We start from the raw sequence: 57,074 nt of genomic DNA on the forward strand, positions 1-57,074 counted from the left end.
CGCCGTCGGTGTAGATCTCGACTACTTCGTCACTCATTCGCTTCGTTCTTGCCAATTCTTCGATTCGCGCCGGCTGACCTTGGCCACCGGCATCGGCAGCAGCTTGCCCATGCTGGCACGCTGCACCGGCCGCAGCGGACGTAGCCCCACCACCAGCTTGCGCGCCACTAACAGATAGAAACCGCCGCCAGGCGCTTTTAGCCGGACGCCCCAGTCTTCCAGGCGAGCCAGACGCCCCTGCCAGGTTGACGAGGAAAGCGGCGGACGATAGCACCCGAAGCGACGTTTCTCCAGCGCGAAGCCGAGCAGGTTGAGCCAGTCGGTCAGCCGGCTGTGGGAGATGCAACGCGCCTGGCGTAGACCATCGCGAGCGAAATAATGACGCAAGCCCCAAGTGCTCCAGGGATTGATGCCGGTGATCAGCAGGTAACCACCGGGGCGCACACTACGCGCCGCCTCGCGCAACAGGCCATGGGGCGACAGACTGAAGTCCAGACCATGCTGCAGCACCACCACATCCGCAGCATGCTCGCCCAGCGGCCAGGCCTGTTCCTCACAGGCAATCTGCACGCCGGCCAGTGGCGCGCCCAGGCGCACGTTGCAGCGAATCTGCGGCGCCTTCGGCGGCTCCGCTTCGGCCGGGCCGTAATGCACCAGATAACCGCCAAAGTAGTGGGCCAGCTCCTCATCCAGCGCCAGGCGCTGCTCGGCCAACAGCAGCTCCCCCAGCGGCGAGGCCAACCAGTCGCGCGCGGCACAGATCAACTGCAGCCACTGGGCATCGGCCTGGGCGAAGGGTTGCTCGTCCATCACACCTCCATGCACACAAGAAGGGTCATGGCGCTTAAGATGCGCCAATGCTCTCTGCTTGGCGACCCACAAAATGTTTCAGATCGACGCCCTTCCCGCCTTCACCGACAACTACCTGTGGCTGCTGCAGGACACCAGTACCCAACGCTGCGCCGTGGTCGATCCCGGCGATGCCGCCCCCGTGCTGGCCTGGCTGACCGCGCACCCGGGCTGGCAACTCAGCGACATCCTGATCACCCACCATCACCCGGACCACATCGGCGGTGTAGCCCAGCTCCAGGCCGCCACTGGCGCCAGAGTCTGCGGCCCCGCACGTGAAACGATTCCAGCCCGCGAGCTGGCACTGGACGAAGGTGACCGAGTCACTGTGCTCGGCCTCGACTTCCTTATATACGCAGTGCCCGGTCATACCCTGGGCCATATCGCCTACTACCAGGCCGATGAAGGCTGGCTGTTCTGTGGCGACACCCTGTTTGCCGCCGGCTGCGGTCGCCTGTTCGAAGGCACGCCGCAACAGATGCATGACTCCCTGTCGCGTCTGGCCGAACTGCCGGAGGCCACCCAGGTCTACTGCACACACGAGTACACCTTGAGCAACCTGCACTTCGCCCGCGCCGTTGAACCCGAGAATCCGAGCATTGCCGCACGCTTGGCCGAAGTCAGCGCCTGGCGCTCGGCAGGACGCATCAGCCTGCCGTCCAGCATTGCCCTGGAGAAAGCCAGCAACCCCTTCCTGCGCTGCCAGGAAACATCCGTTAAACAAATAGTCGATGAACGGGAGGGGGCGCAGCAACGCTCTCCAGCCGAGGTATTTGCTGCCCTGCGGCGCTGGAAGGATGTCTTCAAGGCTGGCTGAGACGGCCCGGGCAACTGGTGAAAACTTGACCACCCTGGGGTGCATTCCTAGAATCGCCTGAATTTTTTGCGCCGGCAGATACTAGCGACCAATGTTTTTATTACCTTCCGAGACCCTTGATTCAACGGCATTGGCACGAGCAGCAAGGGCTCTGGCGGTGATGATGTGCATAGTGATGGCTGGCTGCCAGAGCATGGGCGGCAAGGACCAGGAGGGTAGCGACACCGACCGCGCCATCGGCCTGCAGCAAGAGCCGGAATGGATTGAAGACGTGGCGCCGCAGGAGCCCCAGGACATCTGGGAACGCATGCGCGAGGGCTTCGCCCTGCAGGATGAAATCGGCGTCAATCCGCGCATTGAGAACCAACGCCTGTGGTTCGTCAGCAATCCCAAGTTCCTCGAACGCGCCAGCCAGCGCGGCAGCCGCTATATCCATTACGTGGTCGAGCGTCTGGACGAGCGCAACATGCCGATGGAGCTGGCGCTGCTGCCGATGATCGAGAGCGCCTACAACCCCTACGCCTACTCGCGCAGCCATGCGGTTGGCATCTGGCAGTTCATCCCCTCCACCGGCCGCTACTTCAACCTGCGCCAGACCAACTGGTACGACGGTCGTCGCGACATCACCGCCTCCACCAACGCCGCCCTCAACTACCTGAGCCGCCTGCACGACATGTTCAACGGCGACTGGCTGCTGGCCCTGGCGGCCTACAATGCCGGCGAAGGCACCGTGAGCCGTGCCATGGAACGCAACCAGAAGCTCGGCCTGCCAACCGACTACTGGAACCTGCCACTGCCCAAGGAAACCCAGGACTACGTACCCAAGCTGCTCGCACTGTCGCAGGTTGTGCTGGCCCCCGAAGCTTATGGCATCAGCCTCAACCCGATCGCCAACGAGCCCTACTTCGAGCAGGTCGCCAGCAAGCCGGGACTGGATCTCGCCAGAGTCGCCGCCATGGTCGACATGGAAGAAGACGAGCTGGAAGTGCTTAACCCGGCCTTCAAGAAAGGCATCACCATGGACGGCCCGCTGCACCTGCTGGTGCCGACCGACAAGGCTGAACTGTTCAATGCAAGCCTGGCCATGATGAAACCGCAAGAGCTGGTGAGCTGGCAGGAATACCGCGTGCGCCCCGGCGACAACCTGCACAGCATCGCCAACCGTCACCATCTGACGGTCAAGACGCTCAAGGACATCAACAAGCTGAGCAGCAACCACCTGCGCGTCGGGCAGACACTGAGCATTCCCGGCCAAGCGTCCGCAGGCAAGACGGACATCGCCCTGCATCAACAAACAGCCAAGGCGAGCACTACACAACCGCAGCGCTATCGGGTGAAGAGCGGCGACACCCTGTGGCAGATCGCCAACACCCACCAGGTTCAACTCAAGGACCTGCAGCGCTGGAACAAGCTCGACGCACGCAGCAAGCTGCGCCTGGGCCAGGTACTGGAAATCCATGGCACCGGCGCCAGTCAACCGGTCGCGGCAGCCAAGGCCGATAGCCGCAGGAATGTCACCTACTACCGGGTCAAACAGGGCGACTCGATGTACCTGGTTGCCCAGCGTTTCAAGGTCGATGTCAAACGCCTGCAGAGCTGGAATCCGCGTAGCGACAGCCGTCTGCTCAAGCCTGGACAGACCCTGACGCTCTACCTCGACTGACTTCCCCCCTCGCAGATGCCAGGCCAGGCATCTGTGGAGCAGAATATTCAGCGTTTGCTCAACGCCTCCAGGCAACGCCCAGTCAGCTGGGTGAAACGCTGAAACGCCACAAACTGCTCGTGCTTGAGCGCTCGCCCGGACACCCGACTGTCGGCGTACAGCACGCCAATCTCGCGAGTACCTGCCAACAAAGGCGCGATAAAGAACATGCCCTGGCCGAGCATCTGTCGCATCGGCAACGTCACCAGTTCGGCCAGGTTGTAGCTGGCCGGCACGCCCATCCAGATCGCTTCGCGGTTGCGCAAGACATAACTGAAGATATGCGGCTGCTCGCTTTGCTGCACCGGCAACTGGAACTCCGCCAACCAGTGCTCGGTACTCTCGCCCACCGCCCGCTTGGCGCGAAAACGGCTCTGACCATCCGCCAAAACGGCCAGCATTACCCGCTCCAACCCGGCCCCTTGGTGCAGCCCCTTGAGCAAGGTATCTAGGATCAGGCCGATGTCGCCCTTCTGACTGACCATCATGCCCAGGTCCTGCAAGGCCTGCTGCAACACCAGCAGGTCGGGCTGCAACAGGCGCGCCTTACGCTCCTGCTGCTGCAGCTTGATCTGCTCAGGGTCCGTATTGGGGATCAGCCTGCAAAGCTGACTGGCACCAAAAGTGGCCGCAACCTCAACCGTTTCCCGGGCACTTTCCAACACCTGCTGCAAGGCATCCTCCGGGCTGACGCCGGTAAAATCAGCCAGTTGCTGCACCAGCTTCTCCATTTCCGGAGAATCCCAACCCTCCAGTGCCGCCTCGCTGATCCTCACGCCCAGATTGATGGCCCGCACGGCCGGATCGTGCTGATTGCCGCTGCCATGGGCAAAAGCCGCCAACTCACCGAGGTTCCAGCTCTTTACCAGGCCCTGCGTGAGCTGGCGGAAGCTGGTACCCAGCACCTGGCGGACCGCCTCCTCTTCATCCATGCCCGGCAGCTCCAGCAACTCGGCCAACTCATCGGCCTGCTCCCCCCCACAAGCCCAGAAGGCCAGCTCGCCCACGGTATGCAGCAGGGCGGCGATAAACACCTCTTCCTGATGTTTGCTCAGCACGTAACCGGCAATGTTGCGTGCCTGCACGGCGGCGTGAAAGGAACGGGCCAACAGGCTTTGCAGCTGCTCACGCGGCACCTTGGCCAGCAAACTGTCGATCAGACTGACCGACATGCCGATCAGGCGCACATTGTCGAAGCCGATCAGCACGATGGCCCGCGAGATGGTACGAATACTTTCCTGCGAGGGGTTGTAGTAGACACTGTTGCCAACGCGCAGCACTTTCGCGGTCAGCGAAGCGTCACGCAGCAGCACATCTGCCAGCTGCTGCACGGAGGCATGCTCCGCTTGCGACAGGCGATGGAGGTCTTGCACCACCGTGGCCAAGGCAGGCAATTCGGCCTGATTAAGACGATCTATCCATGCCTGTAAACCGACACTTCGTTCCACCTGGGCGCGCACTTCTTTCAATTTGTTTCAGTGTAATCAAAATGCTGGCACCTGCCTTGGGAGCGCACTCTTTTTCCTGCGGATACAAGCTGTTACTGTACCGGCAAACCAACGCACGGGAGGCAAAGCCTGCCGTCAGAAAGCCCCATGGACTGGACCTCGCCTCTAATGCGTCCCCTGCTCTCGCTGATTCTCGGCCTGGCCATGAGCTTTCCTGCTTTCGCAACCCTGATCGAAAGCCATGGCTATGCCCAGTTCGGGACTCTCAAGTACCCGGCCAGCTTCACCCACTTCGACTGGGTCAACCCCGAGGCACCCAAAGGTGGCACTCTGCGGGTCATGGCCTACGGCACCTTTGATACGCTCAATCCCTACAGCTTCAAGGGCAGCAGCCCTGCCGCCGCGCCTAATTTCCTGCAGTACGGGGTCAGCGAATTCAACGAGCCACTGATGGTGGGCACAGGCCCCTACGACCCCTCGGGCGATGAACCCGCCTCCAGCTACGGGCTGATCGCCAAGAGCGTGGAATACAGCGAGGATCGCAGCTGGGTGGTGTTCAATCTGCGCGAAGAAGCGCGCTTTCATGATGGCAAGCCGATTACCGCCTTCGATGTGGCCTTTTCCTACCGCACCCTGGTCAGGGACGGCCACCCGCAGTACCGCACGGCCCTGCAGGAGGTCAAGCGGGTCGACATCCTCAATCGCCACCGCATTCGTTTTGTGCTCAAACGCAGCAACAATCCCCTGCTGATCCTGCGCCTGGGCGAATTGCCGGTGCTGCCCCAGCACTACTGGAAAAATCGGGACTTCAAAACCACCAGCTTCGAAGTACCACTGGGCAGCGGTCCTTACCGCATCAGCAAGGTGGAGCCTGGCCGCAGCCTGGTGTTCGAACGGGTCAAGGACTGGTGGGGCGAACAACTGCCGGTCAATCGCGGCAAATACAACTTCGATCGGGTGGAAGTCGATTTCTATCGCGACAGCAGCGTCGCCTTCGAGGCGTTCAAGGCCGGCGAGTTCGACTTCTACATCGAACACCAGGCGAAGAACTGGGCCAATGCTTACCGCTTCCCGGCCATCGCACGTGGCGAAGTGATCCGCGCCGAGATCCCGCACCAGATTCCGACCCAGAGCCAGGCGCTGTTCATGAACACACGTCGCGCGATCTTCGCCGAGCGCAAGGTGCGCGAAGCTCTGGGCCTGATGTTCGATTTCGAATGGACCAATCGGGCACTGTTCAATAGTGCCTACAAACGCAGCACCAGCTACTACCCGAACAGCGAATTCGCTGCATCCGGCATCCCCGAGGGCGCCGAATGGCTACTGCTCTCGCCCTATCGCAAACAGCTACCAAACAAGGTGTTTACCCAGCCATTCGCCCTGCCGGTCACCGATGGCCGTGGCATTCCTCGCGACACACTGCGCAAGGCCCTCGGCCTGCTGGCCGAGGCCGGCTGGAAACCTTCCGGCGGCAGGCTGGTCAACGCCAGGGGCGAGCCACTGCGCTTCGAGATCCTGCTGGTCAACCCGAACCTGGAACGCATCCTCCAGCCCTATACCGAGAACCTGGCCAGCATCGGCATCGATGCCGTACTGCGTACCGTCGACCGCGCCCAGTACAAGCAGCGCCTGGACCACTTCGATTACGACATGATCCTCATGACCCTGGCGCAGAGCCTCAGCCCCGGCCTGGAACAGTGGCTGTACTTCCACTCCAGCCAGGCCGAGGTAAAAGGCAGCAAGAACTACGCAGGCGTGCGCCACCCGGTGGTCGACGCCATGCTGGAAAAATTGCTGGCGGCGCAGACCCGTGAGCAACAGGTGGCCGCCACACGCGCCCTTGATCGCATCCTGCTCTGGCAGCATTACAGCATCCCCAACTGGTACATCAATCACCATCGTCTGGCGTACCGCAACCGGTTCGCCTTCGTCACCACCCCGCCCTACACACTAGGGCTGCGGGCCTGGTGGCTGAAGCCCACGGAGACCGCTCGATGACTTTCCCCTTGCGCACCCTCGGCGCTGCCCTTGTACTGCTGGCCAGCGCGACCCAGGCCGAGCCGCGCCACGCCGCAACCCTGTACGACGAGCCTCCCAAATACCCAGCAGATTTCCAGCACTTCGACTACGTCAACCCGGACGCCCCCAAGGGCGGTCTGCTGCGCCAGCGCGGCGTCGGCACCTTTGACAGCTTCAACCCCTTCATCCCCAAAGGCACACCGGCCAACATCGGCCTGATCTACGACAGCCTGACTTACCAATCTCAAGACGAGCCCTTGACCGTCTATGGCCTGGTCGCCGAGAAAATCGACAAGGCGCCCGACAACAGCTATGTGCGCTTCCTGCTCAATCCCAAGGCCCGCTTTCACGACGGCACGCCGATCACCGCCGACGACGTGATCTTCACCTTCAACATCCTGCTAGAGAAAGGCGACCCGCTCTACCGCCATTACTATGCTGATGTGGCGCAGGTGGTGGCCGAGGACAAGCTCAGCGTGCGCTTCGACTTCAAGCACAAGGACAACCGCGAGCTACCGATGATCCTCGGCCAGTTGGCCGTACTGCCCAAGCACTGGTGGGCCAGCCGCGACTTCGGCAAGGGTAGCCTCGAGCCGCCCCTGGGCAGCGGCCCCTACAAGATCAGCAAGGTATCGCCAGGCAGCAGCCTGGAGCTTGAGCGGGTCAAGGACTGGTGGGCCAAGGATCTTCCGGTAAGCCGTGGCCTCTACAACTTCGACCGAATCCGCACCGAGTACTACCGCGACAGCCAAGTCGCCCTGGAAGCCTTCAAGGCCGGTCACTTCGACGTCAACGAAGAGTATTCGGCCAAGGATTGGAACACCGGCTATGACTCCCCAGCACTGCGCGCGGGCAAGTTCATCCAGGTTTCCATCCAGAAAGGCATCCCGGCTGGCATGCAGGGCTACGTGTTCAACCTGCGCCGCCCGATCTTCCAGGATCGCCGCGTGCGCGAGGCCATCGCCCAGCTGTTCGACTTCGAATGGGCCAAGAAGCAGATTTTCTACGGTGACTACAAGCGCACCCACAGCTATTTCGAGAACTCCGAACTGGCCGCTACCGGCTTGCCGTCCGAGGCTGAGCTGAAACTGCTGGAACCGCTACGTGACAAGCTGCCCCCGGAAGTATTCAACCTCGAATTCCAGCCACCGGTGAGCGACGGCAGCGGCATCATCCGCGAACAGAGCCGTCGCGCCTTCCAGCTGCTGACCGAGGCCGGCTACCGCATCGAAGATGACAAGATGATCGGGCCGGACGGCAAGCAACTGGCCTTCGAGTTCCTCAACTTCCAGCCCAACCTCGAACGCGTGGTGCTGCCGTTCAAACGCAACCTCGCCGAGCTGGGCATCGACCTGCAGATCCGCCGGGTCGACGTCTCGCAGTACATCAATCGCCTGCGCGAATGGGACTACGACATGACCTCAGCAGTCTGGCCGCAGTCCAACTCCCCCGGCAACGAGCAGCTGGACATGTGGCACTCCAGCAGCGCCGACAAACGCGGCAGCCAGAACTACATCGGCCTGCGCGACCCGGCCATCGACCAACTGGTCGAGAGCCTGATCCGCGCCGACTCACGCCAAGCGCTGGTCACCCATGCCCGCGCCCTGGATCGCGCCCTGCTCTGGGGCCACTACGTGGTGCCCAACTATTACGTCGACGCCTGGCGCGTAGCCTACTGGAAGCGCTTCGGCCGCCCGGCCATTACGCCACAGTCGGACTTCGGCCTGATGACCTGGTGGGAAGAACAGCCGCTGCATGCCCCGCAGCAGCCAGCGCCCACCACTGACGCCCAGCAGGAAGCCCAGTAATGCTGGCCTATATCATCCGCCGCCTGCTGCTGATCATTCCGACCCTGCTCGGCATCCTGCTGATCAACTTCATCATCGTCCAGGCCGCGCCTGGCGGACCGGTGGAGCAGATGATCGCCAAGCTGGAAGGCTTCGACGCCGCATCCGGCGGCGCCACCGCACGGATCTCCGGCGGCGGCGGAGAGGTTTCCATGGCGGGCTCCAATTATCGAGGCTCGCAAGGTCTGGATCCCAAGCTGGTGGAAGAAATCGAGAAGATGTACGGCTTCGACAAGTCGGCCCCGGAGCGTTTCTGGCTGATGCTCAGCAGCTACGCCCAGCTCGACTTCGGCGAAAGCTTCTTCCGCGACGCCACGGTAATCGAGCTGATCCTGGAAAAGATGCCGGTGTCGATTTCCCTCGGTCTGTGGAGCACACTGATCACCTACCTGATCTCCATCCCGCTGGGCATTGCCAAGGCCACCCGCCACGGCAGCGCCTTCGATGTCTGGACCAGCTCGGCGATCATCGTCGGCTACGCCATCCCGGCGTTCCTCTTCGCCATCCTGCTGATCGTGCTGTTCGCCGGTGGCAGTTACTGGGACTGGTTCCCCCTGCGCGGCCTGACTTCAAGCAACTTCGACCAGCTCAGCCTCGGCGGCAAGATCCTCGACTACTTCTGGCACCTGGCCCTGCCGGTGACGGCCCTGGTGATCGGCAGCTTCGCCACGCTGACCCTGTTGACCAAGAACAGCTTCCTCGACGAAATCGGCAAGCAATACGTGGTCACCGCCCGCGCCAAGGGCCTGACCGATCACCGCGTGCTCTACGGCCACGTGTTCCGCAACGCCATGCTGATCGTGGTGGCCGGTTTCCCGGCGGCCTTCCTCGGCATCTTCTTTGCGGGCTCCATGCTGATCGAAGTGATCTTCTCCCTCGATGGTCTTGGTCTGCTGGGCTTTGAATCCATCGTCAACCGCGATTACCCGGTGGTCTTCGGCACCCTGTTCATCTTTTCCCTGTTCGGCCTGCTGGCCAAACTGTTGAGCGACCTGATGTACACCCTGATCGACCCACGCATCGACTTCGAAACCCGGGAGCACTGATCATGGCGCTCTCCCCCCTCAACCAACGTCGCTTTGCCCTGTTCAAGGCACACAAACGTGGCTGGTGGTCGCTCTGGCTTTTCCTCGGCCTGTTCGTGCTGAGCCTGGGCGCCGAACTGATCGCCAACGACAAGCCGCTGGTAGTGCATTACGACGGAGAACTCTATTTCCCGGTATTCAAACGCTACCCGGAAACCACCTTCGGCGGCGAATTCCCCCTGCAGGCCAATTACAAGAGCCCCTACATCCAGGAGCTAATCGCAGAAAAGGACGGCTGGATGATCTGGCCTCCGATTCCGTTCAACTACTCCAGCATCAACTACGAACTGCAGGTACCGGCCCCGGCACCGCCTTCGGCACAGAACTGGCTGGGTACCGACGACCAGGGCCGCGACGTGCTGGCGCGGGTGATCTACGGCTTTCGCGTATCAGTGCTGTTTGCTCTGGCACTGACCATTGCCAGCTCCATCATCGGCGTATTCGCCGGCGCCCTGCAGGGCTACTACGGCGGCTGGGTCGACCTGGCCGGCCAGCGCTTCCTCGAGGTCTGGTCGGGCCTGCCGGTACTCTATCTGCTGATCATCCTGGCCAGTTTCGTCCAGCCCAATTTCTGGTGGTTGCTGGGCATCATGCTGCTGTTCTCGTGGATGAGCCTGGTCGACGTAGTACGCGCCGAGTTCCTGCGTGGCCGCAACCTGGAATATGTACGTGCGGCCCGGGCCCTGGGCATGGGTAACGGCGGCATCATGTTCCACCACATCCTGCCCAACGCCATGGTTTCGACCATGACCTTCATGCCCTTTATCCTCACCGGCGCGATCGGCACCCTGACTTCGCTGGACTTCCTCGGCTTCGGCCTGCCGGCCGGCGAGCCTTCGCTGGGCGAGCTGGTGGCCCAAGGCAAGGCCAACCTGCAGGCCCCCTGGCTGGGCATCAGTGCCTTTGCCGTATTGGCCCTGATGCTCAGCCTGCTGGTGTTCATCGGTGAAGCCGCCCGCGATGCCTTCGACCCGAGGAAATGACATGACCGATTCGAACAACCTCATCGAAGTGCGCGACCTGGCCGTCGAGTTCGTCACCGGCAACCAGGCCCAGCGGGTGATCGAGGGCGTCAATTTCGAGATCCGCAAGGGCGAGACCCTGGCCCTGGTCGGCGAAAGCGGCTCCGGCAAGTCGGTCACCGCCCACTCCATCCTGCGCCTGCTACCCTACCCGCTCGCCCGCCATCCGGCGGGCAGCATCCAGTATGGCGATCAAGACCTGCTCAAACTGGCCCCGGACAAGCTGCGCGGTATCCGTGGCAACCGTATCGCCATGGTCTTCCAGGAACCGATGACCTCGCTCAACCCGCTGCACAGCATCGGCAAGCAGATCGGCGAAGTGCTGGCCTGGCACAAGGGACTGCGTGGAGAAGCCGCTCAGGCACGTATCATCGAACTGCTGCAGTTGGTCGGTATTCCCGACCCGGCCACGCGCCTCAAGGCCTACCCGCATGAGCTGTCCGGCGGCCAGCGCCAGCGGGTGATGATCGCCATGGCCCTGGCCAATGAGCCCGAACTGCTGATCGCCGACGAGCCGACCACAGCCCTCGACGTCACCGTGCAGCTGAAAATCCTTGATCTGCTCAAGGATCTGCAGGCGCGCTTGGGGATGGCCATGCTGCTGATCACCCACGACCTCAACCTGGTACGACGAATCGCCCATCGCGTATGTGTCATGCAGCGCGGATGCATCGTCGAACAGGCGTCGTGTGATGAATTGTTCCGCGCTCCGCAGCATCCCTATACCCGGGAACTGCTTGGCGCCGAGCCCAGCGGCGAGCCTGCGGCCAACCCCGCCGGCGCGCCACTACTGGAAGCGGAAGACCTGCGCGTGTGGTTCCCGATCAAAAAGGGAGTGTTGCGACGCACAGTCGATCACGTAAAGGCAGTGGACGGAATCGACTTCAGCCTGCCCCAGGGCCAAACCCTGGGCATCGTGGGCGAAAGCGGCTCCGGCAAATCCACCCTCGGCATGGCGATCCTGCGGCTGCTCGGCAGCCGGGGCGCCATCCGCTTTCAGGGCCAGGCGCTGGATGGGCTGTCGCAGCAAGCCGTAAGGCCGCTACGACGGCAAATGCAGGTGGTCTTCCAAGACCCCTTCGGCAGTCTCAGCCCACGCATGTGCGTGAGCCAGATTGTCGGCGAAGGCCTGCGCATTCACGGGATCGGCACTGCCGAGGAGCAGGAACAGGCCGTCATCGACGCGCTCAAGGAAGTAGGACTGGATCCGGACACCCGGCACCGCTACCCCCATGAGTTTTCCGGCGGGCAACGGCAGCGGATTGCCATTGCCCGGGCACTGGTGCTGAAACCGGCGCTGATACTGCTCGACGAGCCCACCTCGGCGCTCGACCGCACCGTACAGCGTCAAGTGGTGGAACTCCTGCGCTCGCTGCAGGCCAAGTACAACCTGACGTACCTGTTCATCAGCCATGATCTGGCGGTGGTCAGGGCCCTGAGCCACCAGCTGATGGTGGTCAAGCAGGGCAAAGTGGTTGAGCAAGGGCCGGCCGAGCAGATTTTCGCCGCACCGCAGCACCCTTATACCCAGCAGTTGCTGGAAGCCGCATTCATGGCTCCGGCAACCGCCGATTAACCAGAAGAGGAACAACGCACATGGGTTTTCTCGCCGGTAAGCGCGTACTGATCGTTGGCGTGGCCAGCAAACTGTCGATTGCCTCGGGCATCGCCGCCGCCATGCATCGCGAGGGCGCCGAGCTCGCCTTCACCTACCAGAACGACAAGCTCAAGGGTCGTGTCGAAGAATTCGCCGCCGGCTGGGGCTCCAACCCCGAGCTGTGCTTCCCCTGCGACGTGGCCAACGACGAGGAGATCGCCAAGGTCTTCGAAGCGCTGAGCAAGAAGTGGGATGGCCTGGACTGCATCGTCCACTCCGTGGGCTTTGCCCCGGGCGACCAGCTGGACGGCGACTTCACCGAAGTCACCACCCGCGAAGGCTTCAAGATCGCCCACGACATCAGCGCCTACAGCCTGGTCGCCCTGGCCAAGGCTGGCCGCCCGCTGATGCAGGGCCGTAACGGCAGCATCCTCACCCTCTCCTACCTGGGCGCCGAACGCACCATGCCCAACTACAACGTCATGGGCATGGCCAAGGCAAGCCTGGAAGCGGGTGTACGCTACCTGGCCGGCAGCCTCGGCCCGGAAGGCACTCGCGTCAACGCCATCTCCGCCGGCCCGATCCGCACCCTGGCGGCTTCCGGCATCAAGAGCTTCCGCAAGATGCTCGCCGCCAACGAAAAGCAGACCCCGCTGCGCCGCAACGTGACTATCGAGGAAGTGGGCAACGCTGGCGCCTTCCTCTGCTCTGATCTGGCCTCCGGTATCAGCGGCGAGATCCTCTATGTCGACGGCGGCTTCAACACCACCGCCATGGGTAACATCGAAGACTGATCTCACCCTGAAATGAAAAAGGCCGCGAATGCGGCCTTTTTCTTGGAAGCTGGATCGCGATCAGAAAAGCTCGATATCCGCTTTTTCCTTCAGCTGCTCACGGTAGGCAGCAAAGTCTTGCTGACCACTGCGTGAAGCGAGGAAGCGGCGATAGCTGACCTTCTCCTCGGCACTCAGCTCTGCCTTGGCCTGACCGACACCTTCCAGACGCAGGACAACGTAGTCGCCATTGTTCAGGCTGACACCCGCATAGCTAGGGTTACCATCAGCCGGCTTGGTCATACGGAACAGCGCCTGCAGCACCAGAGGATCTAGGCCCTCCTGGCTACGACTGGCCGCTTCGGTCTTGACCCAATCACCCTCCACGCCCTCGCCTTTCTTCAGGCTCGCCAGCAACGCCTCGCCCTCAGCCTTGGCAGCCTCACGCGACTTCTTTTGGGTCAGGGTCTGATGAATACCTGCAGCGACCTGCTCGAAAGGCAGCAGCTCAGGTTTCCTGTGCTCTTTGACGCGCAGCACCAGAGTGGTATCCGGATCAAGCTCGATGGCATTGCTGTTGCCACCATCCTCAAGAACTTCCGGTGCATAGGCAGCCTGCACGACCTGGCGATTGGCAGTGACGCCCTCGCCCCCTTCACGACCAAAAGGCGCGCTGGTCTGCACTTGCAAGCCAAGTTCTTGTGCGGGCTGAGCCAGATCGGAAGCCTCGAAACTTGCTTCCTCAAGCTGTTTCACCGCTTCGACAAAGCGCTGTTCGACCTGCTGAGCTTTAAGGTCGTGCTCAAGCTTGGCTTTCAGACTGTCGAAGCTCGGCACCTCTGGCGCCTGGACGCCCAGCAGCTTGATCAGATGCCAGCCAAACTCGCTGCGTACAGGCTCAGAAACCTCGCCCGGCTTCAGAGCATAAAGACTCTCTTCGAAAGCAGGGTCATACACACCTGGACCGGCGAATCCGAGATCACCACCGTTACTGGCCGAACCCGGATCCTGGGAGACTTCCTTGGCAAGAGCAGCAAACTCCTCACCCTTGTCCAGGCGCTGCTTGACCTCTTCCAGCTTGGCCTTGGCCTGTTCGTCGGTGAGTTTGTCATTTACTTCCAACAGGATGTGCGCGGCGTTGCGCTGCTCGGCCAGATTGGCGATTTCCTTGTTGTAGAGCTCTTGTAGCTGGTCATCGCTAACCTCGACCTGATCGAAGAAGGACTCCTTCTTCAACTCGACATAATCAATAACGACCTGCTCTGCACTCATGTACTGATCAGGGTGCTCGTCATAATAGGCCTTGACCTCATCATCCTTGACCTCAACCGCAGTCGCATCGGCGCTGAGGGTACGACTGGAGAAGTCGCGCGTCTGCTTGTCCAGACTGACGAAGGCATCGACTTCGGCATCAGTCACAAAGCTGCTGCCGACTAACGCTGCCTGAAGCTGGCTGACCAATACATCCTGCTTCAGTCGCTCGCGAAACTGCATTCGGGTGAAGCCCTGTTGCTGCAGAACCTGATCGAAGCGCGATGCATCGAACTTGCCCTCGATCTGGAATACCGGCATTTGCAGAATCAGCTGATCAAGGGCGGCATCGGAAATCACCATGCCGGCATCACCAGCCCCCTGCAGCAGCAGAGTACGCTCAACCAGGCCATCGAGAGCCGATTGACGCAGCAGCTTGTCATCAAGCAGTGAGGCATCAAAATCCTTGCCGAACTGCTGAATCAGTTGGCGGCGCTGCATGTCGACCGCAGCATTGAGGCTGTCCAGAGTAATCTCTTCCCCGTTTACCTCCGCAGCAGTGCGACTGTTGCTAGTGGACTGGATGATTGCATCGAAACCGGTCAGAGCCAGCAGGACGATGATCACACCGATGATGGTCTTGGCAATCCAGCCTTGGGAATTGTCCCTGATGTTCTGCAGCATGCTTCCCCCGAAACGCTCACATCAGGCCTACGGCCATGCAGCGTGGGTATTGGAATCCGGATAAAAGAAAGGCGCATCCGAGGATGCGCCTTCTCATAACTGATGGAGTGCTTTTGCAACTCCGTGCCGGTTGAGGCTATCCCAACCCGGCAGGGCTAAGCCCGAGAGACGCTTAGTTGACGGCGTCTTTCAGTGCTTTACCAGCTTTGAAACCTGGGATCTTGGCTGCAGCAATGCTGATCGGCTTACCAGTTTGCGGGTTGCGGCCAGTACGGGCAGCACGCTCTTTGACAGCGAAAGTACCGAAGCCAACCAGCACCACCGAGTCACCGGCTTTCAGAGCGCCAGTGACGGATTCGATTACTGCATCCAGCGCACGGCCAGCAACAGCTTTCGGGATATCAGCGGATGCGGCGATGGCATCAATCAGTTCCGACTTGTTCACTCTTAAGTCCCCTTATTTCCGTTGAGTTGTTTCTTAGTTGTTTGGTGTAAGCAAAGCGGGTGTCGAAAGGCCTGATGACACATAAGAGCCGTTTTATAACAAGGGCCCGAAAATAGTGTCAAGGAAGCCTTCCGGCTAATGCGTGCTGATTCGCTCCTTGGAATCAGTCTCGCGAGACTCATCCTTTGCAACCATCTCGGGAGCCGCATCAGGCAAGGGCTCCGGGGCGTATTGCAGCGCAATTTGCAGGACCTCGTCAATCCATTTAACCGGCTTAATGGTCAGGTCTTGCTTAATATTCTCCGGAATTTCCTTGAGATCACGCACATTCTCTTCCGGGATGATCACGGTCTTGATTCCACCGCGATGGGCCGCCAGCAGTTTCTCCTTAAGCCCACCAATGGCCAGCACCTGACCACGCAAAGTAATCTCTCCAGTCATGGCTACATCAGCCCGTACCGGGATCTGCGTAAGCGAAGAAACCAGAGCAGTACAGAGACCGATACCCGCACTGGGCCCATCTTTCGGTGTTGCCCCTTCCGGCATATGGATGTGAACATCGCGCTTCTCATGGAAGTCTGGAGCGATCCCCAGACTCTTCGCACGACTGCGCACCACAGTCAGCGCCGCCGTCATCGACTCGGCCATTACATCCCCCAATGAGCCAGTCTTGATCAGCTGCCCCTTACCGGGCACCACAGCGGTCTCAATGGTTAATAGCTCACCGCCGACCTGCGTCCAGGCAAGACCGGTAACCTGGCCAACCTGATCCTGTTGTTCGGCAAGTCCAAAGCGATAGCGACGAACACCGAGATAATGCTCAAGCGACTCGGCACTCACTAACACCTTGATACGCTTATCCTTGGCATGCTCCTTCACTACCTTGCGGCAGACTTTGGATACCTGACGCTCCAGACTGCGCACGCCAGCCTCACGGGTGTAGTAGCGAATCATGTCGCGAATAGCGCCTTCATCGAACTCAAGCTCACCCTTCTTCAGGCCATTGGCCAGCACCTGTTTGGGCGTCAGGTACTTGATGGCAATATTGACCTTTTCATCTTCGGTATAGCCCGGCAGACGGATGACCTCCATCCGATCCAACAGAGGCCCCGGGATATTCATGGAGTTGGCCGTGCAGATAAACATCACATCCGAGAGGTCGTAATCGACCTCCAGATAGTGATCGTTGAAATTGTGGTTCTGCTCCGGATCCAGCACTTCAAGCAAGGCAGATGCGGGATCACCACGCATATCGCTGCCCATCTTGTCGATCTCGTCGAGCAGGAACAGCGGGTTGCGCACTCCGACCTTGGTCAGCTTCTGGATCAGGCGACCGGGCATGGAGCCGATATAGGTGCGGCGGTGACCACGGATCTCGGCCTCGTCGCGCACGCCGCCCAGGGCCATGCGCACGAACTTACGGTTGGTGGCACGGGCGATGGACTCGGCCAGCGAGGTCTTGCCCACGCCGGGCGGGCCGACCAGGCAGAGCACCGGGCCCTTGAGCTTCTTAACCCGCTTCTGCACGGCGAGGTATTCGAGGATGCGCTCCTTCACCTCTTCCAAGCCAAAGTGGTCGGCCTCCAAGATGTCCTCGGCCTTGGCCAAGTCAAGGCGCACCTTGCTTTCGGCCTTCCACGGCACGTTGGTCAGCCAATCAATGTAGGAGCGCACCACAGTGGCCTCGGCCGACATCGGCGACATTTGCTTGAGCTTGTTAAGCTCAGCAATGGCCTTACTGTGAGCTTCCTTGGTCAAACCAGCATTCTCGATGCGCTTCTTCAGCTCGTCGACTTCGTTATGCCCTTCATCAATATCACCCAGCTCTTTCTGAATGGCCTTCATCTGCTCATTCAGGTAGTACTCGCGCTGGCTGCGCTCCATCTGCTTCTTAACTCGACCGCGGATACGCTTCTCGACCTGCAGCAGATCAATTTCGGCATCCAGCAATGCCAGTACATGCTCGACACGCTCGGCTAAGCCAGTAATCTCAAGAATTTCCTGCTTCTGCTCGATCTTCAGGACCATATGCGCGGCCATCGTGTCGACCAAACGGGCAGGCTCATCAATGCCATTCAGCGACGACAGGACCTCAGCAGGAACTTTTTTGCCCAACTGCACGTACTGCTCGAACTGACTCAGCAAGCTGCGTGTGAAAACCTCCGACTCGCGCTCGGCCACATCCTGCTCATCAAGCAACTGCACCTCAGCACGACAATGGCCATCGACCTCGATGAACTTCTCGATGGAACCACGCTGCTCACCTTCGACCAGAACCTTGACCGTACCATCCGGAAGCTTGAGCAACTGCAGCACGGTAGCCACCGTACCCATACGATAAAGCGCGTCCTCAGCAGGATCATCGTCCGCAGGGTTGCGCTGGGCCAACAGGAGGATCTGCTTGTCACTCGACATAGCAGCCTCAAGGGCCTCGATGGACTTTTCACGCCCAACAAACAGCGGAATGACCATATGCGGATAGACCACAACATCACGCAGCGGCAAGAGAGGCAGTTCGATGGTTGTCTTCATGTTTTCAGCTCTACGGCGGCCATCAGGCCGTAAACGGACGGGATACCCTTGCCCCTAAGATGGGGCCACCCCTAGGAAAAAACAAGCAAGAAAGACGTAAATGCAAAGGGCCCCGCAGGGCCCTTTGTTACATCATCATGCGTCAGGCGCGGCCTTTGCAGGCGGCTCACTGTTCTCATAGATGAGCAATGGCTGAGAGTTACCCTCAATGACACTTTCGTCGATCACCACCTTGCTGACCTCGGACTGCGATGGGATCTCATACATGGTGTCGAGCAGCACACCTTCGAGAATCGAGCGCAGACCACGCGCACCGGTCTTGCGCTCCAGAGCCTTGTGCGCGACAGCTTTCAGCGCATCAGCACGGAACTCAAGATCGACGCCTTCCATCTCGAACAACTTGGCGTATTGCTTGGTCAAGGCGTTCTTCGGCTCAGTCAGAATCTGCATGAGTGCAGCTTCATCCAACTCATCAAGCGTAGCGATAACTGGCAGGCGCCCCACGAACTCGGGAATCAGGCCAAACTTGACCAGGTCATCAGGCTCAACTTCGCGTAGCGCCTCACCGACCTTCTTGCCCAGATCCTGGCTGCGCACTTCGGCATTGAAGCCGATGCCGCCCTTGGTGGAGCGAGACTGGATAACCTTCTCCAGGCCAGCAAACGCACCGCCGCAGATAAATAGGATGTTACGAGTATCAACTTGCAGAAATTCCTGCTGCGGATGCTTGCGACCACCCTGCGGAGGAACCGAGGCCACCGTACCCTCGATCAGCTTGAGCAGAGCCTGCTGCACGCCCTCGCCTGAAACGTCGCGAGTGATGGACGGGTTATCCGACTTGCGCGAGATCTTGTCGATCTCGTCAATGTAGACAATCCCCATCTGGGCCTTTTCTACATCGTAGTCACACTTCTGCAACAACTTCTGAATGATGTTCTCGACATCCTCGCCGACATAACCAGCCTCGGTCAGAGTCGTGGCGTCAGCGATGGTGAAAGGCACATTGAGCAAGCGGGCCAGCGTTTCGGCCAGCAGCGTCTTGCCGGAGCCAGTTGGGCCGATCAGCAGGATGTTGCTCTTGCCTAGCTCGACGTCATCTTTCTTCTCACGCTGATTCAGACGCTTGTAGTGGTTGTATACAGCAACGGAGAGTACCTTCTTGGCACGCTCCTGACCGATCACATACTGATCCAGAATGCCGCTGATTTCCTTGGGCGCAGGCAACTTGTGAGCACTGCTTTCGGCCTGGGCTTCCTGCACCTCCTCGCGGATGATGTCGTTGCACAGGTCGACGCACTCGTCGCAGATAAAGACCGAGGGCCCGGCAATTAGCTTGCGTACTTCATGCTGGCTTTTGCCGCAGAAGGAGCAGTAGAGCAGCTTGCCGTTATCCTCGCCATTGCGGGTGTCAGTCATTCGATCGATCCAATACGTTAGGCATGAAACACAAGATGAAGGCAATTGCAGGCATTTTCAAGCCTGCGGGATGGTCGGAAAAACCCGACCATCGCACGGAGGCGCGGATTAGACAGCCAACTGGCGACGACTCAGAACCTGATCAATGAGGCCGTACTTGACCGCCTCATCGCCACTCATGAAATTGTCGCGATCAGTATCCTTGGCAATCACGTCGATCGGCTGCTTGCAGTGATCGGCCAAAATCTTGTTCAGGCGCTCGCGGATGGTCAGTATTTCGCGGGCATGGATTTCAATATCCGAAGCCTGCCCCTGGAAGCCGCCCAGCGGTTGGTGAATCATCATGCGCGAATGCGGCAGGCAGTAACGCTTACCCGCGGCACCACCCGCAAGCAGCAGGGCACCCATGCTGCATGCCTGGCCGATACAGATGGTCGACACATCAGGCTTGATGAACTGCATGGTGTCGTAGATCGACATACCCGCAGTGACGGAGCCACCCGGCGAATTGATGTAGAGGTGAATATCCTTGTCCGGATTCTCCGCCTCAAGGAACAGCAGCTGGGCCACCACCAGGTTGGCCATGTAGTCCTCTACCTGGCCAACCAGGAAGATCACGCGCTCCTTCAACAGGCGCGAATAGATGTCGTAAGCGCGCTCACCGCGGGCGGACTGCTCAATCACCATCGGCACGAGGCCGCCGGCAGCTTGGATGTCAGGCATGGAATTCATCAAGGAATGGTGCGACATGTCTAGCGATCTCTCCCTAATAGTCATGTCTCTAAAGACGCATAAGCCAGCACGAAGGCTGGCTTATGGGTGTGCTCAAACGAGGCGAGGGATCAGGCAGCTTGCGGAGCTTCCGCCGGCTTGACCGCTTCTTCGTAGGAGACCGCTTTATCGGTCACTTTGGCCTTCTGCAGAACAGTATCTACAACTTGCTCTTCCAGTACAACCGAACGCACTTCGTTCAGCTGCTGGTCGTTCTTGTAGTACCAAGCCACAACCTGCTGCGGCTCCTGATAAGCGGAAGCCATTTCTTCGATCAGCTCGCGAACACGCGCTTCATCAGCCTTGAGCTCGCTCTGCTTGACCACTTCAGCCACGATCAGACCCAGCACCACGCGACGCTTGGCCTGCTCTTCGAACAGCTCGGCAGGCAGTTGATCCGGCTTGATGTTGCCACCGAACTGCTGAACGGCCTGCACACGCAGACGATTCACTTCGTTGCCGATCAGCGCCTTAGGCACTTCAACCGGGTTAGCAGCCAGCAGGCCTTCCATGACCTGGTTCTTGACCTTGGACTTGATGGCCTGGCGCAGCTCGCGCTCCATGTTCTTGCGCACTTCGGCGCGGAAGCCTTCCATGCCGCCTTCCTTGACGCCGAACAGGGCGAAGAAGTCGTCATTCAGCTCCGGCAGTTGCGGAGCAGAAACGCTGTTAACGGTAACGGTGAACTCAGCAGCTTTACCGGCCAGGTCCAGATTCTGGTAATCCTCCGGGAAAGTCGGATTGATTACACGCTCCTCGCCGGCCTTCACACCAACCAGCGCATCTTCGAAGCCGGGGATCATACGACCGGAACCCAGCACCAGAGCAGTCCCCTTGGCGCTGCCGCCAGCGAAAGCTTCGCCATCGATCTTGCCAACGAAGTCGATATTCAGCTGATCACCATTCTCTGCAGCGCGCTCGACAGCCTCGAAGCGAGTGTTCTGCTTGCGCAGGATTTCCAGCATGTTATCGACATCGCTGTCAGCAACCTCAGCCTGCAGACGCTCGACGACAATGCCATCGAAGCCGGCCAGCTGAATTTCCGGGAACACTTCGAAAGTGGCGACGTACTCGAGATCCTTACCCTTCTCGAAGGTTTTCGGCTCGACGGACGGCGCGCCCGCCGGATTCAGCTTCTGCTCGACGATGGCCTCATAGAAGGTCGCCTGGATCAGGTCGCCCAGCGCTTCCTGGCGAGCAGAGTCTTCATAACGCTGGCGAATGACATTCATCGGCACTTTGCCAGGACGGAAACCAGCAACCTTGGCACGACGCGCAGTCTGTTGCAGACGCTTGGTCACTTCAGTCTCGATGCGCTCGGCCGGCACGCCGATGGTCATGCGACGCTCAAGAGCGGAGGTGCTTTCAACAGAAACTTGCATGGATATTCCTCGTTGCACAGACATAAGCCGGCCGTTCCGGCCCCAAATCAAAGGCGAGCATTCTAGTGGCTCGAATAGCAGAAGTCACCTGCACAATCGAGCACAAAAACCGGCGGGATATAAAAGGAAGGAAGAAAGAGGATGGTGCGGACGGAGAGACTCGAACTCTCACACCTTGCGGCGCCAGAACCTAAATCTGGTGTGTCTACCAATTTCACCACGTCCGCGTGGTAACGCTTTAAACGAAAACGCCAGGCTGTGTGCCTGGCGCTCTCTCGAATATGGGGTGGACGATGGGAATCGAACCCACGACACCAGGAGCCACAATCCTGTGCTCTACCAACTGAGCTACGCCCACCATATTGCAATGCTTGAGCCCGATTCGCCAATGGCGCACCCGGCAGGACTCGAACCTGCGACCATCCGCTTAGAAGGCGGATGCTCTATCCAGCTGAGCTACGGGCGCTTAATCATCTGCGAGCAGACTTTAAAGCTACAGCTACAGTCATCACTGACTGCCGCCTTCTTACCCAGCGACTGGCTGTGCTCGACAAGCGGGGCGAATCTTATAGAGCCACCACACATGCGTCAACACGAATTTCAAAAAAATTCTTAGAGATAAAGGAGTTACAGGAAAGGACAGTGCATGTGCCTTTGCCCCACCGACCACCCATGCGAGAATGCATCACCCTTTTCTCATCCTTCCTCATGGTTTAAGCACGCGTCATGACCGCACAACTGATCGATGGCAAAGCCATTGCCGCCAAGCTCCGCCAGGAAATCGCCCAACGTGTCACCGAGCGTCGCCAGCAAGGGCTGCGCGCACCCGGCCTGGCCGTCATCCTGGTCGGCAGTGACCCAGCCTCGCAGGTGTATGTCGCGCACAAGCGCAAAGATTGCGAGGAAGTCGGCTTTGTATCCGTGGCCCACGATCTACCCGCCAGCACCACTCAAGGCGAACTGCTGGGGCTGATCGACCAACTTAACCGCGATAACGCCATCGACGGCATCCTGGTGCAACTACCGCTCCCTTCGCACCTGGACGCCTCTCAGCTGTTAGAGCGCATCAGCCCGGACAAGGACGTGGATGGTTTCCACCCCTTCAATGTCGGCCGACTATCGCAGCGCATGCCTCTGCTGCGTCCCTGCACCCCGAAGGGCATCATGACCTTGCTGGAAAGTACCGGTGTTGACCTGCATGGCCAGCATGCGGTCATCGTCGGCGCATCCAATATCGTTGGTCGGCCAATGGCCCTTGAACTGTTGCTGGCCGGCAGCACCGTGACCGTGACCCACCGCTTCACCAAGGATCTTCCTGGCCACCTGGCTCAGGCCGATATCGTGGTCGTGGCTGCTGGCAAGCCGGGCCTGGTCAAAGGTGAGTGGATCAAGCCAGGCGCCATCGTCATCGACGTCGGCATCAACCGTCAGGCCGATGGCAAGCTGGTGGGCGATGTTGAATATGACGCCGCCGCTGAGCGCGCCAGCTGGATTACCCCGGTACCCGGCGGCGTTGGCCCCATGACTCGAGCCTGCCTGCTGGAGAACACCCTGTACGCAGCAGAACATCTACACGCTTAAATCGCCCCGCACCTTTGATGGTGCGCCTGCTCCGGTAGACATTCCCGCCCCCATAAAGAGGCGCATTCAAAGACCTTGCAACCAAGGTTAACCGGATGACTACCGCGGCAGGCCAGGCCTTCGAAGAGCAGAGTTGCTGCTGCCGAACGCCTCCGAAGAGCTGAGGGGCCGCAGTCATGGATTAGCATCCGCGAAACAGATCAGCCCAGATCGGTGGCGCACGATCAGCCAGATCGAGCGTGCAACCACCCATGGAGCCTCCCCACAGCCCTACCTGGCTGCGAGTTGCCGAGTAAAATGCCCCACGCCCCCCCCTAGCGTGAAGGCAATCCATGGCCAATAAGACGCCAAGGCCGCAATACCGATCACCCTGAAGATCAGCAGCCCGATTTGGCACTCTATTGCGCTAGCGCCCTACTCAGTAGCGACACCAGGCGACACAGGCCAGTCTGCCCGAGCCATCAGGCACCTCACACCCCCGCTAGGCGAGTAACGAATCACCACAGCGAGCATCAAATGAGCAATGAACTAAAGATCGAAGAGCTGCAGATTGGAACCGGCAAGGCAGCCATCAAAGGCGCCTTGATCACCACCCTGTACAGAGGCTGGCTGGAAGATGGCACCGAGTTCGATTCATCCTACGCTCGCGGCAAACCATTCCAGTGCGTAATCGGCACCCGAAGGGTTATCCAAGGCTGGGACCAGGGCCTGATGGGCATGAAAGTGGGCGGCAAACGCAAGCTTTGGGTGCCTGCTCACCTGGGCTACGGGGAACGCCAAATGGCAGCCATTCCACCCAATTCCAACCTGATCTTCGAGATAGAACTGCTGGAAGTGCTGACTCGCGACGACTGAACCGCGAGATTAATGGCAGGCCAAGGCTTTTTGAGACCGCGCGGAGCAAATCGATCGCCCCTTCCGCCATGACACCCCGACACTGCTCGACAACGCACACGCCCATCGACTGAGCGCCGAGCCACACTGGCCATTGGCCTCAGCCGCATGACGCTGAAAGCCAGTGCCTAGCCGCGCTCTGCAGCGGCCGGTGCGATTTCGAACGGGCTGGCACTGCGCCGCTGGTTACGGTCTTCCCGAGGCGTGGCACCAAAAAAGTTGCGGTAAGCACTGGAGAAATGCGGCCCCGAGGAGAAGCCGCAGGACAAGCCGATCTGAATGATCGACTTGCTGGTCTGCATCAGCAGCTGGCGTGCCTTGTTCAGGCGCAGCTCCAGGTAGTACTGGCTCGGCACACGGTTAAGGTACTGCTTGAAGATGCGCTCCAGCTGCCGGCGCGACACGCATACGTGCTGGGCGATTTCGTCGGTGGTCAGCGGCTCTTCGATGTTGGCCTCCATCAGCAGTACAGCCTGGGTCAGCTTGGGATGGCTGGAGCCAATCCGGTTCTGCAACGGAATGCGCTGCCGCTCGCCGCCCTCGCGAATGCGCTCGACCACCAGCTCCTCGCTGACCGCACCGGCCAGTTCAGCACCATGGTCACGGGCCAACACGGCCAGCAGTAGGTCGAGCACGGCCAGGCCGCCGCAGGCGCTGAGGCGATCACGATCCCAGTCGAACAGGTGACTGGTGGCGATGACCTTGGGGAAGCGCTCGGTGAAATCATCCTGCCAGCGCCAGTGCACGGCGGCGCGGTAACCATCGAGCAGGCCCAACTGAGCCAAGGGATAAACGCCAGCCGACAGCGCGCCGATGCTGATGCCGCTGCGGGCCAGCTGCTTGAGCGCAGATGCCAGCACTGGAGTCACCTGCGTCGGCGGCTCGTCGGCTAGCAGAAAAACGCGCTGGCAGCCCTCCAGGCGCCCCGCCCAGGGCTCGCCCGGCAGACGCCACTGCCCCTCGACCGGCGGTTCGGCCTGAAGAAAGCGAAGCTCGTAGGACACGTCCGGGTGCACGCGCTGCGCCACGCGCAGGGCTTCCTCGGCCAGCGCCAGAGTCGTGGGCCTGGTTTCGGGCCAGATCAGAAAGGCAATTACGTGGGCAGTGGCTGTCATGCTGGGAGTCTAGTGCCTACTTCAGGCTGCCGGAAAGAAACTGCTTCAGGCGCTCGGACTGCGGGTTGACCAGCACCTCTTTCGGGCAGCCGGTTTCCTCCACCAACCCCTTGTGCAGGAAGATCAGCTGGTTGGACACCTCGCGGGCGAAGCCCATCTCGTGGGTCACCACCACCATGGTGCGGCCTTCCTGGGCCAGATCCTGCATCACCTTGAGCACTTCGCCGACCAACTCGGGATCGAGAGCCGAGGTGGGCTCGTCGAATAGCATCACTTCCGGCTCCATGGCCAGGGCACGAGCGATGGCCACACGCTGCTGTTCACCACCGGACATATGCGCCGGATAAGCGTCTTTCCTGTGCGCCACACCAACCTTGGCCAAGTAGTGTTCGGCCTTTTCGATGGCTTCCTTCTTCGGCACGCCGAGCACATGCACCGGCGCCTCGATGACGTTTTCCAGGGCGCTCATGTGCGACCACAGGTTGAAGTGCTGGAACACCATGGACAGGCGCGAGCGCATGCGCTGCAGCTGCTTGGCATCGGCAGCCTTGAGCGCGCCGTCCTTGCCGGCCACCAGCTTGAGCTCTTCGCCATTGAGCAGAATCTTGCCGCCGTAGGGCTGCTCCAGCATGTTGATGCAGCGCAGGAAAGTGCTCTTGCCCGAGCCGCTCGAGCCGATGATGCTGATCACGTCGCCCGCTTTGGCCGCCAGGGAAACCCCTTTGAGCACTTCGTGGTCGCCGTAGCGTTTGTGCAGATCCTGAACTTCGAGTTTGTACATGGTTGGCTTCTCGTGTGGATCAGTCGCTCAGCAGGCGACCCTGACGAATGGATTGGGCGCCGGCCACCTTGGCCAGCCAGAGTCCGGGCTGAGCGAAGCGCAGGCGCTCGCGCACATACAGCACCCCGGAAGTGGAGGCCCGCACGATGCTGTGACGGTCCTCCAGCGGATCTATGACTTCGAACAGCGGGTCACCGACAGCCACCTGGGCACCAACTGGCTGCAGAAAGCTGACGACCCCGGCATGGGGTGCGTAGGCATATTCGGCACCGGCGAACGGCGTGGCGACGCAGCTTGGTGCCGGTGCTGCCGGCCAATCACCGTCGATGAGCCCCTGCTCGGCCAGGCTGGCGAGAATGGCCTCGGCACTGGCCTCGGCCCGTTCGCGCTCGGTATCGGCCATGCCACCCAGCTCAACGGTCGCGGCCTGACAGGCCAGCGGCACATCCGCATCGGGGAAGCGCCGCGCCAGGCGCAGCCAGGCCATCGAACACGCCTCGTCGAACGAGCTGCCACCAGTGTCTTCAGCCACCAGAAAGGCTTTCGCCCCCAAACGTGCGCCTAGCGCCGTAAATGTCTCGGCTTGCTGCGGAACACTGTACAGGTGCACCACCGCATCGAAGTCGCAATGCAGGTCGAGCACCAGATCGGCGTCGCAGGCATGGCGCAGCAGCAGACGCTGCAGACCGGCCAGTTCGGAGCCGGCCGGCGGCAAGCCGTCCAGCGCCGCCAGCATGGCCTGACGGATGAGCCGGACATTGGCCGTGCCATCGGCGCCCAGTTGCCCGTTCAGAGCCGGGGCGGCCAGCTCGGCCAGATCAACGAAGTCACGATTGAAATTCTTGCCGCTGCCCAGCTCGAAACGGCCCTGGCTGGCGGCCTGGATCATCTGCCCAAGGCCGATGGGATTGGCCACCGGCACCAGCTCGATCACACCGGTCAGCCGGCCCTGCCCTTCCAGCTCCGCCAGGCGGCGCTTGAGCTCGACTGCCACGCGCATGCCCGGCAATTCGTCACCGTGCAGGCTGGCCTGGATGTAGGCCTTGCGCTCGCCCATACCGAAACGGAACACACTCAGTGTGCGCTCGGTACCGGGGCAGCCCCAGGGCAGGCGATGATCGATTCGTTGCATGTCGGTAGCCTCAGTGCTTGCGCGGGGCCAGGTAGGCCAGCCAGCGGCGCTCGCCCAGCTTGAACAGGCGCACCAGCACGAAGGTCAGCACCAGGTAGAACAGACCGGCAGTGATATAGGCCTCGAACGGCATGTAGTACTGCGAGTTGACGGTCTTGGCCGCACCGGTGATGTCGATCAGGGTCACCACCGAGGCCAGGCTGGTGGTATGCAGCATCATGATCACCTCGTTGCTGTACTGCGGCAGCGCACGGCGCAGCGCGGACGGCAGGAGGATGCGGCGGTACAGCTTGGCGCGCGACATGCCCATGGCCTTGGCCGCCTCGATCTCGCCATAGGGGGTGGCCTTCAGGCTACCGGCAAGGATCTCGGCACTGTAGGCGCTGGTGTTGATGGCGAACGCCAGGCAGGCACAGAAGGTGGCATCGGACAGGTAGGGCCAGAGGAAGCTCTCGCGCACCGCCTGGAACTGCGCCAGGCCGTAGTAAAGCAGGTACAGCTGCACCAGCATCGGCGTGCCGCGGATGACGTAGGTGTACAGCCAGGCCGGGAAATTGATCACCGGCTGCTTGGACACGCGCATCAACGCCAGCGGCACCGCCAGCACCAGGCCGAAGGCCAGCGAGATCACCAGCAGCTTGAGGGTGACCAGCACGCCACCGAAGTACAGCGGCAGGCTGTCGAGCACCACGTTGTAATCGAAAAGCATGGCAACTCCCCTCAGATCTCGGCCGCTTTGACGCCGACCGAATAGCGACGCTCAAGGTGACGCAGCACCAGCAGCGACACACTGGTCAGCGCCAGGTAGATGGCCGCAGCCAGCAGAATGTAGGTAAAGGGTTCGCGGGTCGCATCGCCGGCACTCTTGGCGCGGGCCATCATGTCCTGCAGACCGACCAGGGAAATCAGCGCCGTGGCTTTCACCAGCACCAGCCAGTTGTTGGTCACCCCCGGAATTGCCAGGCGCACCATTTGCGGCACCAGGATGCGGAAGAACACCCGCAGCGGACTCATGCCGTAAGCCATACCAGCCTCGCCCTGCCCCTTGGGAATAGCCATGAAGGCCCCGCGGAAGGTTTCCGACAGGTAGGCGCCATAGATGAAGCCCAGGGTACCGACACCCGCCACGAACGGGTTGATGTCGATGTAATCGTCGTAACCGACCAGCGGCGCGATGCGGTTTACCAGATCCTGGCCGCCGTAGAAGATCAGCAGGATCAGCACCAGATCGGGTATGCCACGGATCACGGTGGCATAGGTTTCGCCCATCAGCGCCAGCCATTTCAGGGGCGACAGACGGAAGGCCGCGCCAAGCAGGCCGAGCGCGATGGCGACCGCCATCGACAACAACGCCAACTGCACGGTGAGCCAGGCGCCGTCGAGAATGGTCGAGCCGTAGCCGTTAAACATGGAATCTATCCTCTGATGCACACAGGAGGAGGCCCTCAGCAAGGGCTGGAGGCGCAGGCCCTAGGACCTTGCGGCATTCGCCCTTCCCTTCGAGGAAAGGGCGAATGGGACGGCGTTACTCGCCGTAGACGTTGAACTGGAAGTACTTGTCCTGCACTTCCTGATACTTGCCGTTGGCGCGGATGGCGGCGATGGCGGCATTGATCTTTTCGGCGGTAGCGGTATCGCCCTTGCGCACGGCGATACCGGCGCCATTACCGAAGTACTTCTCGTCAGAGTAATCCGGGCCTACCAGGGCAAAGCCCTTGCCGGCGTCGGTCTTGAGGAAGCCATCGTCGATATTGACCACGTCGGCCAGGGTGGCGTCCAGACGACCGGAGGCCAGGTCGAGGAAGATCTCGTTCTGCGAGCTGTAGCGCACCACTTCCACACCGGCCGGGGCGAAGACTTCGGTGGCGTAGCGGTCATAGATGGACGCACGCTGCACACCCACTTTCTTGCCTTTCAGATCGACCAGCGGGTCTTTCAGCTCGGTACCGGCCTTCATCGCCAGCTTGGCGGGGGTGTGGTAGTACTTGTTGGTGAAGTCCACCGATTTCTTACGCTCTTCGGTGATCGACATGGACGACAGCACGGCGTCGAACTTGCGCACTTTCAGCGCCGGGATCAGGCCGTCGAACTCCTGCTCGACCCACACACACTTGACCTTCATCTCTTCGCACAGGGCGTTGCCGATGTCGTAGTCGAAGCCGGTGATGTTGCCTTCCGGGGTCTTGTAGGCGAACGGCGGGTAGGCCGCTTCGATGCCGATGCGCAGGGGTTTCTCTTCTGCCTGAACCAGCGCACTGAAAGCGGTCAGCGCCAGCGCGCCGAGAAGTACGATCTTCTTCATCTGGTGACTCCTTGGAATAGGTACAGCGATGGGCAGCGTGCGTTCGCCATGGCCACGATAAATTGTAGAAAGTGTCGCCGTCTTTGCCGCTGCGAAGCATAGGCAAGAGGCTCGGGCCAAGTGGGCGGCATTCTATCGGGCAGGGGTGGGTCGATATTTCCTGAAAGCGACAACAAATTACAGAAGCACAGGAAGGGCGCGCGATGCGCATTGACAGGCCATCCAGAATATGACCAGACAGACAAGAAAGTAAACCTTTAAATAAAGCAATGATCAGGCCATAAATTTGAAAAACCCTGCAGGCCGCCACTTTCAAGGCAGTCGAGCACGGCAGAGGCAGGCCAGTTGCAGTAAAAAAGGGCAAATTGTTTCTGTTCGCCCCGAATTGCCGCGGTTGTTACTGTTTCGTTACAGCTCCATGCGCTGACCTTGCAACGGCACACAAACCGCCCAACCCAATTCGCGCTGGATTCGCTCGCGCAGCGCCTCCGAAGCATCTGCCTCGCCATGCACGACGAATACTCGCCGTGGCGCCCGGGTCAGGCTGGAGAGCCAGCGCATCAGCTCATCGCTGTCGGCATGCGCCGACATCATCGGCAATTCGGCGATTTCTGCATTGATCGGCAGCCACTGGCCGAAGATCTTGGTCTCACGCGCCCCCTCCAGCAGTTTGCGGCCACGCGTACCCGATGCCTGGTAGCCGGAGAACAGCAGCGTATTGCGATGATCCGGGCCGAAAGCGGCAATGTGATGCAACACCCGCCCCCCCGTGGCCATGCCGCTGGCCGAAATGATTACCTTCGGATAGCGGTTGGCCGACAGCGCCTTGGACTCCTCGACATCACGTACATAGGTGACCGAACCGCAGGCAGCCTCGCAGTCCGCATCGCCCAATCGATGCTCGCGCGGGTAACGGTGCAATAACTCGCTGGCGCTGGTGGCCATCGGGCTGTCGAGGTAGACCGGCAGGTTATGCAGCCGACCGCTGCGGCGCAGCTGCCAGAGGCTGTGGATCAATGCCTGTGCACGCCCCACCGCAAACGCAGGGATTACCACAGTGCCGCCACGCTGCACGGTGCGCTTGATTACCGCTTCCAGCGCATCGAGCGGATCGGTGGTGTCGTGTCGACGGTTGCCATAGGTCGACTCGATGATCACGTAATCGGCCTCCGGCACGCCCTCCGGATCGTGCATGACCGGATCGTCATAGCGCCCCAGATCCCCCGAGAACAGGAAGCGCCGCCCGCCAATGTCGATCTGTGCAGTTGCCGCCCCCAGGATATGTCCCGCGCCGCGCATGAGCAGGCTGCCGTTGCCGGGCAGCGCCACACTTTCGTGCAGCTTTGCCGGCTTGAACAACGCCATGGTGCGGTCGATGTCCGCCACGCGATACAGCGGCAGTGCCGGCTTGTGCTTGGAAAAGCCCTTGCGGTTAGCCAGCTCGGCGTCCTTCTCCTGCAGGAAGGCACTGTCGCGCAGAATCAGTTCGGCGACATCGCGGGACGCCTGGGTCGAGTGGATGCGCCCGGTAAAGCCATCGAGCACCAGCCGCGGCAAGTAGCCGCAATGGTCCAGATGCGCATGGGTCAGCACCACCGCATCGATATCACCCGGATTGATTGGCAGGCGCTGCCAGTTCAGCTCGCGCAGGTTCTTCAGGCCCTGGAACAGGCCGCAGTCGATCAACAGCCGCGTGTCGTCACACGTCAGCAGGTGCTTGGAACCGGTTACGGTGCCGGCACCGCCCAGACTGGTCAGGGAAAGCGTGGTCATGGCCTCATTCCTTGTCTGGAGACATCATTCCTACAGCCTAGCCCGCTGGCTGCAACCTTCCCGCCCACTCTGCCAAGCGCTACACGCGACGCACTGAGCCAGATCAACGGATGTGGACAATGTGCCGCTGAACCTGCTGTACCTCAGTGGCCCCAGAGCCACAGCCAAGACTACGCCCACAAGCCGCTCTACTCTGCAGCCTCCTGCGTCTTACCGACTCGCACGCTAGCAGTCATCCCGGCGCTCAGCGGCAGGTCGGCCGGCATCTCGTCCAGTTCAATTCGCACGGGAATGCGCTGGGCCAGCCTTACCCAGTTGAAGGTCGGTTCGACATTGGCCAACAGCTGTGCGTCCGCCACGGCATTGCGGTCGGTAATACCACGGCTGATGCTCTGCACCTTTCCGCGCAGCGGTTGGTCGCTGCTCATGAGCGTGACCTCGGCCGGCATACCAACGCGAATCCCTGGCAGCTTGGTCTCCTCGAAATAGGCCTGCACATAGAAGGAGCCATCAGCCACCAGGGCCATCACGGCCTGCCCGGCCTGCACATAATTGCCCTGGGCCAGGTGCAGGTTGGTGACCTGGCCATCGCGCGGCGCATGCACTTCGCTGCGCTTGAGGTTGAGTTCGGCCAGCGCCACCTCTGCTTCGGCCTGCTGCAGCTCGGCACGGGCAATCGCAGCGTTGATCTGCGCATTCTCACGCAACTCAGCACTGATGGCCTGCGGCCCCAGGTGCGCGCGACGGCTGGCCTCGTGCTCACGCAAACTGAGCTGCTGGCGCTGGGTTTCGGCCAGTGCCCGGGCCTTGTCCAGCGCTGCCTGATAACGCTCGCGATCGATGGTCATCAGCACGTCACCGGCCTTGACCTGCTGGTTGTCCGCCACCTTCAGCTCGACCACCCAGCCGGACACGTCCGGAGCAATGGTCACCACATCGGCGCGCACCCGCGCATCGCGGGTCCAGGGCGAAAGCATGTAGAAATTCCATAACCACCAGCCGGCCAGCACCGCCAGCACGACCACCGCCAGGGTCAGACTTACCCGCACCAGACTACGCATCGCTCATTCCTCACCAACTCGCCAGCGTTGCCATCAGCGCCGCCAGCACACAGACATACAGGGCACAGTCGAACAAGGCCTCGTGCCAGATCCAACGCGCCACGCCAACCTGCTGCAAGCCCAGACGCAGTAGCCCGGTCAACAGCAGCGCCAGCAGCGCATACACCAGCATCGGGCTGAGCAACACGCCGCCCAACACCCATTCACGTAGCTCCATGTGACACCTCTTGTTGCCGGCACCACTGGCGCCAGCTGTGGGTCAGTTGCGTCAGCGCCGCCGCCGCCAGACGCAATTCGATACTCGGCGCAGCGTGGCGCAGCGCCTCGCCCAACGCCTGCGCAGGCGCATCCAGCTCATGCACACGCTCCGCTGCAGGCGCTTCGGCGAACACCAGGCGGAGGCGTTCGAAGAAGGCCAGCTCAGCCTGGCGCGGCGTACTGGGCGCCGCTGCCAGGCAGGCACGCAGATGCAGCAGTTCGTCACCCAGGTCGAGACTACTCAGCCCATCCTCCCAGCGCTGTCGCGCGTTACCGGCTTGATTGCTGTAGCGCGCCAGCACCAGCAGGCGGTCGGCCATGCGCCCACCGAACCAGTTTTCCGCCCCACCCAGAGTGCGGCTGCACAGGCGTGCCAGATCATCAAGGCTGGCCTGCAGCAAGCGCCGGCTACGCCACAGCGGATTGCCAATGACCACCACACGCAGCGCCATTACTGCGCAGCCAACGCCAATCAGCATGGCCAGCGCCTCATTGAGGAAGAAGGCAACGTCATAACTCATCTGATTCTTTGGCCCGCAGAGCACGACAAAGTGCAGGCAGAACGACGTCGCGGTGCCCGCCAGAGCCGGCCGACTCATGCCCAGCAGGCCGAAAAACAACGGCACGCCCATGGCCAGGCTGAGCATGGCGAAGCTGCTCAACTGTGGCAGCAGCAGCTGGCCAACCACGAACGCCGTCGGCACTGCGTAGAGAATGCCGCGCAGGAACGCGATGCCGATCAGGTCGGCGTTCTCGCGGCTGGCAAACAGGCTGCACACCACTGCCGCCAGCAGCAGTGCACCACTGGCGGCAGGCCAACCCGTCGCCATCCAGAAGGCCGACAGGATCAGCAGCGTCAGGCTGCTGCGCATGCCATAGGCCAGCGCCAGCCATACATCGCGATGCCAGGACAGCGCCGGCGGCGCATCTGCCAGCTCGCGCCCCTGCTCCACGGCCAGCAGCGCCGTGCGCGCCGCGCTGAGCTGGCGCATGGCCAGCGCCATGCGCCCCAGGCAGTATTGCTGCGCCAGGGAATAGCACTCTGCCTGGGAGGCCTCGCGCAGCTGCTCGGCCAATGCCTCAGCATCGCCCTGCTCCGGCTGCGCCAGCTGCTGGTGCAGTTGCTCCAGCCAGGGCGCCAGGGCAGATGCCTCACCCTCCTCCAGTTGCTGCCACTGCCGCGCCACGCCCCGCGCCAGACGCAGCAAGCTCAGCAAGTCGCGGCTCATGGCCCGCAGGCCACGGGCACGCAGACGCCCCAGCGGCCCCTCGAACCAGGCATGCTCGCGCTGGGCATCGACGGCCACGATACGCCCGAGCGTATCGAGCAGGCTGCGTTGCTCACCGCTGCGCCCACCCAGCGCCTCAGCCGCCGCTGCGCAACCGCTCAACCAGGTGGCGCGCGCTTGTTGTGCCAGCTGACGCTCGACACGCTGCGGCCAGAGCACAGCGCTAATCACCATGGAGCAGAGAATGCCGAGGCAGATTTCAGTACAGCGGGCGATGGCTTCGTCGAAGGCCAGCAGCGGCGTATCGGTGATCGGCAGGCAAATGATCGCCACCGTGTAGCCGGCCAGCACAAAGGCATAAGCCCAGGCGCTGCGCAGCAGGGTCGACGCCGCCGTGCACAAGCCCAGCCACAGCGCCATCACCGTCAAGAACAACCAGGGGGCCTGGGCGAACAGCGCCACGAACAGCACTGCCACACTGGTGCCGACGCAGGTGCCGAGCAAACGCGCCAGGCCCTTCTGCACCACCATGCCGGACAACGGTTGAGCCACGATTAACGCCGTCATCAACGCCCAGGAAGGCTGCGCCAGGTCGAAGCGGAACGCGAGCCACAGCGCCAGGCCGCCGCTCAGCAGCGTCTTGATGGTGAATTGCAGGGCCAGTGAGTTCGGCGCAACGAAGGCCGACAGAGTGTCGCGCATGGCGCAGCCTCGGAAAGCTCATGGAACGTTAGTCCACCAGTGAAACTGGCAGAAGCACACAAAGCCAATTATTAGCCTGCTAACGTTATTCGTCCAGTTTGATGTTCATGCGACGCATGGAGTGCACGGATGTTTAAGCGGATGTGTCGGCGTAACACCACCGCTATGTGCAGCCACTATGCTCGGGCCAGATCACTCTGCCGAGGCCAGCCATGCGCCTTAAAGCCCACACACCCCTGATCGCCCTACTGGCAACGTTGAGCCTACTCGCCGCCTGCAGCCGTTTCGACCTTGCCTATCGCAACCTCGACTGGTTACTAAGCTGGCGCATCGACAGCTATCTGGACCTGAACGCCGAGCAGCAGGCCTGGCTGGAGCCACGCCTGGATCAGCACCTGGCCTGGCATTGCAGCACCCAGCTGCCGCAACTGGCCAGTTGGCTAGACGAGGACAGCGCTCGTCTCGCTGCGGGCACACTGGATGCCGAGCAACTGCAAACGCGCTTCACCGACTTGCTCCTGGCCCTGGGGGAAATTTCCAGCGAGATCGGCCCCACCGCTGCCGGCCTGCTGCAACAGCTCAGCCCGCTGCAAGTGCAGCAACTGCGCGAGCAGATGAATAAAGAGAACGCCAAGTTGCGTGCGGAATTCGTCGAACCACCACTTGCCGAGCAGATCGCCAAACGCGCCGAGGCCACCCAGGAGCGCCTGGAGCCCTGGTTTGGCCAACTCAATGCTCAACAGCAGGCACTGGTGCGCCGTTGGGCCGAACAGCGTGGCGAGCAGAGCCGCCTGTGGCTGGACAGCCGCGAGCGCTGGCAAACAGCACTCCTCAAAGAGCTGGAGGGGCGGCGCAGCGCCGACTTCCCGCAGCGCCTCGACCACCTGCTGCGTGAGCGGCAGCAATACTGGAGCGAAGACTATCGCCAGGCCTTCGCCGACAACCAGCGCAGCCTTGCCGAACTGCTTGGCCAGCTGATCGCCAATGCCGATGCTGGGCAGCGCCAGCATCTGCAGGAACGTCTGGGCGCCCTGCGTGAGGACATCGCCGGGCTTGAATGCACTAAACCAGCGGCGGCAGTCGCCAGTCGATCGGAGTGAGGCCGCACTGCTCCAGGTACTTGTTGGTGCGACTGAAATGGCCATTACCGAGGAAACCGCGATACGCCGACAGCGGTGACGGGTGCGCCGACTTCAATACCAGGTGGCGAGTGGTATCGATCAGTTTCTGCTTGCTTTGCGCATGCGCGCCCCAGAGCAGGAACACCAGGTTGCCCGGCCGCGCGTTGACCGCCTCGATCACCTTGTCGGTGAACGGCTGCCAGCCCTTGTCGGCATGCGAGCCGGCGCTGGCCTGCTCGACGGTCAGCGAGGTGTTGAGCAACAGCACGCCCTGCTCGGCCCAGCTTTGCAGGTAGCCATGCGCAGGAATATCGATGTTCAGGTCGCGCTTGAGCTCCTTGAAGATGTTCACCAGCGAGGGGGGTGCCGGTACCCCCGGTTGCACCGAAAAGCACAGGCCATGGGCCTGGCCCGGGCCGTGGTAGGGGTCCTGGCCGATGATCACCACCTTGACCTGCTCCAGCGGCGTGGAGTTGAGCGCATTGAAGATCAGCGGCGCCGGCGGAAAGATCACCTTGCCGGCGGCCTTCTCGGCCCGCAGGAAATCGCCCAGCTCGCGCATGTACGGCTTGTCGAACTCCTCGCGCAGAGCCTCCTTCCAGCCCGGTTCGAGTTTGATGCGGTCGTCGGTGGTCATGCGCGGGTTCCTGCGGCGAAAACGAAAGCGGCACGCTAAGGAAGCCACCGGGGCAAGTCAACCTGAAGTCTTGGCCGCGCACTCTCAGTGCCAATGACCGACGCACTGCCTGCCCGGCAATGGTGCCCCATAGACCCTATACGCCAGTATCACGCCGCTGGATGCGCCTTGCCGGCCTGGATAGGTCGGCCAAGACTGCTGACTCATCCCGAGCAGGAGCTTCGCCATGAACACCTCGACCGGTATCAGTCGTGCCCGCCTGGAGCAGGCACTGCAGCACTCCACCTTCGCCCAGCTGCTGGGCGCCGAACTGCTCGACTTCACACCCGGCAGGGTCAGCCTGCAGGTGACCAGCCGCCCCGATCTGTGCCAGCACCACGGCTACATCCACGGTGCCGTAGTGGGCTTCATGGTCGACAGTGGTTGCGCCTGGGCCGCTGCATCGCTGGTCGGCGACGTGGTAACCAGCGAATACAAGCTCAACCTGCTCGCCCCGGCCCTGGGCGAGCGCCTGATCTGCCGCAGCGAAGTGCTCAAGGCCGGCCAGCGCCAGGCCGTGTGCCGCGCCGATGTGTTCGCGGTGAAGGACGGCGCGGAGAAGCTGGTCGCCACGGGCCTGGCGACCATTGCACGGGTCTGAACCCGCGCAACGTCTTCACCTCAGCGGTTGCGCCCCAGCGTTTCGTGACTGCTGACCCAGTCCCCGGCCAGGATTGCCGAGGTCAGTGACACATCGCCAGCCAGCACCACCGCCGCGATGATCTCGGCCAGCTTGTCGGCTTTGCCCGCACCGACGCAGCCGAGCATGTTCAGGCATTCACGCTGGGTAGGCAGACCGGTGCCGCCGCCGTGGGTGGCACAGATCACCGCCGGCAGGGTCACCGACCAGTAGTAGTCACCGTTATCCAGCAACTGGCCGTAGGTGATACCGCCGTGGGACTCGGCAACGTTGGCCGCGTCCTGCCCGGTGGCGATGAACATCGCTGCCAAACCGTTGGCTGCGTGCGCACCGCTGTAGGCCGTGCCGGCCTGAAAGGCGCCCACGGCAGCAATCTGCCGATAGCGATAGAGGTTGGCGGGGTCGACCCGCAGCAGCTCGTGGGCCACCTCACGCTTGAGGGTGAACTCGGCGATCACCCGTTTGCCGCGGGTCTGGATCATGTTCATCGCCGAGTGTTTCTTGTCGGTATCGATGGCGCCGGAGAGGATGTAGCGCGGCTGCAGCGGGTGGTTGGCCTTGATCCACTCGCAGGCGGCGAAGGTGGCCTTGCTGGTCATGTTCTGCCCGGCCGCATCGCCGGTGGTGTAGCAGAAGCGGGTGTAGAGCATGTTGGCCACCGGGTACTGCTCGATCTCGAACAGCTTGCCGCTGCGCGTGGTGGTCTCGGTAACCGCCTTGATCGTCTCGAACTCGCGCACCAGCCAGGCGCCGAATTCGCGGGCTTGCAAGGCATCCTCGAACAAGAACACCGGCGCGCGCTGCATGGAGTGCTTGACCACCGTGGTCCTCACCCCGCCGGACGCGCTGATGGCGCGCATGCCGCGGCTGTAACTGGCCAGCAGCGTACCTTCGGTGGTCGCCATGGGAATGTAGAAATCACCCCGCGCATGCTCGCCCTCGATACGCAGCGGCCCGGCCACACCCAACGGCATCTGCACCACGCCGATGAAGTTCTCGATATTGCCCTGGGTCACCGCCGGATCGATGGCGTACTGACCGACCACATCCAGCGCAGCGCCGGTCTGCTCCTTGATGAAGTTGCGGCGCGTGCTGGCCTGCTCCCGGGTGTAATCGTTGGCGGGGTTACGCGGAATCGGGGCGCCTCGGGACATGTTGCTCTCCTGCTGAGTCGAATGGGTCGCGGAACGGATGAGATTAGTGGGAAATCCGTCGTACCGAGTGTGCCCATGGCCAACAAGACCAGCTTGCCCGAAGACGCCAATGAGGTGATCGAACGTGTCAGCCAAGGGTGCCCAGAAGAGGCTTCATATGGCCAACTCTGGTCGTCTGGGTGTGCAAGTTTTCGGGCGGTCCCGCGCGAAAACCAAAAGCGCCAAGGGCGTGGCAGTCTCTAAGGCATGTTCACTACGAGGCCAACGCCATGTCCGTGCACGATAAAGAACTGCCCAAGGTCAACACTCCGCTCCCAGGGCCGGCCAGCGCCGCCCTGTTCGAGCGTTATTCACCACACCTGACCAGCAGCAACGCCGATCACAGCATTTACCCTCTGGTGGAAACCAGTCGCCGCGGTTACCTGATTGTCGATGCCGACAACAACACCTTTGCCGACCACATGTCCGCGTGGGGCGCTTCGCCGTTCGGCCCGACCCCGCCCACCGTGAAAGCGGCCATGGACGCGGCCTGGCAGAATCACGGCATGCAGATCAGTGGCTGGTTGAGCAACAACGCCGCCTACCCGCTGGTGGAAAAGCTCGCCGCCATCGCACCGGGGCGCATCAATCGGGTCGAGTACTCGGTATCCGGCACCCTGGCCGTGGAAGGCGCGGTGAAATTCATGCGCGAGGCGAGCAAGCGGCCGCTGATCATCACCTTCGGCGGTCAGTACCATGGTGAGTCGACCTACATGACCGCCGGCGCCTCCAGCGATTTGTCGAATGTGTCCTCCGGGCGTACTCAGTTTGTTTCCGGGGTGGTCATGGTGCCTTACCCCAACCGCTTCCGATCCGCCTTCCGCAAGGGCCCCGGGCCGTTCGACGACACCGAGGTGCTCGACTACCTGGAGTATCTGCTGGTGCAGCAGGTACACCCGGGACAGGTGGCTGGCGTGATGATCGAGCCGGTGCTCGGTGAAGGCGGCATTCACGCGCCCTCGCAAGCCTTCTGGGATCGTCTCGGTGCGCTGTGCAAACGCTGGGGCTGGCTGCTCTGCCTGGATGAAGTGCAGACCTGCATGGGGCGCTGCGGCGAGATGTTCGCCATGCAGCGCTGGCAGAACATCGACCCTGACCTGATCCTGCTGGGCAAAGCCTTTGCCGCGGGCGGGCAGCCGATTGCGGCCATCCTCGGCACCGACGCCATCATGGGCAACACCGACCTGCATTTGGGCAGCACCTACGGTTTCGCCCCGGCCGCCTGCGCTGGTGCGCTGGCCGGTATAGAACTGATCGAGGCCGGCGGCGTGCTGGAAAACGCCCGCCTGCTGGAAAGCATCTTCCTTGAGCACATGACTCCGCTGAAAACCGAGATTGAGCAAGTGGGCGATGTTCGTGCGGTCGGCGCCATGGCCGCCATCGAGTTCGTACAGAGCAAAGCCAGCCATAGGCCGGCACCCGCCTTTCAGTACGCGGTGCACCATGCAGTACTGCGCCGTGGAGTCCTGGGGATTTCCCAGCGCGGCAAATGGCATTACCGGCTGCAACCGGCCCTGACCATGTCACCGGAAGTGTTCGAGTTCAGCTGCGCCGCGATTGCCGAGGCCATCCGTGAAGTGGCAGCCAATCCACCCACCGAGGCGCAGAGTGTTCAGGATGCGGTAGCCGACGCGGTGCGCTGATAGTCGATTTCGCTGGCGGGATTTGGGGCCGCAGCCAAGGCTCTCGGCCCAAGAAACACCCCTAAAAACTGGAGCTGATCGCATGACTACTAGTAAGAAGAAGATGCTGATTGCACTGTGCCTGACCGCTAGCGCGGTCGGCGTTGCCCAGGCCGCAGACACATCGGTGAAGGTCTACAACTGGTCGGACTACATCGCCGAGGACACCAATGCCAACTTCGAAAAAGAGACCGGCATCAAGGTCGTTTACGACGTGTTCGACAGCAACGAGACCCTGGAAGCCAAGCTGCTGGCAGGTTCCTCGGGCTATGACGTGGTCGTGCCGGGAAACATGTTCCTCGCCAAGCAGATCAAAGCGGGGGTGTTCCAGAAACTGGACCGTTCCAAGCTGCCGAACTGGAAGAATCTGGACGCCGATCTGATGAAGGCGCTGCAAAGCACTGATCCGGGTAACCAGTACGCCCTGCCCTACCTCTGGGGCACCACCGGCATCATCTACAACGTGGACAAGGTGAAAGCCGCACTGGGAGTCGACACGATTGATTCGTGGGAGGTGATTTTCGAGCCGAAGAACCTGCAAAAGCTCAAAGCCTGCGGAGTCACCATGCTGGATGCCCCGCAGGAAATCATGGCCGCGGCACTGTTTTATCAGGGCCTGAATCCCAATCCGACCAGCACCGAAGACATCGCCAAAGCCGAAACCCTGATGATGTCGATTCGACCCTACGTAACCTACTTCCACTCGTCCAAATACATCACCGATATGGCCAACGGCGATATCTGTGTATCGGTGGGCTGGTCCGGGGATGCCTTCCAGGCCCAGGCCCGGAGCGATGAAGCAAAGAACGGCGTCAACATTGCCTACGCCATTCCGAAGCAGGGTGCGGCGTCCTGGTACGACATGCTGGCGTTGCCAGTCGATGCAAAGAACCCCGATGCCGCCCATGCGTACCTGAATCACTTGCTGAAACCGGAAGTCATCGCGCCTATCACGGACTATGTGGCCTACCCGAACGGTAACGCCGCCTCGACGCCACTGGTGGCTGAAGAGATTCGCAACAACCCGGGAATCTACCCAACCGCGGAAACCATGAAGAAACTCTACGTGCTGGGCGAGTTGTCGCCGAAAGTGCAGCGGGCCATGACGCGCAGCTGGTCCAAGATTAAATCCGGTACTTGAGTCGCCATTCGCCCCGACCATCAGCAATGGTGGCCGGGGCGTCTAACCGCTATTGAGGCCGGGCGACTTCGGCAGATCGCCGGGCAGATGGCCGGTGACTGCGCGAAACGCGCTGTAAAAGGTACTGGTCGACCGGAACCCGGCAGCCCTGGCGCGCTCGACAATGCTGATCGCCGAATCGCTGGCCAATACATGGTGAATGCGAGCCCGATTGAGGTACTGATAAAAGCTCAGACCAAGCCCCTGATTCAGCGCATAGGAAATCTGATTTCGGGTATAGCCGCTGGCCCGTGCCACATCCGACAGTGACAAGCCGGGCTCCAGGTAGGGCTGTTGCTGTTCAAAGTACAGCGCAAGGTCTTTCAGCAGGTAGCCCAGTGCCCGTGGACTAAGGCCGATCTTGCTGGCGGCAGCCTGTTTACGTTGTGGCTGACCAGGCTGCTGCAAGGGCAGCGCATATTCATTGATTTCAATGATCTGGCCATCGGCCACGCGCACCGAATCGCAGGCCGACACGCTGAGCAACGCATCGCCATTGGCGGCACGAATCACTTCGCAATAGCGCAGAAACACCGTGTCGCCATCGACCCGTGGCCTGTCGAGGTACTCCAGGGTGTCCAGCGCCGAGCGGGCGATGATGTCGCGAACGTGTTCGCGCAATGCGCTGCCGGTATAGCGGCTGCCAGCGAAATGATCGATGAAGACCATGTCCGGGTGATACAGCGCTTCGATACCGGCGATATCGCCCTGTGCCCAGCACGCATTATGTCGCTCAACGATAGCCAGCGATGTGGCGGATAGGGCATCCAATTGGCATGTACTCACTGTGCGATCCCGTTGCTAGCCTACAACCGTCAATCTGAGTTGACGCGAATATCCTAGGCGTTTCTGGGCCGCAACTGGAGCGTGACATGCCTACTGGCAGTCCTCTGCGCCGATGTCGTCCTGATAGAGAGCAGCGTTGAGCTGGCGCCTAGCGACTCAGCTCATACACGCAGATGTTCACCGTCGACGCCAGGTTGAGCGACTCGATGGCCCCGCAACCGGCGATGGTGAAGGGCTGCGCCCCCAAGGTCGCCAACTGCTCACGCGGCACGCCACGCGCCTCGTTGCCGAACAGGTAGCAGTCGAAGCTCTGGAAGCCGGCGGACTGCAGGCTGTCGCCCTGCATGTCCAGGCAGGCGATGCGCGGGAAGCGGCTGGGCAGCGCATCCAGCTCCACGTCCAGGTCCATAGGCGTATGGAAGATCGCCCCCATGCTGGCGCGCACCACCTTGGGGTTGTACGGGTCGACGCTGCCGGGGCTGAGCAGGCAGCGGAAGCCGCCAAACCAGGCCAGGGTGCGCAGGATGGTACCGAGGTTGCCCGGGTCCTGGATCTCGTGCAGGTAGATGGCGCGCTCGCCGGCAGCCACCGGGGCGGCGCTCTCCAGCATCGGTACCACGGCGACGATGCCCTGCGGGGTCTTGGTGTCGCTGATCTGCGCCATCTGCCGCTCACTGACCACCTGGGTCTTGAACGGGCTCTGCCAGTGCTCGTGAGCGGCGGTCACGTACAGCTGGCTGCACTGCAGCAGCGGGTTGTGCATGGCAGCCTTCTGCAGCTCCAGCACCAGGTGTTCGCCTTCCACCAGGAAGTGGCCGAACTCGGCGCGATACTTCTTCTGCTGCAGCTTCTTGATGTCGTCGAGCTTCATCAGGCGCCCTGCCCAGCCAGGATCGACTTAGCCACCGCCTCGGCAACCTTGATGCCATCCACGCCCGCCGAGAGGATGCCACCGGCATAGCCGGCACCCTCGCCCGCCGGGTACAGCCCCTTGAGGTTGAGGCTCTGCAGGGTCTCGTGATCGCGGGTGATACGCACCGGCGAGCTGGTGCGGGTCTCGATACCCGTCAGTACCGCGTCGTTACGGTCGAAGCCGCGAATCTGCTTGCCGAACACCGGCAGCGCCTCGCGGATCGCCTCGATGGCGTACTCCGGCAGCGACGGCGCCAGGTCGCCCAGGCGCACGCCGGGCTTGTAGGACGGCTCGACCTCGCCGAACTCGCTGGAGGGCACGCCACGGATGAAGTCGCCCACCAGCTGCGCCGGGGCGCAGTAGTCACGTCCGCCCAGCTCGTAGGCGCGCGACTCCAGACGCTCCTGCAGCTCCACGCCAGCCAGCGGGCCGCCGGGGAAGTCCTGCTCCGGATTGATACCGACGACGATGCCGGCGTTGGCGTTGCGCTCGTTGCGCGAGTACTGGCTCATGCCGTTGGTGACCACCCGCTCCGGCTCGGAGGTGGCCGCCACCACGGTGCCGCCGGGGCACATGCAGAAGCTGTAGACGGCGCGGCCATTGCTGGCCTGGTGCACCAGTTTGTAGTCGGCGGCGCCCAATTCCGGGTGGCCGGCGTACTTGCCCAAACGAGCCTGGTCGATCAGCGACTGCGGGTGCTCGATGCGGAAGCCCACGGCAAAGGGCTTAGCCTCGATGTACACGCCCTGGCGATGCAGCATGCGGAAGGTATCGCGCGAGCTGTGCCCCAGGGCCAGCACCACATGACGGCTGCGCAGGGTTTCGCCATTGTCCAGTACCACGCCTTCGAGTTGGCCGTCGTCGATCACCAGGTCAGTGACCTTGCTCTCGAAACGCACCTCGCCGCCCAGGGCGATGATCTCATCACGCATGGCAGCGACCACGCCGGTCAGGCGAAAGGTGCCGATGTGCGGCTTGCTGACGTACATGATCTCTTCCGGCGCGCCGGCGCGAACGAACTCGTGCATCACCTTGCGGCCGTAGAACTTCGGGTCCTTGATCTGGCTGTACAGCTTGCCGTCGGAGAACAGCCCTGCCCCGCCTTCGCCGAACTGCACGTTGGACTCGGGCGTCAGGGTCTTCTTGCGCCACAGCGCCCAGGTGTCCTTGGTGCGGCGACGCACATCCTTGCCGCGCTCCAGCACGATCGGCTTGAAGCCCATCTGCGCCAGCAGCAGCGCAGCGAACAGGCCACAGGGACCGAAGCCCACCACCAGCGGGCGCTCGCTCAGATCGGCCGGCGCCTGGCCGACCGGGTAGTACTGGGTGTCCGGCGCCGGGCGGATGTTCTTGTCCTCGGCGAAGCGCGCCAGGATCGCCGCCTCGTCGCGGGCTTCCAGGTCAATGATGTAGATGAACAGGATGACGCTGTTCTTCTTACGCGCATCGTAGCTGCGCTTGAACACGCTGAAGTTCAGAAGGTCGGCGTCGCGGATATTCAGGCGCTGGAGGATGGCGGCGCGCAGCTCCTCGGGGGCGTGGTCGAGGGGCAGGGACAGTTCATTGATGCGAATCATGGTGGTAATCCTGGCCGGTATCTCCGGCAAAGGAAGCAAAAGAGGCGGGGTAAGGCGCGAATTGTAGCCGCCGCCGCCCTGCCCTGTCAGGCCGAGTAGATGGGCGCCCTACCCGCCAGGTTTAACCTGCACGCCACTCTAGGCTTATACTTGCCGCCACTTTGCGGCCTCCAGGGCCGTATTTTTCTGATCCCCGCACCTGGCTCCCCCATGAAACGCTCCAAAAGCAGCAGCCGCTGGCTGAACGAACACGTCAACGATCCTTACGTCAAACGCGCGCAGAAGGACGGCTACCGCTCGCGCGCCAGCTACAAGTTGCTGGAGCTGAACGAGAAGGACAAGCTGATCCGCCCCGGCATGCTGGTGATGGACCTGGGCTCGGCGCCCGGCGGCTGGTCGCAGGTGGCGGGCAAGATCGTCGGCGACAATGGCCGGGTGATCGCCAGCGACATCCTGCCGATGGACCCGCTGGACAACGTCGATTTCATCCAGGGTGACTTCACCGAAGACAGTGTGTTCCAGCAGATCCTCACCGTGCTCGACGGACGCCAGCCCGACCTGATCATCTCCGACATCGCGCCCAATATCAGTGGCGTCGCCATCGCTGACCAGGCCTCGTCGATGTACCTGGTCGAACTGACCCTCGACATGGTGCGTCAGGTGCTCAAGCCCGGCGGCAACTATGCGGTCAAGGTGTTCCAGGGCGAAGGTTCCGAGGCCTTCCTCAAGGACGTGCGCAGCTCGTTCGAGAAAGTGATGATCCGCAAGCCGGAAGCCTCCCGCCCACGCTCGCGCGAGGTGTACCTGGTCGGCAAGGGCTTCAAGGGCTAGGCGCCGATAGCGCCGGCATTCGTTCAACGCCGGCGCTTTACCTCAGGAACGGGCGCCTGCGGCGCCGCGCGCGTTCTTCTTCTCCAGGATCAGCGAAGCCTCGTTGTAGGCCTTCTGGAAAGCCTCGCCGCCGACCCAGCTCACTGCCGTATCCTCGTCTTCATCGTGGAACATCCCGCGATAGACGATCAGCAGCCCCATCATGAAGTCGATCGCCGACTCCTGCGACTCCTCGGCCACCACCAGCTCCAGCACCGGGTATTGCAGGAAGATCAGACACATCGCCAACAGGCTGATGTCTTCCCCCAGCTTCATCGCCTGAAACAGATCGTCGAAGTCGGCCGGATCGAAGCCCTTCTCCTCGATGTCCTTGAAGTCGAAGGTACTCAGGTCGACTGCCACATCATCGAACGGCTCATTGACCAGCGGATTGGCCAACAGCGGATGCACGACGTTGGCCTTGGCCTTACCCACGCGATTCTGCTTGGCCTTGGCTTTGGCCCTCTGGGCGCGCTTGTGCTGTTTGTCTGGAGAGGCCATGAGCGAGGTCCTTATTCGGTGTAGCCAAGTTCATGGCCAGGAGATAAGACGCAGATTGTATTCCGTCCGGGTCTGAAACGCTTAGGCGACTTGGACGGCAATGGCGGCTATCGGCCATTAGCAGCCATTAAGGCAGGGCTATGGGGTCACCCATTCTTGGCACTAATAGATAGCTTTTGCTCAAAACCAATCAGTTCATGAATCTGGCTGCTGTGTGGGTCATAGACCCATTCATGATCAAAAAGACTGGTTAAACGTTGAGTCATGTAGCAATCGCCTACAACTAGGGAATAGAAGCGGTTTCCATGAGTACGCTGCTGCTCAATTTGCTGGCGTAGCTGCCCCGGCAAACTGGCCATGATGAAGTCTGAAATCATCAGTAGGTCAGCACGCTCATAGGTCTCGCTCTGCATCACACCCAGAGCATGACCCAATGCAGGAATGGCATCCGTACCACCGTAAAAGGACATGCCCAGAAACTTGATCAATGCCTCCATGCCAAAGTCATCGCCAAGATCCAGCGTCTCGATGCCGGTGGAAAAGTTAATCAAATAGCATGCTCGCTTCTGCTGCCTGGCCTTGCCTGCAATGAAGAGCGCCACGGCTTTGGCAATCGTCTCAGGCATACCGTCCATAGAGCCGCTGGTGTCGACACAGATCACCATTGGCCCTTGTTTAGCCGCCTCTTCAACGCTGCGCAGCTCTTCCTTTTGGTGATGTTGTTGCACGCGCTGAATGCCCTGCATGTCAAAACACATCAGGCGTGACTCGACGTACTTGAGGTCGAAAAGAATGGACGTTTCGGGTTCAGCCAGTAACGCCAACTCACTGGGCAGCACATGCTCGATATCACGCCCAAGGCGAATGCCGATGATCTCTTCCCGCGAATTGATATCCGGTAACTCTATGGCTTGCGTATAACGCACCTGGGCACGCTCAATGCGCTCTGATAACTCCAACTGGCGCAGCTTGCCTAGCAGATCACATAGCGACCGAACACCTGGATCACTGGCCAGGTATTTAGCCCAACGCTGAAAGCGCTCGATCTCTTTTGCAGATAAGTTACCTTTGGACAGGTCAAGGAACAACCCAGAGTCCAACCCCAGCATTTCCAACTGCTGGTGAAGCTGTTGGAGTAACTGCAGAAATGCTTCGAGTTCCTCCATGAACTCCCGGCGCAGCATGGCTATACGCTCAAGCTCCCACTCTGCGCGCGCTTTATCCATAGCCTTTTGCCATTCATCGCGCAAGAGTCGAGCGCTTACAGTGCTGTCTGTCCGACGTTTTCTCTCAACCGTCTCAGGGGCCGTCGCCGCTGCCAGTTCACGCTGCCAAAAAGATTGATTGTCCGGCAGTTTGGCTGCGCGGCACAGCGCAACATAGTCCTCAACAGCCGCTGCTAGTTCTGCACTCGAAACAGGGGGGGACTGATTCCGAGTTTGCCAGTTCGATAGTTCCTGCTCATACGATGCATAGGGAAACTCTGCATTCAGCTTCGCAGTCGAGGTCAGTTGCCACAGCCGAATCCTCTCCTCTATGTGACCTGCAGCAGAATCCCAGTCCCTTAGTAGCGACGCGAATATACGTTGAACGTTATCGCCAATATCCTTAGCAGCGCTGGATATTGGGTCTAGCGGCATAGCTCTTCCAGCCGCTCGCAGTCCTTGATGCGAAGCTGTAAATCCTCGATTTGCTTCGCTATACCCAAGACTACCAAATTGACTTTATCGGCGGGAACAAAGGGAGATGAAAGTTTTGACTTGTGAACCTTAAACTTACCCTCAACCTTACTTAGGGTGCGCTGAAACACATCCCTAATTTCCATGACCGATTGCGATAGCGAAGAGATGAGGCGTGAATTTATATCTTTCTTTTTGTCGCCCTTATGAAATAAGACTGAAGGCTTAATTTTTGTTTTCTTATATTTTAAGCCGCCACTTTTATACTCAAGCAAACATGTACCCTGCCCATCAAATCTGCAATATATTTCCTTCTCTTCGTTTCCTTTTGCATCTACTGGATGAAAGGTGTCAGTCGACTTTAATTTGTCGCTACGAATGTATATCTCGAATTCTTCCGGGTGCTTATAATAAGAGTCCTCAGGGAGGAAGCTGACTTTTTGTTGGAAGAACTCATTACCACCAACACTAACTGTCTTGTAAACATTTTCCGAATGATAAAGCTCGGTATGAATTTCCTTATCGAGCATATCCTTTCGCTTATCCGTTTCAGCGAGATCAATCCCGCTATCAATCCCTGATGCCTTCACAGCATCCGCAACGATATCCCAGACGGCCTGTCGATTTTCTTCATGCGTCCATAGGCAATGCTGCAGTAGTAAGGCGTCACTATGGTTGGTTTCCTTGCGCTCATTAAAGAAGGCTGCTGCCTTCATAAGCATCGCCGCACGCTGCCAGCGTCGGTCAGAGACATAAACTTTGAGTGTCTCGTATTGAAGCTCCAGCTGCTCGCGGATCAAATGAATGATGGTTAGCGTCTCAGCAGACAGCTTGACCTGCTGCGATTGCTCCATCCATTCAGCCCATTCGTTGGACTTCACCTGAATAGCCGAGGGGATGTCGATTTTGGCTTTGGTCGGTTTGTTATTGAGTAGCTGATCGAAGTGCTGGGTTTCCCGAATGGGCCCCGCCATCAGTCTCACAATAAAGCGGTCGTACAAGGCTTCAAGACCTTGATTGGCATCTGGTGTTTCGTTGGATGCCGCAATCAGAGCCTTTAGTGGGGCTTTCTCAACGGCTTCACCATTACGGAACACATGCTCGTTAATCAACGTCAGCAGGGTATTCAAAATAGCGGGGCTGGATTTCCAGATTTCATCGAGGAAGGCGAACTCGGCCTTGGGCAGGTAATTATCTGTTTTGCGAATGTAGTGATCTTCTTTCAACGCCTTGATGGATACAGGGCCAAACACCTCTTCAGGTGTGCTGAAGCGGTTCATCAGGTATTCGAAATAGGTTGGCTGCTCAAATGCGCAGGCTATACGGCGAGAAATCAGACTCTTGGCCGTGCCTGGTGGCCCGTACAAAAAAGTATTCTGCCCGCAGAGCGCTCCCAGCAGAGATACCGCGATGATCTCTTCACGCTCAAACATTCCCGCGCTTACGCTGGCGACCAAATCACTGATACGTTTTTGCAAACCCACACTCAACTCCTTGAATCCATTCGGCTGGTGATACCGAGACTATCCAGATTTATGGCGAATGGCCACTTTCTGGCTCTGCGCTTTTCTGCAACGGGTTGCGTCGGAGATCGTGTCAATGTCCGCTTTTGGCCGAAAGCAACTCATCCCCTCACCCCTGATGCAGCGCCCGGTAATGACTGGGCGCCATGCCCACCACCTTTCTGAACAGCCGCGAGAAGTAGTACGGGTCGTCGTAGCCGAGCTGCTCGGCGATCTGCCGCACTTCCAGGCTGCCCTGGTCGAGCAGGCGGCAGGCGTGGGCCATCTTCAGCTGGATGAAGTCCTGGATTGGCGCGTGGCCGGTCAGGGCGCGGTAGGTCTTGGCGAAGTGGAAGCGCGACAGTTTGAACTGCGCGGCCAGCTCATCGAGGTTGAGGCTGCCATGCAGGTGGCTGCGCATCACCGCCTGCACCGCGTCCACGTCCAGCACGCGGCCGGATTTCAGGGTAGTGCGCGCCGGCAGCACGGCCAGGGAGCTGAGCAGTGCCTGCAACTGGTGAGCGGCGTGAATGAAGTGAGCCGGATTGAGGCCCTGGCGGTGCAGGCCAAGCAGTGCCTCGAAGTCCGCCAACAGGCGCGGCTGCACGCCAATGCGGCGCCTGCCGGGCTTGCCCAGCAGGCGGATGAAATCCTCCCCCAGCGCGCCGTCGAAGTGTACCCAGTACAGGGTCCAGGGCCGCTCGGCACTGGTGCCGTAGGTATGGGCGTAGCCCTTGGGTAGCAGCATCAGGTCGCCGCCTCCCACGTCGATTCGTCCATCCCGACTGTCCAGCCAGCCACGCCCGGCGCGGCAGTAGATGAGCAGGTGATCGTCTGGGGCAACGCGCTGCATGCGGTGCCCTACGGCCTCCGGGTAGAAGCCCAGGGCCAGCGGATAGCAGCCCGTAGACAGTGGATGGCGCGCCAGCACGCGCCGCAGCCGGGGTGGCACGATGAAGCGCAGGCCGTTGGCCGGTAGCGGCCAGTTGGAGGTTTCCACCGCGGCGTTCATGGCGCCCTCTTTCTTGTTCGAATGCCAAGATCATCCATCCACAGGGCAAGATCGTCAATCCACAGACGGCTTTTCGCCGGCTATAACAGGGGCAGACAAGAACAACAGGAGGCCGACGATGCCCCAGGTGATCCCGCAGCTGATCGACGGACAGTGGCAAGCCAGCCACGCCCGCGAACTGATCGAAGTGACCGACCCCGCCACCCAGGAAGTCCTGGCCCTGGCGCCCAAGGCCACCCACGAGGAAATCGAGGCGGCGATCGCCAGCGCCAAGACGGCCTTCCTCAGCTGGCGCGAAGTACCGGTACCGGAACGCGCGCGCCTGATGCTGCGCTACCAGCACCTGCTCAAGGAGCATCACGACGAGCTGGCCGAGATTCTCGCCGCGGAAACCGGCAAGACCTTCGCTGATGCCAAGGGCGATGTCTGGCGCGGCATCGAGGTGGCGGAGCACGCCGCCAACATCTGCAGCCTGATGATGGGCGAGACGGTGGGGAACGTCGCCCGCGAGATCGACACCGCCAGCTATATCCAGCCTCTAGGTGTTTGCGTCGGCATCACCCCGTTCAACTTCCCGGCGATGATTCCGCTGTGGATGTTTCCGCTGGCCATCGCCTGCGGTAACACCTTCATTCTCAAACCCTCCGAGCAGGACCCGCTGACGCCGAACAGGCTCGCAGAACTGTTCCTCGAAGCCGGCGCGCCCAAGGGTGTGCTGCAGGTGCTGCACGGTGGTCGCGAAGTGGTCGATGCCCTGCTGGTGCACGAGGACATCCGCGCCATTTCCTTCGTCGGCTCTGTGCCGGTGGGCCAGCACATCTACCGCACCGGCACCCAGCACCTGAAGCGCGTACAGGCCTTCGCCGGCGCCAAGAACCACATGGTGATCATGCCCGACGCGCCCAAGGATCAGGTCATCAGCAACCTGCTCGGCGCCAGCTGCGGCGCCGCCGGCCAGCGCTGCATGGCGATCAGCGTGGCGGTGTTCGTCGGCGAATCTAAAGCCTGGATCGACGAGCTGGCCGCGCAGATGGCCGAGCTCAGGCCCGGTCACTGGAAAGACGCCGGTTCCGCCTACGGCCCCCTGATCAGCCAGCAGGCCAAGCAGCGCGTGCAGAAGCTGATCGCCGAGGGCAAGGCCGAAGGCGCCGAGTGCCTGCTAGACGGCTCGCAGTGCGAGGTGGCCGGCTACCCCAACGGCAACTGGCTGGGCCCGACCCTGTTCCGTGGCGTCACCACCAAGATGAGCCTGTACCGCGAGGAAATCTTCGGCCCGGTGCTGGTGTGCATGGAGGTCGACACACTGGAACAGGCCATCGAGCTGGTCAACGCCAGTCCCTATGGCAATGGCACCAGTATCTTCACCCGCTCCGGCGGTGCCGCAAGGCACTATCAGCACGCGGTGGAAGTCGGCCAGGTGGGCATCAACGTGCCGATTCCAGTGCCGCTGCCGTTCTTCTCCTTCACCGGCTGGAAGGGTTCGTTCTATGGCGACCTGCACGCCTACGGCAAGCAGGCGGTGCGCTTCTACACCGAGACCAAGACGGTCACCAGCCGCTGGTTCGATGACACACCGGTCAGTGGCCCGAACATGACCATTCAGCTGAAGTGAGACCTGACGCACCTCAATAAGAGACGACTAAGACGAAAAGACAATGCCTCCACGCTTGCCAGGGCTGCACAGTCGGTGCTGGCAAAACAACAACAAGGAGCCATTGCCATGAATCGACTGACTGCCACCCTGGCCCTCTGGGCCGGGATCACCGCCTGTGCGCAGGCCGCCGAGCCGATCACCCTCGGCCTCAACTACCCGCGCACCGGCCCGTACAAGGAAGAGGGACTGGCACAGATGCGCGGAGCTCTGCTGGCCATCGACGAGATCAACGCCAAGGGCGGCGTGCTGGGGCGCCCGCTGCGCCTGTCCAGCCAGGACACCGCTTCGCGTCCGGCCAAGGCGGTGAAGAACGTCGACAAGCTGGCTGCCGAAGGTGCTGCGATGCTGTTCGGCGGCGCCTCCAGCGCGGTGGCCATCGCCGCCGGCAAGCGTGCACGCGAGCGCGGCCTGCTGTACTTCGGCACCCTCACCTACTCCAACGACACCACCGGCAAGGACGGCCAGCGCTACCTGTTCCGCGAGTGCAACAGCGCCTGGATGAGCGCCAAGGTACTCGGCCAGTACCTGAGCGAAAAACTGCCGAACAAGAACTACTTCTACGTCACCGCCGACTACACCTGGGGCACCACCAGCGAAAGCTCGCTGCGCCAGACCACCGGCACCGAGGATGTCGCCCGCCACCCCGGGCTCAAGGTGCCCTTCCCCGGCGCGCGCCTGGCCGACTACCAGAACGCCCTGACCCAGGCCGCGCAGAGCAAGGCCGAAGTGCTGGTTCTGGTGCTATTCGGCGAGGACCTGGTGCGCGCCATGCGCGTCGCCGAAGACCTGGGCCTGACCCAACGCATGCAGATCGTCGCGCCCAACCTGACCCAGGCCATCGTCGAGCAGGCCGGCCCGAGCCTGATGGCCGGCGTGCTCGGCACCGAGCCCTGGACCTGGCACGTGCCGGAGCGTGAAGGCTCCGAGGCCGGCAAGGCCTTCGTGCGCGACTTCACCGCCCGCTACGAGGTCTACCCCTCTAGCTCGGCCGCTTCGGCCTACAGCATCGTGCGCCAATGGGCCGATGCCGTGGGGCGCGCCAAGAGCCTGGACAGCGAGGCACTGATCAAGACGCTGGAAGGCCACAGCTATCGCCTGCTCAAGGGCGAGCAGCAATGGCGTGCCTTCGACCACCAGAACGTGCAGAGCGTCTACGCGGTGAAGGTCAAACCCCGCGCCGAGGTCATGAAGGACGCCTTGCGCCAGGATTATTTCGAAATCGTCCACCACCTGGATGGTGCCCAGGCCGCCCCGAGCCTTGCCGAATGGCAGGCGGAGCGCCGCGCCGCCAACCAGCCCAGCACATTGCAGTGAGGAACCATGGACTTTGAGCTGAACGAAGAACAACGCCTGCTGGTCGACAGCGCCCGCGCCTTTGCCGCCCATGAGCTGACGCCACACGCGGCCGACTGGGATCGTGACCACCATTTTCCGGTGGACGTAATCAAGCGCGCCGCCGAGCAGGGCTACCTGGCCCTGTACATCAAGGAGGAAGACGGCGGCCTGGGCCTGTCGCGCCTGTCCAGTTCGCTGATCTTCGAGCAGCTGTCCGCGGGCTGCATCGCCACCACCGCCTTTCTCACCATCCACAACATGGCGTCGTGGATGCTCGCCTCGTTCGCCGACCAGGCCTTGAAGGATGCCTGGCTGCCGCGCCTGACCTCAGGCGAGCTGCTGGCCTCCTATTGCCTGACCGAACCGGACGCCGGCTCCGACGCCGCCCGCCTGCGCACCCGCGCCCGGCGTGATGGCGACGACTACGTGCTCGACGGCAGCAAGTGCTTTATCTCAGGTGCCGGCAGCACCGACGTACTGATCGTCATGGCGCGCACCGGCGAAGACGGTGCCAAGGGGGTGTCCTGCTTCCTGGTGCCGGGCGACGCGCCGGGCGTGAGGTACGGTCGCAACGAACTGAAAATGGGCTGGCGCGCCCAGCCGACCCGCACCATCACCTTCGAGGGCGTGCGCATTCCGGCAGGCAACCGCATCGGCCCGGAAGGCCAGGGTTTCGTCTACGCCATGAAGGGCCTCGACGGCGGGCGCATCAATATCGCCAGCTGCTCGCTGGGCGCCGCCCAGGCGGCGCTGGAGCAGAGCCTGCGCTACGTGGAGGAGCGCAAGCAGTTCGGCAAGGCCCTAGCCGAGTTCCAGGCCCTGCAGTTCAAGCTGGCCGACATGCTCACCGATTTAACAGCGAGCCGGCAGATGGTGCGCCTGGCCGCGCACAAGCTCGACCACGGCCACAGCGAGGCCAGCCTGTATTGCGCCATGGCCAAGCGCTTCGCCACCGACCACTGCTTTGCCCTGTGCAACGAGGCGCTGCAACTTCACGGTGGCTACGGTTATCTCAATGACTATCCGCTGGAGCGCTGGGTGCGCGACAGCCGCGTGCACCAGATACTGGAGGGCACCAACGAGATCATGCGGGTAATCATCGCCCGCCGCCTGCTGGACCAGGGCGGCATGCTGGATCGCCTGCTGTAGCTTTGCTTTTAGTTGATCGTTCCCACGTTCCACGTGGGAATGCCGCCCCGGACGCTCAGCGTCCTGGCACGGAACAAACGGGACGCAAAGCGTCCTGGGCTGAGTGCCCACGCAGAGCGTGGGCACAACCGGAAATACGAGGACAGTTATGAGCACCGCTATCGAAGCCTACAAACCCGGCGTCTTCGACCTGACCCACAAGCTGACCGTGGAAAAGCATGGCCATACCGCGCTGATCACCATCAACCACCCGCCGGCCAACACCTGGGACCGCGACTCGCTGATCGGCCTCAAGCAGGTTATCGAGCACCTCAATCGCGATGACGATATCTACGCCCTGGTGGTAACCGGCCAGGGCAGCAAGTTCTTCAGCGCCGGCGCCGACCTCAACCTGTTCGCCGACGGCGACAAGGCCCGCGCCCGTGAAATGGCCCGCCGTTTCGGCGAAGCCTTCGAAACCCTGCGCGACTTCCGTGGCGTATCGATCGCCGCGATCAACGGCTACGCCATGGGTGGCGGCCTGGAGTGCGCCCTGGCCTGCGACATCCGCATTGCCGAGCGCCAGGCGCAAATGGCCCTGCCGGAAGCCACCGTCGGCCTGCTGCCCTGCGCCGGCGGCACCCAGCACCTGCCCTGGCTGGTCGGTGAGGGCTGGGCCAAGCGCATGATCCTCTGCGGCGAACGCGTCGATGCCGAAACCGCCCTGCGCATCGGCCTGGTCGAACAGGTGGTGGATACCGGCGAAGCCCGTGGCACCGCCCTGCTGCTGGCGGCCAAGGTGGCGCGGCAGAGCCCGGTAGCGGTGCGCACTATCAAGCCGCTGATCCAGGGTGCCCGCGAGCGCGGCCCGAACAGCTGGCTCTCCGAGGAGCGCGAGCGCTTCGTCGACCTGTTCGATGCCGACGACACCCGCGAGGGCGTCAATGCCTTCCTGGAGAAACGCGACGCCCAGTGGCGCAACAAGTGATCGTAGGGTGGATGGCTGGCCGTCAGCAGGTAGCCCGGACTTCAGTCCGGGGCATGCCTGCCAGCCTTCCCGGACTGAAGTCCGGGCTACTTCACTGCATCAGCAATCGCAGGGTGGATGTCCCTCTTCACATCCACCAGAACCACTACGGTGGAGCCCGCGCCTCCACCCCATGATGGAAACAACATGAACGTGCATTTCGAAGAACGCCCCGCCCCCCACGGCTTCCGCATCGGCATCGCCAGCCTGGACGCGGAGAAGAGCCTCAACGCCCTGACCCTGCCGATGATCGAGGCGCTGGATGCCAAGCTGCGCGAATGGCAGGACAACCCCGCCATCGCCTGCGTACTGCTGCGCGGCAATGGCGCCAAGGCCTTCTGCGCCGGCGGCGACGTGGTGCAGCTGGTACAGCAATGCCGCGAGCATCCCGGCGAGGTACCGCCGCTGGCGCGGCGCTTCTTCGCTGACGAATACCGCCTCGACCATCGCATCCACACCTACCCGAAACCGCTGATCTGTTGGGCCCACGGCCATGTGCTGGGCGGTGGCATGGGCCTGATGCAAGGCGCGGCCATCCGTATCGTCACGCCGAGCAGCCGCCTGGCCATGCCAGAGATCAATATCGGCCTGTATCCGGACGTCGGCGGCAGCTGGTTCCTCGCCCGCCTGCCGGGCAAGCTCGGTCTGTTCCTCGGCCTCAGCGCCAGCACCATCAATGCTGCTGATGCCCTCGACCTAGATCTGGCCGACCGCTTTCTGCGCGACGATCAGCAGGACGCCCTGCTCGACGGCCTGGCCCAGCTCAACTGGCAACACCAGCCCGCCGAACAGCTGGGCAGCCTGCTCCGTGCTCTGGAACATGAGGCCCGCTCGGAGCTGCCGCAGGCCCAGTGGCTACCGCGCCGCGAACGCATCGACGCATTGCTCGACGTGGCCGACCTGCCCGCCGCCTGGCAGGCACTGAGCGGTCTGCAGCATGGCGACGATGCACTGCTAGCCCGTGCCGCCAAGACCCTGGCCGCCGGCTGCCCGCTCACCGCACACCTGGTCTGGCAGCAGATCCGCCGTGCCCGTCACCTGTCGCTGGCCGAGGTGTTCCGCATGGAATACGCGATGAGCCTGAACTGCTGCCGCCACCCGGAATTCCCCGAAGGCGTGCGCGCCCGACTGATCGACAAAGACCAGGCTCCGCAGTGGCACTGGCCCGATCCAGCCGCAATCCCTGCCGCAGTGATCGAGGCGCACTTCGAGCCCGTCTGGGAAGGCCCGCATCCGCTCGCGGACTTGCACTAGCCCGCGCGCCCCTGATTGAAAGAGGAGAACAACAACAATGACCCAGATCGCCTTTATCGGCCTCGGCCACATGGGCCTGCCCATGGCCCGCAACCTGCTCAAGGCCGGCTTTACCGTCACCGCCTTCGACCTGGCCAGCGAGGCGTTACAAGCATTCGCTCAGGATGGTGGCAAGACCGCTGCCAGCGCCGCCGAAGCGGTTCGGGGCGCTGCGGTAGTGGTCAGCATGCTGCCGGCCAGTCGCCATGTCGAAGGCCTGTACCTGGGCGACGGCGGCCTGCTCTCGCAGATCGCCCCCGGCAGCCTGGTGCTGGAATGCTCGACCATCGCCCCGGACTCGGCGCGCAAAGTGCATCAGGCCGCCGCCGCGCGCGGCATCCCGCTGCTCGATGCGCCGGTCTCCGGCGGCACCGCCGGCGCGACAGCCGGCACCCTGACCTTCATGATCGGAGGTGAAGCCGCAACCCTGGAAAAAGCCCGGCCGATCTTCGAAGCCATGGGCCGCAACATCTTCCACGCCGGCCCGGACGGCGCCGGCCAGGTGGCCAAGGTGTGCAACAACCAGCTGCTCGCCGTACACATGATCGGCACCGCCGAAGCCATGGCCCTGGGTGTGGCCAGCGGCCTCGATCCGGCCGTGCTGGCGGAGATCATGCGCCAGAGTTCGGGCGGTAACTGGAGCCTGGAGAAGTACAACCCCTGGCCAGGGGTGATGGACAATGTGCCGGCCTCGAAAGGTTACTCGGGCGGTTTCATGGCCGAGCTGATGGCCAAGGACCTGGGCCTGGCCCAGGAGGCCGCCCAAACCACCGGCAGCAGCACGCCGATGGGCGCCCTGGCCCTGCAGCTGTACCGCCTGCTGCTCAAGCAGGGTAA

At 61.5% G+C, this 57,074-nt stretch carries 48 protein-coding genes and 3 tRNA genes (1 of these 51 running past the window's edge); 21 read left to right on the forward strand and 30 right to left on the reverse strand.

Annotated features, from left to right (window positions below):
• Window positions 1–33: 33 nt before the first annotated feature.
• Window positions 34–810 carry a methyltransferase domain-containing protein gene (locus P7A97_RS17385; protein ID WP_277691350.1) on the reverse strand — a complete coding sequence of 259 codons (777 nt, stop codon included), beginning with the start codon at window positions 808–810 and terminating at the stop codon, window positions 34–36.
• Between the two features lie 73 nt (window positions 811–883).
• On the opposite strand from P7A97_RS17385, the gene gloB reads away from it, so the two are divergent.
• Window positions 884–1,666: a hydroxyacylglutathione hydrolase gene (gene gloB / locus P7A97_RS17390; RefSeq protein ID WP_277691351.1), complete on the forward strand. Its 783-nt coding sequence runs from the start codon at window positions 884–886 to the stop codon at window positions 1,664–1,666.
• A gap of 91 nt (window positions 1,667–1,757) precedes the next feature.
• Complete coding sequence (locus P7A97_RS17395; protein ID WP_277691352.1) at window positions 1,758–3,329, forward strand: LysM peptidoglycan-binding domain-containing protein; 1,572 nt, start codon at window positions 1,758–1,760, stop codon at window positions 3,327–3,329.
• 47 nt (window positions 3,330–3,376) lie between these two features.
• Here P7A97_RS17395 and P7A97_RS17400 read toward each other — a convergent pair whose 3' ends face one another.
• The gene (locus P7A97_RS17400; protein WP_277691353.1) at window positions 3,377–4,837 is read right to left on the reverse strand and encodes an HDOD domain-containing protein; all 1,461 of its coding nucleotides are present in this window, start codon (window positions 4,835–4,837) and stop codon (window positions 3,377–3,379) included.
• 147 nt (window positions 4,838–4,984) lie between these two features.
• Here P7A97_RS17400 and P7A97_RS17405 point away from each other — a divergent pair, with 147 nt between their 5' ends.
• From P7A97_RS17405 to fabI, 6 genes are read left to right on the forward strand one after another with little or no spacing between them, the layout of a single operon-like run.
• Complete coding sequence (locus P7A97_RS17405; RefSeq protein ID WP_277691355.1) at window positions 4,985–6,814, forward strand: extracellular solute-binding protein; 1,830 nt, start codon at window positions 4,985–4,987, stop codon at window positions 6,812–6,814.
• Window positions 6,811–8,643, forward strand: a complete 1,833-nt coding sequence (locus tag P7A97_RS17410; protein ID WP_277691356.1) for an extracellular solute-binding protein — start codon at window positions 6,811–6,813, stop codon at window positions 8,641–8,643. Before P7A97_RS17405 ends, P7A97_RS17410 begins: the two co-directional genes overlap by 4 nt.
• Entirely contained in the window at window positions 8,643–9,728 is a 1,086-nt protein-coding gene (locus P7A97_RS17415) for a microcin C ABC transporter permease YejB (RefSeq protein ID WP_277691357.1), read from the forward strand. The genes P7A97_RS17410 and P7A97_RS17415 overlap by 1 nt, the downstream gene beginning before the upstream one ends.
• A gap of 2 nt (window positions 9,729–9,730) precedes the next feature.
• A complete protein-coding gene (locus P7A97_RS17420; protein WP_277691359.1) occupies window positions 9,731–10,750 on the forward strand; it encodes an ABC transporter permease in 1,020 nt (339 codons plus the stop codon).
• Window position 10,751: 1 nt separating this feature from the next.
• Window positions 10,752–12,365, forward strand: a complete 1,614-nt coding sequence (locus P7A97_RS17425) for an ABC transporter ATP-binding protein (RefSeq protein WP_277691360.1) — start codon at window positions 10,752–10,754, stop codon at window positions 12,363–12,365.
• Window positions 12,366–12,385: 20 nt separating this feature from the next.
• A complete protein-coding gene (gene fabI, locus P7A97_RS17430; RefSeq protein ID WP_277691361.1) occupies window positions 12,386–13,180 on the forward strand; it encodes an enoyl-ACP reductase FabI in 795 nt (264 codons plus the stop codon).
• 60 nt (window positions 13,181–13,240) lie between these two features.
• On the opposite strand, the gene P7A97_RS17435 is transcribed toward fabI, so the two are convergent.
• The 9 genes from P7A97_RS17435 to P7A97_RS17475 form a co-directional block, all read right to left on the reverse strand.
• On the reverse strand, window positions 13,241–15,094 hold the full coding sequence (locus P7A97_RS17435) for a SurA N-terminal domain-containing protein (RefSeq protein WP_277691362.1): 1,854 nt from the start codon (window positions 15,092–15,094) through the stop codon (window positions 13,241–13,243).
• A 172-nt stretch (window positions 15,095–15,266) separates the two neighbouring features.
• Window positions 15,267–15,539, reverse strand: coding sequence for a nucleoid-associated protein HU-beta (hupB, locus tag P7A97_RS17440; protein WP_003239952.1), 273 nt, complete (start codon window positions 15,537–15,539; stop codon window positions 15,267–15,269).
• A 135-nt stretch (window positions 15,540–15,674) separates the two neighbouring features.
• Complete coding sequence (gene lon / locus P7A97_RS17445) at window positions 15,675–18,071, reverse strand: endopeptidase La (RefSeq protein WP_277691372.1); 2,397 nt, start codon at window positions 18,069–18,071, stop codon at window positions 15,675–15,677.
• A 135-nt stretch (window positions 18,072–18,206) separates the two neighbouring features.
• A complete protein-coding gene (gene clpX, locus P7A97_RS17450) occupies window positions 18,207–19,487 on the reverse strand; it encodes an ATP-dependent Clp protease ATP-binding subunit ClpX (protein WP_068826115.1) in 1,281 nt (426 codons plus the stop codon).
• Between the two features lie 108 nt (window positions 19,488–19,595).
• Entirely contained in the window at window positions 19,596–20,237 is a 642-nt protein-coding gene (gene clpP, locus P7A97_RS17455; protein ID WP_277691373.1) for an ATP-dependent Clp endopeptidase proteolytic subunit ClpP, read from the reverse strand.
• A gap of 92 nt (window positions 20,238–20,329) precedes the next feature.
• Complete coding sequence (tig, locus tag P7A97_RS17460; RefSeq protein WP_277691374.1) at window positions 20,330–21,640, reverse strand: trigger factor; 1,311 nt, start codon at window positions 21,638–21,640, stop codon at window positions 20,330–20,332.
• 142 nt (window positions 21,641–21,782) lie between these two features.
• A tRNA-Leu gene (locus tag P7A97_RS17465) sits at window positions 21,783–21,867 on the reverse strand.
• 55 nt (window positions 21,868–21,922) lie between these two features.
• A tRNA-His gene (locus P7A97_RS17470) sits at window positions 21,923–21,998 on the reverse strand.
• Window positions 21,999–22,029: 31 nt separating this feature from the next.
• Window positions 22,030–22,106, reverse strand: a tRNA-Arg gene (locus P7A97_RS17475).
• Between the two features lie 260 nt (window positions 22,107–22,366).
• Between P7A97_RS17475 and folD the strand changes: the two genes are divergently transcribed.
• A complete protein-coding gene (gene folD / locus P7A97_RS17480) occupies window positions 22,367–23,221 on the forward strand; it encodes a bifunctional methylenetetrahydrofolate dehydrogenase/methenyltetrahydrofolate cyclohydrolase FolD (protein WP_277691376.1) in 855 nt (284 codons plus the stop codon).
• A gap of 516 nt (window positions 23,222–23,737) precedes the next feature.
• Window positions 23,738–24,076 (forward strand): FKBP-type peptidyl-prolyl cis-trans isomerase, encoded by a 339-nt coding sequence (locus tag P7A97_RS17485; protein WP_277691378.1) that lies wholly within the window; start codon window positions 23,738–23,740, stop codon window positions 24,074–24,076.
• A 167-nt stretch (window positions 24,077–24,243) separates the two neighbouring features.
• Here the strand turns inward: P7A97_RS17485 and argR are convergent, their stop codons facing one another.
• The 10 genes from argR to P7A97_RS17535 form a co-directional block, all read right to left on the reverse strand.
• Window positions 24,244–25,230 (reverse strand): transcriptional regulator ArgR, encoded by a 987-nt coding sequence (argR, locus tag P7A97_RS17490; protein ID WP_277691379.1) that lies wholly within the window; start codon window positions 25,228–25,230, stop codon window positions 24,244–24,246.
• 16 nt (window positions 25,231–25,246) lie between these two features.
• Window positions 25,247–26,011 (reverse strand): arginine/ornithine transport ATP-binding protein AotP, encoded by a 765-nt coding sequence (gene aotP / locus P7A97_RS17495; protein ID WP_277691381.1) that lies wholly within the window; start codon window positions 26,009–26,011, stop codon window positions 25,247–25,249.
• 19 nt (window positions 26,012–26,030) lie between these two features.
• The gene (locus P7A97_RS17500; RefSeq protein WP_277691383.1) at window positions 26,031–27,143 is read right to left on the reverse strand and encodes a succinylglutamate desuccinylase/aspartoacylase family protein; all 1,113 of its coding nucleotides are present in this window, start codon (window positions 27,141–27,143) and stop codon (window positions 26,031–26,033) included.
• A 10-nt stretch (window positions 27,144–27,153) separates the two neighbouring features.
• A complete protein-coding gene (locus tag P7A97_RS17505) occupies window positions 27,154–27,852 on the reverse strand; it encodes an ABC transporter permease (protein WP_277691384.1) in 699 nt (232 codons plus the stop codon).
• 11 nt (window positions 27,853–27,863) lie between these two features.
• Window positions 27,864–28,553: an ABC transporter permease gene (locus P7A97_RS17510; protein ID WP_277691386.1), complete on the reverse strand. Its 690-nt coding sequence runs from the start codon at window positions 28,551–28,553 to the stop codon at window positions 27,864–27,866.
• A gap of 115 nt (window positions 28,554–28,668) precedes the next feature.
• The gene (locus tag P7A97_RS17515; RefSeq protein ID WP_277691387.1) at window positions 28,669–29,445 is read right to left on the reverse strand and encodes an ABC transporter substrate-binding protein; all 777 of its coding nucleotides are present in this window, start codon (window positions 29,443–29,445) and stop codon (window positions 28,669–28,671) included.
• 408 nt (window positions 29,446–29,853) lie between these two features.
• A complete protein-coding gene (locus P7A97_RS17520) occupies window positions 29,854–31,218 on the reverse strand; it encodes an MBL fold metallo-hydrolase (protein ID WP_277691388.1) in 1,365 nt (454 codons plus the stop codon).
• Between the two features lie 188 nt (window positions 31,219–31,406).
• Window positions 31,407–32,279 carry an HlyD family secretion protein gene (locus tag P7A97_RS17525; protein ID WP_277691389.1) on the reverse strand — a complete coding sequence of 291 codons (873 nt, stop codon included), beginning with the start codon at window positions 32,277–32,279 and terminating at the stop codon, window positions 31,407–31,409.
• Between the two features lie 10 nt (window positions 32,280–32,289).
• Window positions 32,290–32,496: a DUF1656 domain-containing protein gene (locus P7A97_RS17530; protein WP_277691390.1), complete on the reverse strand. Its 207-nt coding sequence runs from the start codon at window positions 32,494–32,496 to the stop codon at window positions 32,290–32,292.
• Window positions 32,483–34,468: an FUSC family protein gene (locus P7A97_RS17535; RefSeq protein ID WP_277691392.1), complete on the reverse strand. Its 1,986-nt coding sequence runs from the start codon at window positions 34,466–34,468 to the stop codon at window positions 32,483–32,485. The genes P7A97_RS17530 and P7A97_RS17535 overlap by 14 nt, the downstream gene beginning before the upstream one ends.
• Before the next feature lie 212 nt (window positions 34,469–34,680).
• Here P7A97_RS17535 and P7A97_RS17540 point away from each other — a divergent pair, with 212 nt between their 5' ends.
• The gene (locus P7A97_RS17540) at window positions 34,681–35,568 is read left to right on the forward strand and encodes a DUF6279 family lipoprotein (protein ID WP_277691393.1); all 888 of its coding nucleotides are present in this window, start codon (window positions 34,681–34,683) and stop codon (window positions 35,566–35,568) included.
• Here the strand turns inward: P7A97_RS17540 and ung are convergent.
• Window positions 35,531–36,226 (reverse strand): uracil-DNA glycosylase, encoded by a 696-nt coding sequence (ung, locus tag P7A97_RS17545; RefSeq protein ID WP_277691395.1) that lies wholly within the window; start codon window positions 36,224–36,226, stop codon window positions 35,531–35,533. The two genes, P7A97_RS17540 and ung, sit on opposite strands and share 38 nt — an antisense overlap.
• Window positions 36,227–36,452: 226 nt before the next feature.
• Here ung and P7A97_RS17550 point away from each other — a divergent pair, with 226 nt between their 5' ends.
• Complete coding sequence (locus P7A97_RS17550; protein ID WP_277691396.1) at window positions 36,453–36,866, forward strand: PaaI family thioesterase; 414 nt, start codon at window positions 36,453–36,455, stop codon at window positions 36,864–36,866.
• Window positions 36,867–36,886: 20 nt separating this feature from the next.
• Here the strand turns inward: P7A97_RS17550 and P7A97_RS17555 are convergent, their stop codons facing one another.
• On the reverse strand, window positions 36,887–38,059 hold the full coding sequence (locus P7A97_RS17555) for a hydroxymethylglutaryl-CoA reductase (protein ID WP_277691397.1): 1,173 nt from the start codon (window positions 38,057–38,059) through the stop codon (window positions 36,887–36,889).
• Between the two features lie 269 nt (window positions 38,060–38,328).
• Between P7A97_RS17555 and P7A97_RS17560 the strand changes: the two genes are divergently transcribed.
• Together P7A97_RS17560 and P7A97_RS17565 are read left to right on the forward strand one after the other, a co-directional pair.
• Window positions 38,329–39,741, forward strand: coding sequence for an aminotransferase class III-fold pyridoxal phosphate-dependent enzyme (locus P7A97_RS17560; RefSeq protein WP_277691399.1), 1,413 nt, complete (start codon window positions 38,329–38,331; stop codon window positions 39,739–39,741).
• A gap of 82 nt (window positions 39,742–39,823) precedes the next feature.
• The gene (locus tag P7A97_RS17565) at window positions 39,824–40,921 is read left to right on the forward strand and encodes an extracellular solute-binding protein (RefSeq protein WP_277691400.1); all 1,098 of its coding nucleotides are present in this window, start codon (window positions 39,824–39,826) and stop codon (window positions 40,919–40,921) included.
• Window positions 40,922–40,963: 42 nt separating this feature from the next.
• On the opposite strand, the gene P7A97_RS17570 is transcribed toward P7A97_RS17565, so the two are convergent.
• The 3 genes from P7A97_RS17570 to P7A97_RS17580 all read right to left on the reverse strand — a co-directional run bounded on the left by P7A97_RS17570 (window position 40,964) and on the right by P7A97_RS17580 (window position 44,236).
• Window positions 40,964–41,746 carry a nuclear transport factor 2 family protein gene (locus tag P7A97_RS17570; protein ID WP_277691402.1) on the reverse strand — a complete coding sequence of 261 codons (783 nt, stop codon included), beginning with the start codon at window positions 41,744–41,746 and terminating at the stop codon, window positions 40,964–40,966.
• A 148-nt stretch (window positions 41,747–41,894) separates the two neighbouring features.
• The gene (locus tag P7A97_RS17575) at window positions 41,895–42,617 is read right to left on the reverse strand and encodes an RNA methyltransferase (RefSeq protein ID WP_277691403.1); all 723 of its coding nucleotides are present in this window, start codon (window positions 42,615–42,617) and stop codon (window positions 41,895–41,897) included.
• A complete protein-coding gene (locus tag P7A97_RS17580) occupies window positions 42,617–44,236 on the reverse strand; it encodes an NAD(P)/FAD-dependent oxidoreductase (RefSeq protein ID WP_277691405.1) in 1,620 nt (539 codons plus the stop codon). The genes P7A97_RS17575 and P7A97_RS17580 overlap by 1 nt, the downstream gene beginning before the upstream one ends.
• A gap of 210 nt (window positions 44,237–44,446) precedes the next feature.
• Here P7A97_RS17580 and rlmE point away from each other — a divergent pair, with 210 nt between their 5' ends.
• Complete coding sequence (gene rlmE / locus P7A97_RS17585) at window positions 44,447–45,067, forward strand: 23S rRNA (uridine(2552)-2'-O)-methyltransferase RlmE (RefSeq protein ID WP_277691406.1); 621 nt, start codon at window positions 44,447–44,449, stop codon at window positions 45,065–45,067.
• Window positions 45,068–45,109: 42 nt separating this feature from the next.
• On the opposite strand, the gene P7A97_RS17590 is transcribed toward rlmE, so the two are convergent.
• The 4 genes from P7A97_RS17590 to P7A97_RS17605 form a co-directional block, all read right to left on the reverse strand.
• The gene (locus P7A97_RS17590; protein WP_277691407.1) at window positions 45,110–45,607 is read right to left on the reverse strand and encodes a hypothetical protein; all 498 of its coding nucleotides are present in this window, start codon (window positions 45,605–45,607) and stop codon (window positions 45,110–45,112) included.
• A 146-nt stretch (window positions 45,608–45,753) separates the two neighbouring features.
• Window positions 45,754–47,247, reverse strand: a complete 1,494-nt coding sequence (locus tag P7A97_RS17595; protein ID WP_277691409.1) for a VWA domain-containing protein — start codon at window positions 47,245–47,247, stop codon at window positions 45,754–45,756.
• A complete protein-coding gene (locus P7A97_RS17600; RefSeq protein WP_277691410.1) occupies window positions 47,238–48,770 on the reverse strand; it encodes an AAA family ATPase in 1,533 nt (510 codons plus the stop codon). The genes P7A97_RS17595 and P7A97_RS17600 overlap by 10 nt, the downstream gene beginning before the upstream one ends.
• 148 nt (window positions 48,771–48,918) lie before the next feature.
• Window positions 48,919–49,800, reverse strand: coding sequence for an AraC family transcriptional regulator (locus P7A97_RS17605; protein WP_277691412.1), 882 nt, complete (start codon window positions 49,798–49,800; stop codon window positions 48,919–48,921).
• A 118-nt stretch (window positions 49,801–49,918) separates the two neighbouring features.
• Between P7A97_RS17605 and P7A97_RS17610 the strand changes: the two genes are divergently transcribed.
• The 6 genes from P7A97_RS17610 to mmsB form a co-directional block, all read left to right on the forward strand.
• The gene (locus P7A97_RS17610) at window positions 49,919–51,412 is read left to right on the forward strand and encodes a CoA-acylating methylmalonate-semialdehyde dehydrogenase (protein WP_277691413.1); all 1,494 of its coding nucleotides are present in this window, start codon (window positions 49,919–49,921) and stop codon (window positions 51,410–51,412) included.
• Window positions 51,413–51,520: 108 nt separating this feature from the next.
• Window positions 51,521–52,768 carry an ABC transporter substrate-binding protein gene (locus P7A97_RS17615; protein WP_277691414.1) on the forward strand — a complete coding sequence of 416 codons (1,248 nt, stop codon included), beginning with the start codon at window positions 51,521–51,523 and terminating at the stop codon, window positions 52,766–52,768.
• A 6-nt stretch (window positions 52,769–52,774) separates the two neighbouring features.
• Window positions 52,775–53,938 (forward strand): acyl-CoA dehydrogenase family protein, encoded by a 1,164-nt coding sequence (locus tag P7A97_RS17620; protein ID WP_277691416.1) that lies wholly within the window; start codon window positions 52,775–52,777, stop codon window positions 53,936–53,938.
• A 148-nt stretch (window positions 53,939–54,086) separates the two neighbouring features.
• Window positions 54,087–54,905: an enoyl-CoA hydratase gene (locus tag P7A97_RS17625; protein WP_068825794.1), complete on the forward strand. Its 819-nt coding sequence runs from the start codon at window positions 54,087–54,089 to the stop codon at window positions 54,903–54,905.
• A 186-nt stretch (window positions 54,906–55,091) separates the two neighbouring features.
• The gene (locus P7A97_RS17630) at window positions 55,092–56,198 is read left to right on the forward strand and encodes an enoyl-CoA hydratase/isomerase family protein (protein ID WP_277691418.1); all 1,107 of its coding nucleotides are present in this window, start codon (window positions 55,092–55,094) and stop codon (window positions 56,196–56,198) included.
• A 37-nt stretch (window positions 56,199–56,235) separates the two neighbouring features.
• Window positions 56,236–57,074: the 5' portion of a 3-hydroxyisobutyrate dehydrogenase gene (mmsB, locus tag P7A97_RS17635; RefSeq protein ID WP_277691419.1), read on the forward strand. The gene runs 46 nt beyond the window's last position; only the first 839 of its 885 coding nucleotides appear in the window; the start codon lies at window positions 56,236–56,238; the stop codon falls past the right edge of the window.

The sequence above is a fragment of the Pseudomonas sp. GOM6 genome (assembly GCF_029537485.1).
Lineage (GTDB): Bacteria > Pseudomonadota > Gammaproteobacteria > Pseudomonadales > Pseudomonadaceae > Aquipseudomonas.

What these genes read in the sequence shown, in the direction of transcription:
- P7A97_RS17625 (WP_068825794.1), top strand. Translation starts at nt 54,087, where the DNA reads ATGAGCACCGCTATCGAAGCCTACAAACCCGGCGTCTTCGACCTGACC.
- P7A97_RS17485 (WP_277691378.1), top strand. Translation starts at nt 23,738, where the DNA reads ATGAGCAATGAACTAAAGATCGAAGAGCTGCAGATTGGAACCGGCAAG.
- P7A97_RS17505 (WP_277691384.1), bottom strand. Translation starts at nt 27,852, where the DNA reads ATGCTTTTCGATTACAACGTGGTGCTCGACAGCCTGCCGCTGTACTTC.
- P7A97_RS17435 (WP_277691362.1), bottom strand. Translation starts at nt 15,094, where the DNA reads ATGCTGCAGAACATCAGGGACAATTCCCAAGGCTGGATTGCCAAGACC.
- P7A97_RS17595 (WP_277691409.1), bottom strand. Translation starts at nt 47,247, where the DNA reads ATGCCGCTAGACCCAATATCCAGCGCTGCTAAGGATATTGGCGATAAC.
- folD (WP_277691376.1), top strand. Translation starts at nt 22,367, where the DNA reads ATGACCGCACAACTGATCGATGGCAAAGCCATTGCCGCCAAGCTCCGC.
- P7A97_RS17515 (WP_277691387.1), bottom strand. Translation starts at nt 29,445, where the DNA reads ATGAAGAAGATCGTACTTCTCGGCGCGCTGGCGCTGACCGCTTTCAGT.
- tig (WP_277691374.1), bottom strand. Translation starts at nt 21,640, where the DNA reads ATGCAAGTTTCTGTTGAAAGCACCTCCGCTCTTGAGCGTCGCATGACC.
- P7A97_RS17530 (WP_277691390.1), bottom strand. Translation starts at nt 32,496, where the DNA reads ATGGAGCTACGTGAATGGGTGTTGGGCGGCGTGTTGCTCAGCCCGATG.
- rlmE (WP_277691406.1), top strand. Translation starts at nt 44,447, where the DNA reads ATGAAACGCTCCAAAAGCAGCAGCCGCTGGCTGAACGAACACGTCAAC.
- P7A97_RS17510 (WP_277691386.1), bottom strand. Translation starts at nt 28,553, where the DNA reads ATGTTTAACGGCTACGGCTCGACCATTCTCGACGGCGCCTGGCTCACC.
- P7A97_RS17630 (WP_277691418.1), top strand. Translation starts at nt 55,092, where the DNA reads ATGAACGTGCATTTCGAAGAACGCCCCGCCCCCCACGGCTTCCGCATC.
- P7A97_RS17610 (WP_277691413.1), top strand. Translation starts at nt 49,919, where the DNA reads ATGCCCCAGGTGATCCCGCAGCTGATCGACGGACAGTGGCAAGCCAGC.
- P7A97_RS17415 (WP_277691357.1), top strand. Translation starts at nt 8,643, where the DNA reads ATGCTGGCCTATATCATCCGCCGCCTGCTGCTGATCATTCCGACCCTG.
- P7A97_RS17500 (WP_277691383.1), bottom strand. Translation starts at nt 27,143, where the DNA reads ATGCAACGAATCGATCATCGCCTGCCCTGGGGCTGCCCCGGTACCGAG.
- P7A97_RS17565 (WP_277691400.1), top strand. Translation starts at nt 39,824, where the DNA reads ATGACTACTAGTAAGAAGAAGATGCTGATTGCACTGTGCCTGACCGCT.
- argR (WP_277691379.1), bottom strand. Translation starts at nt 25,230, where the DNA reads ATGACAGCCACTGCCCACGTAATTGCCTTTCTGATCTGGCCCGAAACC.
- P7A97_RS17525 (WP_277691389.1), bottom strand. Translation starts at nt 32,279, where the DNA reads ATGCGTAGTCTGGTGCGGGTAAGTCTGACCCTGGCGGTGGTCGTGCTG.
- P7A97_RS17620 (WP_277691416.1), top strand. Translation starts at nt 52,775, where the DNA reads ATGGACTTTGAGCTGAACGAAGAACAACGCCTGCTGGTCGACAGCGCC.
- P7A97_RS17385 (WP_277691350.1), bottom strand. Translation starts at nt 810, where the DNA reads ATGGACGAGCAACCCTTCGCCCAGGCCGATGCCCAGTGGCTGCAGTTG.
- P7A97_RS17590 (WP_277691407.1), bottom strand. Translation starts at nt 45,607, where the DNA reads ATGGCCTCTCCAGACAAACAGCACAAGCGCGCCCAGAGGGCCAAAGCC.
- P7A97_RS17555 (WP_277691397.1), bottom strand. Translation starts at nt 38,059, where the DNA reads ATGTCCCGAGGCGCCCCGATTCCGCGTAACCCCGCCAACGATTACACC.
- P7A97_RS17575 (WP_277691403.1), bottom strand. Translation starts at nt 42,617, where the DNA reads ATGAAGCTCGACGACATCAAGAAGCTGCAGCAGAAGAAGTATCGCGCC.
- P7A97_RS17540 (WP_277691393.1), top strand. Translation starts at nt 34,681, where the DNA reads ATGCGCCTTAAAGCCCACACACCCCTGATCGCCCTACTGGCAACGTTG.
- P7A97_RS17615 (WP_277691414.1), top strand. Translation starts at nt 51,521, where the DNA reads ATGAATCGACTGACTGCCACCCTGGCCCTCTGGGCCGGGATCACCGCC.
- P7A97_RS17410 (WP_277691356.1), top strand. Translation starts at nt 6,811, where the DNA reads ATGACTTTCCCCTTGCGCACCCTCGGCGCTGCCCTTGTACTGCTGGCC.
- P7A97_RS17560 (WP_277691399.1), top strand. Translation starts at nt 38,329, where the DNA reads ATGTCCGTGCACGATAAAGAACTGCCCAAGGTCAACACTCCGCTCCCA.
- P7A97_RS17405 (WP_277691355.1), top strand. Translation starts at nt 4,985, where the DNA reads ATGCGTCCCCTGCTCTCGCTGATTCTCGGCCTGGCCATGAGCTTTCCT.
- P7A97_RS17580 (WP_277691405.1), bottom strand. Translation starts at nt 44,236, where the DNA reads ATGATTCGCATCAATGAACTGTCCCTGCCCCTCGACCACGCCCCCGAG.
- P7A97_RS17535 (WP_277691392.1), bottom strand. Translation starts at nt 34,468, where the DNA reads ATGCGCGACACTCTGTCGGCCTTCGTTGCGCCGAACTCACTGGCCCTG.
- clpP (WP_277691373.1), bottom strand. Translation starts at nt 20,237, where the DNA reads ATGTCGCACCATTCCTTGATGAATTCCATGCCTGACATCCAAGCTGCC.
- gloB (WP_277691351.1), top strand. Translation starts at nt 884, where the DNA reads ATGTTTCAGATCGACGCCCTTCCCGCCTTCACCGACAACTACCTGTGG.
- clpX (WP_068826115.1), bottom strand. Translation starts at nt 19,487, where the DNA reads ATGACTGACACCCGCAATGGCGAGGATAACGGCAAGCTGCTCTACTGC.
- P7A97_RS17425 (WP_277691360.1), top strand. Translation starts at nt 10,752, where the DNA reads ATGACCGATTCGAACAACCTCATCGAAGTGCGCGACCTGGCCGTCGAG.
- P7A97_RS17520 (WP_277691388.1), bottom strand. Translation starts at nt 31,218, where the DNA reads ATGACCACGCTTTCCCTGACCAGTCTGGGCGGTGCCGGCACCGTAACC.
- P7A97_RS17550 (WP_277691396.1), top strand. Translation starts at nt 36,453, where the DNA reads ATGAACACCTCGACCGGTATCAGTCGTGCCCGCCTGGAGCAGGCACTG.
- aotP (WP_277691381.1), bottom strand. Translation starts at nt 26,011, where the DNA reads ATGTACAAACTCGAAGTTCAGGATCTGCACAAACGCTACGGCGACCAC.
- fabI (WP_277691361.1), top strand. Translation starts at nt 12,386, where the DNA reads ATGGGTTTTCTCGCCGGTAAGCGCGTACTGATCGTTGGCGTGGCCAGC.
- lon (WP_277691372.1), bottom strand. Translation starts at nt 18,071, where the DNA reads ATGAAGACAACCATCGAACTGCCTCTCTTGCCGCTGCGTGATGTTGTG.
- P7A97_RS17605 (WP_277691412.1), bottom strand. Translation starts at nt 49,800, where the DNA reads ATGAACGCCGCGGTGGAAACCTCCAACTGGCCGCTACCGGCCAACGGC.
- P7A97_RS17420 (WP_277691359.1), top strand. Translation starts at nt 9,731, where the DNA reads ATGGCGCTCTCCCCCCTCAACCAACGTCGCTTTGCCCTGTTCAAGGCA.
- P7A97_RS17395 (WP_277691352.1), top strand. Translation starts at nt 1,758, where the DNA reads ATGTTTTTATTACCTTCCGAGACCCTTGATTCAACGGCATTGGCACGA.
- ung (WP_277691395.1), bottom strand. Translation starts at nt 36,226, where the DNA reads ATGACCACCGACGACCGCATCAAACTCGAACCGGGCTGGAAGGAGGCT.